The sequence below is a fragment of the Bowmanella pacifica genome (assembly GCF_014645355.1).
In the GTDB taxonomy this organism is placed as follows: Bacteria; Pseudomonadota; Gammaproteobacteria; order Enterobacterales; family Alteromonadaceae; genus Bowmanella; species Bowmanella pacifica.
In genome coordinates this window covers 1-57,671 of record NZ_BMLS01000002.1, presented here as the reverse complement: position 1 = coordinate 57,671, position 57,671 = coordinate 1, and the positions used below count along the sequence as shown (strand labels likewise).

55 protein-coding genes (1 of these 55 running past the window's edge) are annotated in these 57,671 nt (G+C 49.8%); 30 read left to right on the top strand and 25 right to left on the bottom strand.

Annotated elements, in window-relative coordinates; genetic code table 11:
• The 3 genes from IEX02_RS06400 to IEX02_RS06390 all read left to right on the top strand — a co-directional run.
• A protein-coding gene (locus tag IEX02_RS06400) for a TonB-dependent receptor (protein WP_188692014.1) crosses the window boundary here: on the top strand, positions 1-604 show its end. 1,595 nt of this gene lie to the left of the window's left edge; 604 of the gene's 2,199 nt are visible here — the last part of the coding sequence; its start codon lies off the left edge, out of view; it ends in the stop codon at positions 602-604.
• 93 nt (positions 605-697) lie between these two features.
• Positions 698-1,996 carry a LeuA family protein gene (locus tag IEX02_RS06395; protein ID WP_188692012.1) on the top strand — a complete coding sequence of 433 codons (1,299 nt, stop codon included), beginning with the start codon at positions 698-700 and terminating at the stop codon, positions 1,994-1,996.
• Between the two features lie 90 nt (positions 1,997-2,086).
• Positions 2,087-2,740 carry a TetR/AcrR family transcriptional regulator gene (locus IEX02_RS06390; RefSeq protein WP_188692009.1) on the top strand — a complete coding sequence of 218 codons (654 nt, stop codon included), beginning with the start codon at positions 2,087-2,089 and terminating at the stop codon, positions 2,738-2,740.
• A 313-nt stretch (positions 2,741-3,053) separates the two neighbouring features.
• Here the strand turns inward: IEX02_RS06390 and IEX02_RS06385 are convergent, their stop codons facing one another.
• The 10 genes from IEX02_RS06385 to IEX02_RS06340 form a co-directional block, all read right to left on the bottom strand.
• A complete protein-coding gene (locus tag IEX02_RS06385) occupies positions 3,054-3,776 on the bottom strand; it encodes a YebC/PmpR family DNA-binding transcriptional regulator (RefSeq protein ID WP_188692006.1) in 723 nt (240 codons plus the stop codon).
• 174 nt (positions 3,777-3,950) lie between these two features.
• A complete protein-coding gene (locus IEX02_RS06380; protein WP_188692003.1) occupies positions 3,951-4,508 on the bottom strand; it encodes a rhomboid family intramembrane serine protease in 558 nt (185 codons plus the stop codon).
• A gap of 61 nt (positions 4,509-4,569) precedes the next feature.
• Positions 4,570-5,733 carry a glutathionylspermidine synthase family protein gene (locus IEX02_RS06375; protein ID WP_188692000.1) on the bottom strand — a complete coding sequence of 388 codons (1,164 nt, stop codon included), beginning with the start codon at positions 5,731-5,733 and terminating at the stop codon, positions 4,570-4,572.
• A 3-nt stretch (positions 5,734-5,736) separates the two neighbouring features.
• A complete protein-coding gene (locus IEX02_RS06370) occupies positions 5,737-6,135 on the bottom strand; it encodes a hypothetical protein (protein WP_188691997.1) in 399 nt (132 codons plus the stop codon).
• Positions 6,136-6,190: 55 nt separating this feature from the next.
• Positions 6,191-6,805 (bottom strand): DUF1190 family protein, encoded by a 615-nt coding sequence (locus IEX02_RS06365; protein ID WP_188691993.1) that lies wholly within the window; start codon positions 6,803-6,805, stop codon positions 6,191-6,193.
• A gap of 9 nt (positions 6,806-6,814) precedes the next feature.
• Positions 6,815-7,231: a DUF350 domain-containing protein gene (locus IEX02_RS06360; RefSeq protein WP_188691991.1), complete on the bottom strand. Its 417-nt coding sequence runs from the start codon at positions 7,229-7,231 to the stop codon at positions 6,815-6,817.
• Between the two features lie 78 nt (positions 7,232-7,309).
• Complete coding sequence (locus IEX02_RS06355) at positions 7,310-7,957, bottom strand: YjfK family protein (protein WP_188691988.1); 648 nt, start codon at positions 7,955-7,957, stop codon at positions 7,310-7,312.
• The gene (locus IEX02_RS06350; protein ID WP_188694004.1) at positions 7,947-8,945 is read right to left on the bottom strand and encodes a potassium channel family protein; all 999 of its coding nucleotides are present in this window, start codon (positions 8,943-8,945) and stop codon (positions 7,947-7,949) included. The genes IEX02_RS06355 and IEX02_RS06350 overlap by 11 nt, the downstream gene beginning before the upstream one ends.
• Positions 8,946-9,010: 65 nt before the next feature.
• Complete coding sequence (locus tag IEX02_RS06345; RefSeq protein WP_188691987.1) at positions 9,011-9,691, bottom strand: PspA/IM30 family protein; 681 nt, start codon at positions 9,689-9,691, stop codon at positions 9,011-9,013.
• Between the two features lie 13 nt (positions 9,692-9,704).
• Positions 9,705-10,094, bottom strand: a complete 390-nt coding sequence (locus tag IEX02_RS06340; protein WP_188691984.1) for a YjfI family protein — start codon at positions 10,092-10,094, stop codon at positions 9,705-9,707.
• A gap of 172 nt (positions 10,095-10,266) precedes the next feature.
• On the opposite strand from IEX02_RS06340, the gene IEX02_RS06335 reads away from it, so the two are divergent.
• Positions 10,267-10,539 (top strand): DUF6471 domain-containing protein, encoded by a 273-nt coding sequence (locus IEX02_RS06335; protein WP_188691981.1) that lies wholly within the window; start codon positions 10,267-10,269, stop codon positions 10,537-10,539.
• Positions 10,540-10,583: 44 nt separating this feature from the next.
• Here IEX02_RS06335 and IEX02_RS06330 read toward each other — a convergent pair whose 3' ends face one another.
• Entirely contained in the window at positions 10,584-12,158 is a 1,575-nt protein-coding gene (locus tag IEX02_RS06330) for a methyl-accepting chemotaxis protein (protein ID WP_229702114.1), read from the bottom strand.
• Between the two features lie 271 nt (positions 12,159-12,429).
• Here IEX02_RS06330 and queA point away from each other — a divergent pair, with 271 nt between their 5' ends.
• From queA to IEX02_RS20460, 6 genes are all read left to right on the top strand, one after another.
• Complete coding sequence (gene queA, locus IEX02_RS06325) at positions 12,430-13,473, top strand: tRNA preQ1(34) S-adenosylmethionine ribosyltransferase-isomerase QueA (protein ID WP_188691976.1); 1,044 nt, start codon at positions 12,430-12,432, stop codon at positions 13,471-13,473.
• Positions 13,474-13,613: 140 nt separating this feature from the next.
• Complete coding sequence (gene tgt / locus IEX02_RS06320) at positions 13,614-14,729, top strand: tRNA guanosine(34) transglycosylase Tgt (protein ID WP_188691973.1); 1,116 nt, start codon at positions 13,614-13,616, stop codon at positions 14,727-14,729.
• 144 nt (positions 14,730-14,873) lie between these two features.
• A complete protein-coding gene (gene yajC / locus IEX02_RS06315; RefSeq protein ID WP_188691971.1) occupies positions 14,874-15,212 on the top strand; it encodes a preprotein translocase subunit YajC in 339 nt (112 codons plus the stop codon).
• A 62-nt stretch (positions 15,213-15,274) separates the two neighbouring features.
• Positions 15,275-17,119 (top strand): protein translocase subunit SecD, encoded by a 1,845-nt coding sequence (gene secD, locus IEX02_RS06310; protein WP_188691966.1) that lies wholly within the window; start codon positions 15,275-15,277, stop codon positions 17,117-17,119.
• Between the two features lie 11 nt (positions 17,120-17,130).
• Positions 17,131-18,072, top strand: a complete 942-nt coding sequence (gene secF / locus IEX02_RS06305; RefSeq protein ID WP_188691964.1) for a protein translocase subunit SecF — start codon at positions 17,131-17,133, stop codon at positions 18,070-18,072.
• A gap of 111 nt (positions 18,073-18,183) precedes the next feature.
• Entirely contained in the window at positions 18,184-20,142 is a 1,959-nt protein-coding gene (locus IEX02_RS20460) for a TonB-dependent receptor plug domain-containing protein (RefSeq protein WP_188691961.1), read from the top strand.
• Positions 20,143-20,182: 40 nt separating this feature from the next.
• Here IEX02_RS20460 and suhB read toward each other — a convergent pair whose 3' ends face one another.
• Positions 20,183-20,959, bottom strand: a complete 777-nt coding sequence (gene suhB, locus IEX02_RS06295) for an inositol-1-monophosphatase (protein WP_188691958.1) — start codon at positions 20,957-20,959, stop codon at positions 20,183-20,185.
• 171 nt (positions 20,960-21,130) lie between these two features.
• Between suhB and trmJ the strand changes: the two genes are divergently transcribed.
• From trmJ to IEX02_RS06275, 4 genes are all read left to right on the top strand, one after another.
• On the top strand, positions 21,131-21,835 hold the full coding sequence (gene trmJ, locus IEX02_RS06290; RefSeq protein WP_188691955.1) for a tRNA (cytosine(32)/uridine(32)-2'-O)-methyltransferase TrmJ: 705 nt from the start codon (positions 21,131-21,133) through the stop codon (positions 21,833-21,835).
• Positions 21,836-21,860: 25 nt separating this feature from the next.
• Positions 21,861-22,664, top strand: coding sequence for a serine O-acetyltransferase (cysE, locus tag IEX02_RS06285; RefSeq protein WP_188691952.1), 804 nt, complete (start codon positions 21,861-21,863; stop codon positions 22,662-22,664).
• 91 nt (positions 22,665-22,755) lie between these two features.
• Positions 22,756-23,229, top strand: a complete 474-nt coding sequence (gene iscR, locus IEX02_RS06280; protein WP_188691949.1) for a Fe-S cluster assembly transcriptional regulator IscR — start codon at positions 22,756-22,758, stop codon at positions 23,227-23,229.
• Positions 23,230-23,238: 9 nt separating this feature from the next.
• Positions 23,239-24,402 carry an IscS subfamily cysteine desulfurase gene (locus tag IEX02_RS06275; RefSeq protein ID WP_188691946.1) on the top strand — a complete coding sequence of 388 codons (1,164 nt, stop codon included), beginning with the start codon at positions 23,239-23,241 and terminating at the stop codon, positions 24,400-24,402.
• A gap of 16 nt (positions 24,403-24,418) precedes the next feature.
• On the opposite strand, the gene IEX02_RS06270 is transcribed toward IEX02_RS06275, so the two are convergent.
• The 8 genes from IEX02_RS06270 to IEX02_RS06235 all read right to left on the bottom strand — a co-directional run bounded on the left by IEX02_RS06270 (position 24,419) and on the right by IEX02_RS06235 (position 31,635).
• Positions 24,419-24,829 carry a SufE family protein gene (locus IEX02_RS06270; protein WP_188691942.1) on the bottom strand — a complete coding sequence of 137 codons (411 nt, stop codon included), beginning with the start codon at positions 24,827-24,829 and terminating at the stop codon, positions 24,419-24,421.
• A gap of 40 nt (positions 24,830-24,869) precedes the next feature.
• Positions 24,870-25,403 (bottom strand): putative Fe-S cluster assembly protein SufT, encoded by a 534-nt coding sequence (gene sufT / locus IEX02_RS06265; protein WP_188694001.1) that lies wholly within the window; start codon positions 25,401-25,403, stop codon positions 24,870-24,872.
• Between the two features lie 8 nt (positions 25,404-25,411).
• On the bottom strand, positions 25,412-25,768 hold the full coding sequence (locus tag IEX02_RS06260; RefSeq protein WP_188691939.1) for a HesB/IscA family protein: 357 nt from the start codon (positions 25,766-25,768) through the stop codon (positions 25,412-25,414).
• A 9-nt stretch (positions 25,769-25,777) separates the two neighbouring features.
• Positions 25,778-26,995, bottom strand: coding sequence for an aminotransferase class V-fold PLP-dependent enzyme (locus tag IEX02_RS06255; RefSeq protein WP_188691936.1), 1,218 nt, complete (start codon positions 26,993-26,995; stop codon positions 25,778-25,780).
• Positions 26,992-28,239 carry a Fe-S cluster assembly protein SufD gene (sufD, locus tag IEX02_RS06250; protein WP_188691933.1) on the bottom strand — a complete coding sequence of 416 codons (1,248 nt, stop codon included), beginning with the start codon at positions 28,237-28,239 and terminating at the stop codon, positions 26,992-26,994. The genes IEX02_RS06255 and sufD overlap by 4 nt, the downstream gene beginning before the upstream one ends.
• The gene (gene sufC / locus IEX02_RS06245; protein ID WP_444542193.1) at positions 28,236-29,030 is read right to left on the bottom strand and encodes a Fe-S cluster assembly ATPase SufC; all 795 of its coding nucleotides are present in this window, start codon (positions 29,028-29,030) and stop codon (positions 28,236-28,238) included. Before sufC ends, sufD begins: the two co-directional genes overlap by 4 nt.
• 68 nt (positions 29,031-29,098) lie before the next feature.
• Positions 29,099-30,535 (bottom strand): Fe-S cluster assembly protein SufB, encoded by a 1,437-nt coding sequence (gene sufB, locus IEX02_RS06240; protein ID WP_188691927.1) that lies wholly within the window; start codon positions 30,533-30,535, stop codon positions 29,099-29,101.
• Positions 30,536-30,846: 311 nt separating this feature from the next.
• The gene (locus IEX02_RS06235; RefSeq protein WP_188691922.1) at positions 30,847-31,635 is read right to left on the bottom strand and encodes a transporter substrate-binding domain-containing protein; all 789 of its coding nucleotides are present in this window, start codon (positions 31,633-31,635) and stop codon (positions 30,847-30,849) included.
• Between the two features lie 183 nt (positions 31,636-31,818).
• Here IEX02_RS06235 and ndk point away from each other — a divergent pair, with 183 nt between their 5' ends.
• The 10 genes from ndk to IEX02_RS06185 all read left to right on the top strand — a co-directional run bounded on the left by ndk (position 31,819) and on the right by IEX02_RS06185 (position 42,384).
• The gene (gene ndk / locus IEX02_RS06230) at positions 31,819-32,250 is read left to right on the top strand and encodes a nucleoside-diphosphate kinase (protein ID WP_188691921.1); all 432 of its coding nucleotides are present in this window, start codon (positions 31,819-31,821) and stop codon (positions 32,248-32,250) included.
• A 116-nt stretch (positions 32,251-32,366) separates the two neighbouring features.
• The gene (gene rlmN / locus IEX02_RS06225; RefSeq protein WP_188691917.1) at positions 32,367-33,488 is read left to right on the top strand and encodes a dual-specificity RNA methyltransferase RlmN; all 1,122 of its coding nucleotides are present in this window, start codon (positions 32,367-32,369) and stop codon (positions 33,486-33,488) included.
• 23 nt (positions 33,489-33,511) lie between these two features.
• The gene (gene pilW / locus IEX02_RS06220; RefSeq protein WP_188691914.1) at positions 33,512-34,516 is read left to right on the top strand and encodes a type IV pilus biogenesis/stability protein PilW; all 1,005 of its coding nucleotides are present in this window, start codon (positions 33,512-33,514) and stop codon (positions 34,514-34,516) included.
• 42 nt (positions 34,517-34,558) lie between these two features.
• Positions 34,559-35,452, top strand: coding sequence for a RodZ domain-containing protein (locus tag IEX02_RS06215; RefSeq protein WP_188691910.1), 894 nt, complete (start codon positions 34,559-34,561; stop codon positions 35,450-35,452).
• A 36-nt stretch (positions 35,453-35,488) separates the two neighbouring features.
• On the top strand, positions 35,489-36,604 hold the full coding sequence (gene ispG, locus IEX02_RS06210; protein ID WP_188691907.1) for a flavodoxin-dependent (E)-4-hydroxy-3-methylbut-2-enyl-diphosphate synthase: 1,116 nt from the start codon (positions 35,489-35,491) through the stop codon (positions 36,602-36,604).
• A 90-nt stretch (positions 36,605-36,694) separates the two neighbouring features.
• Complete coding sequence (gene hisS, locus IEX02_RS06205) at positions 36,695-37,978, top strand: histidine--tRNA ligase (protein WP_188693999.1); 1,284 nt, start codon at positions 36,695-36,697, stop codon at positions 37,976-37,978.
• 12 nt (positions 37,979-37,990) lie between these two features.
• Complete coding sequence (locus IEX02_RS06200) at positions 37,991-38,614, top strand: YfgM family protein (RefSeq protein WP_188691904.1); 624 nt, start codon at positions 37,991-37,993, stop codon at positions 38,612-38,614.
• 11 nt (positions 38,615-38,625) lie between these two features.
• Positions 38,626-39,873 carry an outer membrane protein assembly factor BamB gene (gene bamB, locus IEX02_RS06195; RefSeq protein ID WP_268237396.1) on the top strand — a complete coding sequence of 416 codons (1,248 nt, stop codon included), beginning with the start codon at positions 38,626-38,628 and terminating at the stop codon, positions 39,871-39,873.
• A gap of 573 nt (positions 39,874-40,446) precedes the next feature.
• Positions 40,447-41,892: a ribosome biogenesis GTPase Der gene (gene der / locus IEX02_RS06190; RefSeq protein WP_188691901.1), complete on the top strand. Its 1,446-nt coding sequence runs from the start codon at positions 40,447-40,449 to the stop codon at positions 41,890-41,892.
• 9 nt (positions 41,893-41,901) lie between these two features.
• A complete protein-coding gene (locus IEX02_RS06185) occupies positions 41,902-42,384 on the top strand; it encodes a SixA phosphatase family protein (RefSeq protein WP_188691897.1) in 483 nt (160 codons plus the stop codon).
• Position 42,385: 1 nt separating this feature from the next.
• On the opposite strand, the gene xseA is transcribed toward IEX02_RS06185, so the two are convergent.
• Positions 42,386-43,729 (bottom strand): exodeoxyribonuclease VII large subunit, encoded by a 1,344-nt coding sequence (gene xseA / locus IEX02_RS06180; protein WP_188691894.1) that lies wholly within the window; start codon positions 43,727-43,729, stop codon positions 42,386-42,388.
• A gap of 99 nt (positions 43,730-43,828) precedes the next feature.
• On the opposite strand from xseA, the gene guaB reads away from it, so the two are divergent.
• Positions 43,829-45,298: an IMP dehydrogenase gene (gene guaB / locus IEX02_RS06175; protein ID WP_188691891.1), complete on the top strand. Its 1,470-nt coding sequence runs from the start codon at positions 43,829-43,831 to the stop codon at positions 45,296-45,298.
• A 145-nt stretch (positions 45,299-45,443) separates the two neighbouring features.
• Positions 45,444-47,021, top strand: a complete 1,578-nt coding sequence (gene guaA, locus IEX02_RS06170) for a glutamine-hydrolyzing GMP synthase (RefSeq protein WP_188691889.1) — start codon at positions 45,444-45,446, stop codon at positions 47,019-47,021.
• 308 nt (positions 47,022-47,329) lie between these two features.
• Here the strand turns inward: guaA and IEX02_RS06165 are convergent, their stop codons facing one another.
• The gene (locus tag IEX02_RS06165) at positions 47,330-48,496 is read right to left on the bottom strand and encodes a multidrug effflux MFS transporter (RefSeq protein WP_188691886.1); all 1,167 of its coding nucleotides are present in this window, start codon (positions 48,494-48,496) and stop codon (positions 47,330-47,332) included.
• 250 nt (positions 48,497-48,746) lie between these two features.
• Between IEX02_RS06165 and IEX02_RS06160 the strand changes: the two genes are divergently transcribed.
• Both IEX02_RS06160 and IEX02_RS06155 read left to right on the top strand, forming a co-directional pair.
• Complete coding sequence (locus IEX02_RS06160) at positions 48,747-49,685, top strand: LysR substrate-binding domain-containing protein (RefSeq protein ID WP_188691882.1); 939 nt, start codon at positions 48,747-48,749, stop codon at positions 49,683-49,685.
• Positions 49,686-49,959: 274 nt separating this feature from the next.
• Positions 49,960-50,739: a hypothetical protein gene (locus tag IEX02_RS06155; protein WP_188691879.1), complete on the top strand. Its 780-nt coding sequence runs from the start codon at positions 49,960-49,962 to the stop codon at positions 50,737-50,739.
• Positions 50,740-50,793: 54 nt separating this feature from the next.
• Here IEX02_RS06155 and IEX02_RS06150 read toward each other — a convergent pair whose 3' ends face one another.
• Positions 50,794-51,003 carry a hypothetical protein gene (locus IEX02_RS06150; RefSeq protein ID WP_373284977.1) on the bottom strand — a complete coding sequence of 70 codons (210 nt, stop codon included), beginning with the start codon at positions 51,001-51,003 and terminating at the stop codon, positions 50,794-50,796.
• A gap of 179 nt (positions 51,004-51,182) precedes the next feature.
• Here IEX02_RS06150 and tadA point away from each other — a divergent pair, with 179 nt between their 5' ends.
• On the top strand, positions 51,183-51,668 hold the full coding sequence (tadA, locus tag IEX02_RS06145; protein ID WP_188691873.1) for a tRNA adenosine(34) deaminase TadA: 486 nt from the start codon (positions 51,183-51,185) through the stop codon (positions 51,666-51,668).
• Here tadA and IEX02_RS06140 read toward each other — a convergent pair.
• Positions 51,665-51,817 carry a hypothetical protein gene (locus IEX02_RS06140; protein ID WP_188691870.1) on the bottom strand — a complete coding sequence of 51 codons (153 nt, stop codon included), beginning with the start codon at positions 51,815-51,817 and terminating at the stop codon, positions 51,665-51,667. The two genes, tadA and IEX02_RS06140, sit on opposite strands and share 4 nt — an antisense overlap.
• A gap of 114 nt (positions 51,818-51,931) precedes the next feature.
• Complete coding sequence (mltF, locus tag IEX02_RS06135; protein ID WP_188691868.1) at positions 51,932-53,371, bottom strand: membrane-bound lytic murein transglycosylase MltF; 1,440 nt, start codon at positions 53,369-53,371, stop codon at positions 51,932-51,934.
• A 323-nt stretch (positions 53,372-53,694) separates the two neighbouring features.
• On the opposite strand from mltF, the gene purL reads away from it, so the two are divergent.
• The gene (purL, locus tag IEX02_RS06130) at positions 53,695-57,576 is read left to right on the top strand and encodes a phosphoribosylformylglycinamidine synthase (RefSeq protein WP_188691864.1); all 3,882 of its coding nucleotides are present in this window, start codon (positions 53,695-53,697) and stop codon (positions 57,574-57,576) included.
• Positions 57,577-57,671 lie beyond the last annotated feature (95 nt).

The window sequence follows — 57,671 nt, the reverse complement described above, 5'->3', positions numbered from 1 at the left end:
AATGACAATTGCTACCGCACTTTTTTACATCGATTATTCAGGCCGACAATTTGAATTAACAAGAACTGATCCTTCGGGGAATCCTATTGAAGGGATCCTGAATGCGGGCAAGTCGACTCAATATGGCTGGGAAGCCGAGCTGAGTTACTCTATCAGTGACCATTTAATTGTCGGTCTGTCTGCTGGGTTAGTCGAAGCAGAATGGGACGAGGGGACTTTGCTTGATGATGGAACCGATTTGAGTGGGTTGACGCCCCCATATATCAACAAGTCAACAGCAGCATTAACACTAGATTACAATAAACCCATTTCCGAAGAATGGGAGTTTTTTAGCAGACTACAGGCCAGCTATAAAGGGGAGTTTGAAGCTGACTTATTTGGTCGATATCAAAACCCCTCTTACTCTCTATTCAACCTTGGTTTTGGCGTTGCTAAGGAGAATGTGGAACTCGCCATTGAGGTAGAGAACCTGTTCGACAAACAGTATTACAGCGACGTGTCCGTATTTCCAAACTTTAATTTCTTCATTCCACTTGATTCCGTGGTAATTGGGACACTTGCCCAACCTAGACTGATAACAGCTAGAGCAACAATTCGTTTCTAGGACAAAGGTTGCTGTGCAGACAGAACTTGGTGTGATTATTAAATATTTAAGCGCCCCAATCTTGGTATAAAAATGCACAGCGAATGAAAGGCAATGCGCAGTACGAACGGTTATGATGTGTATAAAAGGTTAAAAATGACTAAGAATTTTGAGGCTTTTGGTGTAGGCCTAAACGCACCCGCTTATTCAGATAACAAATGGGTTTCGCCTTTCAATTGGTGGCCAGAAGTTAGGCGGCAAATGCATACCGCAGACAAAATCAGACTTCATGATGTAACGCTTCGGGATGGGGAACAGACTGCCCGAATTGCTTTCACCCCCGAGGAAAAATTATATATCGCGCAAGAGCTCGATAAATTGGGTGTTGCTTCTATTGAATCTGGGTTGCCAGCGACTCCCGAAGACATCGAAGTCATAAAGACGCTTTCGAGTATGTCATTAAAAGCCAAAATTGTTCCGCTGGTGCGGATCATGGAAAGTGATGTCAAGGCAGCCATTGATGCAAAAGCTGATGGTATGTTACTTGAGTTTGGGATAAACCCACACATCATGAAATACGTTTATAAAAAAGACCCAAAGTCGCTAGTTCAGGAAATCAAGGAGTACGCGAAAGAAGCAAAACGCAATGGTATGTATGTAGAGTTTATGGGATGGGATGCATTTCGGTGTGATGATGTTGGCTTTTTACAGGATTTCTTTACTGATCTTGCCGATAGTGAAGACATTGACAGAATCACTGTCGCCGATACTTTTGGCATGGGTCACCCCCTCGCCACGTACGAATTTATGCGACGCCTCATTCAATGGACTAAAAAGCCCACTGGGTTTCATATCCACAATGACTACGGTATGGCGGCAGCCAACTCCCTAATGGCAGTCTCCGCTGGAGCTGATACTGTGCATACCTCCGTAAATGGTTTAGGGGAAAGAGCCGGAAATGTTGCCACTGAAGAAATGGCATTGATCTTTCAGCATCTACTCGAATTGGATGCAGGGATCCAGCTGGATAAGTTAAAAATGGTTTCGGACTTAGTCGCTGAGGTTTCAAAAGCAAAACTAGCAAAGAATAAACCGGTAGTTGGAGACGGACTATTTGAAGTGGAGTCAGGTATTGTAGTACACGCGCTGGAGTCTCTAAAAGGCACCCCGCTTGAAGATGCAATATTACCATTCCAGCCCTCAACAGTTGGACATGAACCTTTTCAGGTGGTCTTTGGACGAGGCACGGGAATGCATTCGGTCCGTAAGTTACTCAAATCCAGAAACATATCAGCCAGTGATGAGCAAGTCGCAGAATTGCAGCATAGAATAAAAGCTGCAGGTCTGATATTCAAAAATGGCCTCCCAAGAGCAATGATTGACAACCTAATCCTTGAAATTACAAAAAATTAAGAGAAAAGGTTGTAAAAGCGAACTCGTTCGTTGAGGGGCAACATGCTATATTGAGCCTCAACGAACGATCAAAAAAGAACACTTTTGTGCATGTCAAAATCTAAAGCGCAACAAACGCAAGAAAAGATACTCAAAGTAGCAACGCACATATTTTCAGTGAAGGGATATGACGGTTTATCAACGAGAGAATTAGCCATTGCGGCCGGCGTAAATTTATCCGTTCCTTATTATCACTTTGGTTCAAAAGAAAAACTTTATGAAGCGTGTATTCAACGATTTATAAAAAAAATTGACAAAGTTCGTCGTGAAAATTTAGCCACCATCGATACCGATGGTGAGCACGATAAATATGATCGACTGGAAAAAATACTCATCGCATTCACCGAACCCCACTATCAGTTACTGACGGATGAAGAAGGTTACGACTATGCCAAATTAATCGCTCGGTGTGCTTTAGAACCGTTGGAAATATCAGTTGGTATACTTAACAAGTACTACCTTGATACACGGATCCTATACAGTAACGCGATTGCGAGAGTTTTAGAACACCCTGAAAGTGTTGATACAATCATCAGAGTATTTTCCTTTTTCGTTGAATATATGCTTGGCGCACCTATAGAAAAAGGCGTCATTAATAACTCAAACCGATTACTTACCGCCGATGAGGTAAGTGATATACAACGTCTTGTCGTAACGTTCGGCATTGGCGGCTTCAATACGGTAATTACAAAAGGAAGGCTTTAACCCGTTTTTGCTAACCATATATAATTAAAATTTAATATGCCTGTCTTGAGCCTACATTAAATGGCGAGCCATACTATTTTTAATAGACTGCACCATTATTTGAAAAGATGGCGTTGCCAAGATTAAAGACACTGCCTTGTTTGACTTAATTTCTGAGGGGCGGCGAGTCGTATAAGCGACGGCTTTCTACCTCAAGTCTTAGGTTGTATTGTGCTCAGAATTAATACCCTGAGAGCTTTTCTTAAGTGTAACGGAAGTAAAACCAAGAGCCCACTCGGAAGTGGGCTCTTGTATCAGCATTTTAAGAGAATATTTACTCGTCGACCTCAGCGTTGTGGTAGATGTCTTGCACATCATCACAGTCGTTCAGCATGTTCATAAATTTTTCAAACATAGCCACATCATCGCCACTTACCTTAGTGGTGGTTTGTGGTACGAAGGTGATTTCTTCGGTTTCAAATTCGATACCGTCAAAGGCTTCGCTTAGGGCCGTCTTCACTTTGTAGAACTCGGTATGCGGGGCAAACACCGTTACCATGCCGTCTTCCACTTCTATGTCGGTGACATCGGCATCAGCCATCATTAAAGCTTCCAATACCGGCTCATCGTCGTCCCCTTTAAAGGAGAAGATCGCCTGGTGATCAAACATATGCATCACCGCGCCGGGCGCACCGATTTTGGAGTTGGTTTTGGTAAAGCAGTTACGTACATCGGTAATAGTACGATTGTTGTTGTCGGTCAGACAGTCAACAATCACCATACAGTTACCAGGGCCGTAACCTTCGTAGCGTGCCGGGGTATAGTCTTCGCCGCCGGCACCCTTGGCTTTTTCGATCGCCTTGTCTACAACGTGAGCGGGTACCTGATCTTTCTTGGCTTTTTCCATCAGTCGCTTAAGAGCAACGTTGGTATCGGGGTCCGGGCCACCGTTTTTAGCAGCGACGTAAATTTCTTTACCGTATTTTGAATATACTTTGCTTTTGGCGGCCTGGGTTTTGGCCATGGCTACCTTGCGGACTTCAAACGCTCTACCCATGGGAATGCTCTCTCAATTGTTTAGTTCGTGGGATAACCCCATTCCATTAGCTACCTGGAATCTGGATAACCAATCGAATGGGCATCGAAGGGCTGGGATTTTAACGCTATACGGGGCGTTTTGACCAGTTTTTGCTGGGTATTGCCGCACTGTCAGGGTAGGCCGGCCCTATTACTACCCTTTGTTCGGTATTTTCGGGCGGCCATGCCACAGGCGGGCAGCCAGCAGGCCGCTGGCAAAGCCAAACAGATGGGCTTCCCATGAAATAAAGGGTTGGCTTGGCAATACCCCGAATACCATACCGCCGTATAGAAAGCCCACCGCCAGGGAAATGATCAGCTTGATGACCTGACGGCTATAAAAACCGGCCAGTACCAGAAAGCCAAACTGGCCGTAAACTAAGCCACTGGCCCCAATATGGTAGGCAAAGCGGCCAAATAGCCAGACCAGCATGCCGGTACTGAGGATGATAAACAGGCTGACCCATAAGGTACGTTTAAGCCCGTATTCCAGCATAAGCAGCCAGAAAATGGCCAAGGGCACAATATTGGACATAAAGTGCGCCAGGCTGCCATGCAGCCAAGGCATAAACAGAATGCCGGGCAGTGAGGTGACTTCTCGTGGCAGGATGCCAAGTTGATTTAATGCGCGGCCACTGAAGAAGTTGATAACCTCAACGATGGCAAAAGATGCCAATAACCATAATAAGACTTTCAACTGATTTTTAAGCATATATTCTTTTCCTCACGCCTCACGCCTCACGCCTCACGCCTCACGCCTCACACCTCACGCCTCACAATATAATATGCGGCAGATAACGCGACATATCCTGGGTAATGGCCTGGGTATCTTCGCGCACCGAGATTCCGGCGGCCTGGTCGTTAACCAGCCAGGATCCTACCAGCGTATGGTTGCCGGCAAAACGGGGCAGGGCATGCCAGGCTTGGTAGATAAAGCCTTCCTCACCATAGGGGCCTTGGCTTTCTAGAATAGGCTGTTGGTTTTCCAGCACACTGATATTGGCCCCTTCCCTTGAATACAGGGGCTTTTTCACCAGTTTGCCGCGGTAGTTAGTGGGCAGGCTATCCTCAAACCAGGCTGGCAACAGGTTGGGATGATCAGGGAATAACTGCCACAGCATGGGCAACAGCGCTTTATTGGATAAGATGGTTTTCCACATGGGTTCTATCCAATTTACCTCAGCCCCTGGAATATGCTCGGCAAAGTCTTCGCGCTGCATAAATTCCCAAGGATAAAGTTTAAACAGCGTGCTGATAGCATTGTCCTGCATATCGGTAAACAAGCCCGTGTCACTCAGACCTATTTGTTCGATAAACACAAAGTCATCTTTAAGACCGGCCTCGCGGGCGCAGTCCTGCAAATACTGCACTGTGCCTCTGTCTTCCACGGTATCTTCACAACAGGAAAAATGCATTTGATTGATTTGATAGTGTTGAGCTATTTCGGCAAAGCGTCTGACCAGCTTTTCTTGTAGTGAATTGAACTGATCGGCCCCCTTGCTGATATGGCCCTGATTAACCCTGTCTTCCAGCCACAGCCATTGCCAGAAGCCAGATTCATATAAGGAGGTTGGGGTATCGGCATTGTTTTCATACAGCTTGGCCGGGCCGTTGCCCTGATAAGCCAGATCCAATCGTGAATAGAGGCTAGGGTCACGGCGTTGCCAGGAGTCAGCTATTTGCTGCCAGAACGGCTCGGGGATGGCAAATTTTTTCAACCAACGCGCATCACGCACCACCACATCCACTACTTCCAGACACATCTGGTGCAGCGTTTCGGTGGGGCCTTCCAGCTCTTCTTCTATCTGGCGCAGGGTAAACTGGTAGTAAGCACTCTCATCCCAATAAGGCTCGCCGTACATAGTATGAAAGTAAAAACCAAACTCGGCCGCGGTTTTCTGCCAATGGGGGCGGGGAGTAATCGGCATTCTCAGCATTGACTAGTGCCTTTCTTTGCCGGGCTTATCTTTGCCAAGTTCAATAACGGTTTTTTCCTGGCCGATAAACTCAACCAGCACTTGTGTGACAAATACATCCTGCACCTTATTGGTCTTACCCCGACCACTTAGTTGCTGTAACAGCTTTACCTTTAACAGATCAACGCTGTTGTCACGAGCCAACTCGTTGGTTTTCATGGTCTTGAGAGTGGCAACCACGATTTCCTCGGCTTCCAGGCTGTCCAGCGTGTCCACATAGGTCTGCTCCCATACCAGATGAATCTTGGCTGTAAGCTGATAGTCAGTGTTGTTGGCCGGATTAACCCGGATGGTCGGCAGAGATTGGATCTGGCCAGCCAAAACGGGAAAGGTCAGCAGGCAGAGCAGAAAAAATTTTTTCATGTGACGTCCTGTATATGGCAAAAAACAAAACCGACCAACGAGCTAAAGGGGGAGCTTAGCCTCCCCAGCTTCTGCTACTGGATTTACCCCAATTGGATTTGGCCCTGACAGTACTACCAAAGCCACCCCGCTGTATGGTGCGATTCACCGCAGGCTTGGGTTTAAAGGCATCCTTATCGACTTTTAAGCGTCTGTCTTTGTAGTACCCGTAATCGTACCCGTCAGAGGTTGTCCAGCGATAACGATAAGGGGAATACGGCGAATAGGAGGTAAACAAGGGCTGTGAATGGTAACCGCGCGGTGACATCAGATTACCCAGCATAAAGCCAGCCATCATCGGCACAAAAAAAGACCCGCCTGAGCTTTGTATCTGCTGGCATTGCTGCTGACCAAAATCATATTCACAGTCTTTGGCATTGTTGTATTTGGGGGCGGTCCGGCTGGCTTCTGCCAGTGCATCCTGATAGGCGGTGGTACATTGCTCGGCAAACTCGGGGTTTTTATCAATACAATCGTTGGCCGAGGTGTAAACATCCGCATCCTGTCGATTACCGCCGCAAGCACTTAATAATACCGTCGCGATACCCACAGCCAGGGGCTTAGGGGCAAAGCCCTTGCGCATACTGGCCAGGTTTATGGTTGAGGAACGTTTTCTGTTCACTTGTGTCATCGCTGCCTCCTAGTAGGACATGCAAGCGGCGTTCAGTAAGCCGATGGCTACAGACATGGCGGCCAACATGACACCGGCCGAGATTTCGTTGTTGTTGATACGTTCAACAATCGAGGGCATAAAGGTAAAGCGCAGCAGGGCAAAGGCCAAAAGCTGAGCAATCAGGGCCACGGCGCCCCAAATAGCAAAGTCAATCAGTGACACCGCATTGGTTGCGGCGCCAGCCAGAGCCAAACTAAAACCCACCACAGCGCCGCCAAAGCCTACTGCGGCAGCGATGCTTTTTTCTTCCTTCACCAGCTTCCACTCGTCGTGGGGGGTAACAAAGGCGTAGAGGATCTTAAATACAAACAACAATAAAATTGATACAGCGAAATACAGGGCAAAGTTGCCCAGTCCGGCCAATGACTGGCTAATCATGTCCATTAGTTATTCCTTCTTTATGATGTTTGTTGCCATGCTAAAGCATGGGCTGTTCGATTGATACCCAAGAGGTTGTAGCCACTAGCCATTGATGCGAATATCTGCCGGCTGCAGGTTAAACCCTGTGCTGATCACCAGGCAGCGATCGGTACGATTATCAATGATCTTCTCTTCGCCGCAAACCAACAGGGCCTCTACATCATCCTGACCTACCGGGCGCTCGTACAGCATCACAAACTGGTCGGTCTCGCTGACATCGCCGTCTTCTTCATAGGTTTTCTCTGTCATGGCCACAGGTGGCGACTGGTCGCCTACCGCATCCCAGACCCGATGAAAATCCTGCCCTTCCAGTGCATAGCTGGGCTGGGATATTTCGCTGTTGATAAGCTGTTGCCACTGGTTCTCTGAACCCACGGTTTTGGTCTCGTAGAAATACCAGAGTTTCACATCAGTGATATGTTGCTCGGTATCGCCGCCGTCCAGCACTACTTGCAAAAAGGCGTCGTCGTCGGTGTAAAAGCGCAGGATCTTACCGCCGGTATCCAACACCACTTCGCCAACGGCTTGAATCAGGTGAGTACGTGCCGCGCCTTCAATCGTTAGCTCGGGTTCCAGCAAGCGCAGGCGAAGATCATCTAACTGAAATGAGCCGCCCAGATACAGCCCCATGATTTCTGGTGCTTTGGGCCCCTTGATTGGCTCTTTTTTGGCGAACCACTTACTGAACATGCAATGTCTCCCAGTCAATCTGACGAATACGGTTAACGGCGATGTAATAGAGTTTATCACCGGCACTTAATTGCTTCTGTAACGGAGGATTAAGTTCTATGCGCTTATCTTTGTCGGCCAGCCCAATCAGGGTGGCGTCGTGTTTTTCTTTCAGGGCACGAAAGACTTCACCAACGGACAGGGGCTTAGCAAGCACAGGCAGAGTGACCGAATACTGCGCCTGGCCTTCCTGCACACTGAGTAAATCATGGTGTAACGCGCTGGAGCCGGGATCAAAGGCTGATTTGGCCAGCATTTCCACCGCCACGCTGGGGGTGCATTCCACATTCGGACAATGGGTTTGCAGCAAACGAGCCAGGCTTTCGTCATGAAAGTAGGCCAGAATATGGCTGTCAGGATTGCGCTGATTGGCGTATAGCGCGGTGGTCATGGTGATATCGTCATGTTCGTTATCAATAATAATCACCGCAGCCTGGCTGATGCAGGCCTTGTTCATATCCGCGTCCTGATTGAATGATTCCACGCGCACGAACTCAATGTGGTCTGGCATGGGATTGTCTATTTCTGCCTTTACGCACAGCACAATACTTTGCTGCTCTGCGGTGTGCTGGCGTTCACGCAGCAATAAATTCAGCAGATGCAGAGTACGCTGGCCGTTCCAGCCCATGACCAAGATATGATTGTCTACATGCAGTTGTTTCAAACCTTTGACTCCTTTGAACCATTGGCTGGATACCCAAGCGGCGGCGCGGCCGAGAATAAGGGCAAATAAGCTCAGCCCGACGGGAATGACAAACAGAGAGACTACATAGCGGCCGGCCTCACTGGCCGGTGACATATCGCCGTAGCCCACGGTAGAACTGGTGACCACCAGGAAGTACAAAAAGTCAGGCCATCGGGTGAGGGCCTGCTCGTCGGCCCAGGTCAGTAATAACCAACTGCTCAGGCCATACAAAAAAAACGCCAGTACAATACTGTACCAGCGCATATCCTGGAAATAGCGGGCGACCAGCTTGCGCAGTTTATAAAACGTCAAGCTTGTATCTCCCTAATTTACTTGCCGAGAATACGGCTCAGTTCGTCATCGGCGCTGCTCTTTCCACCTTTGATACCGGCAGCAGCCAACCGTGCTTCCAGATCGTCGGTAGACTCATTGCTGGCCAGTTCTTCGGCTGCTTCCAACTCGGCGCTACGCATGGTCTGGCGCTTTTGAATACGATCCAGGGATTCGGTGGCCGTTTTCATTTTGCTATTGGCACCCAGATGACGGGAGGATACCGCAACCTGCGCTTTTTGTACCGACTCAGTGGCCTTTACCATGTCCACCTGTTGTTCCAGACGGCGCAGATTGGCCTTGGCCTGGTTAATGTTGGCAGCCAGTTTCTGCTCAGAGGCTTTGAACTGATCCAAATAGCTTTGCTCTGTGTCCATATCACCACGCAGTTCAACCACTTTTTGGGCACAGTCCAGCGCCAGCTGGCGATCAGAGTCTGCGGCCTGACGGGCATGCTGCTCGTAGGTGTCAATGGATTGTTGCAGGCTGTCTACTTTCTGTTGTGACAGTTTGCACTTGGCCAGAATCTGCGTGCGGGCATGATCAGACTTGCGCAGTTCTTCTTTGGCTTCACGGATCTCTTGCTCAAGAATACGGATAGCCTGGCTGTCGGCAACCGACTCGGCGGCTTCGGTGACACCGCCTTTTACTGCAGTAATTAATTTTTTCCAAACAGACATAATCGGCTCCTGGTTACTTCAAATGATCCTGGTAGGCGTCAAGGAACGACGCCACGTTTTGGAACAGGGTTTCTACTTCAATCACAATACTTTCGGCTTTGGATTGCGAACTCAGCGCACCAAAAGCGGTGTAATACTCTTCACCCGCTACCTGTGAAATCCCCACTGTGGTGAGCGGGAACAGCATATGGGTCTTGAGAATCTCGTCGTTCAAGGCGGCTCGATCGCGGACTTCGGAAGAGCAGAACAATAAGGTCTCAACAATGATTTGCTCACCGCTGATGGCAAGCCAGGCATCGATGCCGTCGGAATTGGCGATCAACAGGCAATCCTCCTGTCTGGTCACCACCAGGTCATTATGCTGTGTCAGCAGCTTGTTAAGCTGATCAAGATCCCAGCTCATGGTTCACTCCTTCAGATTAAGGTAGTTGGGAAAGCAGTGACGGCCATTATGGCTGTCGTTTGTTGCCGCTAATCTTAAGCAAGCAGTTTCTTATTCGTCAAATTATTTTTTTCTCTTTTTGTATAAAATGATTTCTTGTTGTAAATTATACGTCACGTTTGATGGGGGTGATATGCAAAATCAAAGTGCCGACTGGCGACAACTGGTGCAAAGACTTATTAAGGCCGAAATGTCCAAGCGTGGCGTTAAATATCAAGACTTGAGTGACAGGCTGGCGCGCATTGGGGTTAATCAAAGCGCAGATAACCTGCGAAATAAAGTCAACAAAGGGATTCTGGGCGCCGACTTGTTGTTACAAATTATTACCGTGCTGAATGTGCGCCGTATTGAGCGGGACGATCTGTTGGATATTTTTGCGGATATGGGGATTCAACTACCTGAATAATTGGCAAGCGGAAGGGCCGTCTGGCGACCCTTCTTGACGATTTTTCAGGCTCTCGGGTTAGTTAACTTAGCGATCACCTTGGCCATACGGTTTTTCACTTCCAACAGCGTCTGATTATCCTCGGCGCAAGAGTCGGCGTGTACGCCATTGAGCTTGGCAATATCCAACAGTTCAGACAGATTGGACAGGGCGCGTTCGCTGATGGCGGCTTGTTGTTCCACTGAGCTGGTAATTTGATCGTTGAGCTGGGCAATCATGCCGACCGCGGTGGTTACTCCCTTCAGTTGCTCATTGGCGGCGTGTACCTTGTCGACGCTTTGACTGGTTTGCTCCTGACCTTGTTGAATTGCACTTACCGCACTGTTGGCACCTCGTTGCACATTGGCAATCATTTGCTGAATTTCTTCTGTGGATTGTTGGGTTCGGGCCGCCAGCGTGCGCACTTCATCGGCCACCACGGCAAAACCGCGCCCCTGTTCACCGGCGCGGGCCGCTTCGATGGCGGCATTCAGGGCTAGTAGATTAGTCTGCTCGGCGATGCCTTTTATGACGTCCAGTACTGAGCCTATTTTACGGGCGTCTTCATCCAGTTTGGTAATGACTGCAGCGGTATCCTGAATTTGGCTGGATGACGAGGTGATAGCCTCAATAGTTTGCTGCATGGCCTGAATACTGTCATCGGCTGATTGGTTGGCTTGTCTGGCAGCGTCCGCCGCTTTATGAGCATCTGCGGCAATGGTCTGGCCGGTATCCACCATACCCTGAACGGACTTTTGCACGCTGTTGGTGCCATGATTCTGTTCGGTGACACCCTGGCTGATTGCGCTGGCACTGTCCACCAGGCTGTGGCACACCTTATCCAAATCTTGCTGGGTGCTGTCCAGACCCTGGCAGATGTTCAGGGTGTTAGTACGTAATATTTCAATGGCTTTGGACATGCGGCCAATTTCATCTTCACTGTAGATATCTACCTGTTTGTCCAGCCGTCCATAACTGACATCACGTAAGTGGTTAATTAACGTGGTTAAGGGGCGTACGACCTTGGCATTCATAAACCAGGCGGTGAGCAGTCCAATCACCACAATAGCGATGAGAATACCCAGCGCGCTCATTTTGGCTGCCTGGGCTGCCGCTTTGCTAGTCTCGTTGCTGCGCTGAATAATATACTGATGTAGTTGTGCGCTAAGCTGCTCCAACTGTTCGGTGGGTTTTCGATCAATGCCGGCAACCGCCTGATCGCCCACTTTGTGATCTTGTCCCGCCTGCAAGTAAGCTTGTAATCCTTGCTGATAACGGCTTAATAGCTGCTGGTGGGTTTGCGTAAAGTCGCGCATGGTCTGTTTCAGGCTGTCATCAATGGGCAGCGCCAGATAGGTATCGCTGTCTTGCTTAATCTGCTTATGCAGCGCCATAAAATTGGCCCAGTACTTGTCACGTTTAGCCTGATCGTGACCCCGTAGTAAGACGTTTTTCCATTCCTGCACCTGGCGTTTGAAATTGAGGTTGATGTTGTCAGCTAAGCTGGTGGCGGTGACTTCCTGCTGTATAAGTTGGTCGTAACGCTTTACCTCGGACGCGAGCAAAGAAATACCGTACTCGGCCAGTAGTCCTATTAACAAGATACCCAGGCCCAAGAGTCCAAGGATTCTCGGACGTAATTTTTTAAATTGTGCAGGAAGCATTGTGACCTCTGACCGCCATTGCGTGATGGGAAGCTAAATTCAGTCTGCTAAGAGCATAAAAGGTTATCGTTATGATCTTCAATGTAAATATGCTGTTTTTCGGTTTTTACATCGGGTCAATCTGAATCCTTGCCTTGAACGCGTTAAAGGGTGGGATTTTGTGCCACTTACCCCTAAAATATGCGCCCCCGACCTAAAGGCCGATAGTATGAAAGTATCAGATTTCCATTTTGACCTGCCCGATGAACTTATTGCCCGTTATCCAAAGACGGAGCGCACTGCCAGTCGCTTATTGCATTTAAATGGTCAGGATGGAGAGATTCAGCATCTGCAGTTTCCTGATCTGTTGTCTCTGCTCGAAGCCGGCGATTTGTTAGTCTTCAATAACACTCGGGTGATACCTGCTCGTTTGCTGGGACAAAAAGAGAGTGGCGGCAAGGTGGAAGTACTGGTGGAGCGTATTTTAGACGAACACCGTGTGTTGGCCCATGTGCGTGCCAATAAAGCCCCCAAGCCGGGTAACGTGTTGGTACTGGAAGAGAAAGTACGCGCCGAGATGACAGCGCGCCATGACAGCCTGTTTGAGCTGACGTTCCTGCATGATGAATCTGTACTGAGTCTATTGGAGCAACATGGTCATATGCCGTTGCCTCCTTATATCGACAGGCCCGATGAAGCCTCAGATAAAGAGCGCTATCAAACCGTATATAACCAAAAGCCGGGGGCGGTGGCGGCACCTACCGCGGGACTGCACTTTGATGACAAGCTCCTGCAGGCGCTGGCGGATAAGGGCGTCAATACAGCCTTTGTTACCTTGCATGTGGGGGCAGGGACCTTTCAGCCGGTGCGGGTGGATAATATCCTCGACCATCAAATGCATTCCGAGTATGCGGAAGTACCGCAGGACGTGGTGGACGCCGTACTGGCCACCAAAGCGGCCGGCAAACGCGTCGTGGCGGTGGGCACTACTTCGGTGCGTTCTCTTGAGTCTGCGGCAAAAGCGGCATTGAAAGCCGGTACGCCCTTACAGCCATTTTTCAGTGATACCGATATCTTTATTTATCCGGGGTATCAGTTTGAGCTAGTGGATGCCATGGTGACTAACTTCCATCTACCCGAGTCGACACTGATTATGTTGGTCAGTGCCTTTGCCGGTAAGGCCCATGTGATGAACGCCTATCAGCAGGCCATTGCGCAGGGCTATCGCTTTTTTAGCTATGGTGATGCGATGTTTATCAATAAGGCCGTTTAATGCCGCCAGTTAGAGAGACATGGCAGAAAAGGGTTACGCGCTTAGTCAGATCCCTTATAATCGCCGGTTAAGTTTGCCCGCGTTTGAGGGCGCAATAGATCGGCTTCGGACTGTTTTCCGATTCGCCGTAGAGGATAACGATGAAATTTGAACTGTTGACGACCGACGGCAAGGCCCGTCGTGGCCGCCTGGTGTTTGACCGCGGCGTGGTAGAAACCCCGGCTTTTATGCCAGTGGGCACTTATGGCACCGTGAAGGGCATGACCCCAGAAGAGTTGGAAGCCACTGGGGCGCAAATCTGTTTGGGTAACACCTTTCACCTGATGCTGCGTCCCGGTACGGAAATCATGAAGTTGCACGGCGATTTGCATGATTTTATGCATTGGCAAAAGCCTATCTTGACCGACTCGGGTGGCTTCCAGGTATTCAGCCTGGGCGATCTACGTAAGATCAGTGAAGAAGGCGTGACCTTCCGTTCACCCATCAATGGTGAAAAGATTTTGCTGACCCCGGAAAAGTCTATGCAGGTACAGCGTGATTTAGGCTCAGACATTGTCATGATCTTTGATGAATGTACGCCTTACCCTGCTACTTATGAGCAGGCGCGCACCTCGATGGAGCTGTCGCTTCGCTGGGCTGAGCGCAGCAAGCAAGAGCATGGTGACAATCCGTCGGCGCTGTTTGGTATTGTGCAAGGCGGGATGTACGAAGACCTGCGCGAAGTGTCCTTAAAAGGTCTAGAACGCATTGGTTTTGACGGCTATGCCATTGGTGGTTTGTCTGTGGGTGAACCCAAAGAAGACATGATCCGTATTCTGGACTCCACTGCGCATAAGATCCCGGCCGACAAGCCCCGTTATCTGATGGGCGTAGGTAAGCCTGAAGATATCGTTGAGGCGGTACGCCGCGGCATCGATATGTTTGACTGCGTTATGCCAACCCGAAATGCCAGAAACGGTCATCTGTTTGTCACCGAAGGTGTGATTAAGATCCGCAATTCCAGGCACAAGACCGACACCGGTCCGCTGGACGAAAAATGTGATTGTTACACTTGTAAAAATTATTCACGGTCATATCTACACCATCTCGATAAGTGCAACGAGATCCTCGGTGCACAGCTGAATACCATTCACAATTTGCGCTATTATCAGCGCGTGATGGAAGGGCTACGAGCTGCCATTGAGACTGGCACGCTGGATGAATTTGTTGCCGAGTTTTATGCCCAAAAAGGCATGCCGGTACCTGAGTTAAGTTAGTTGGCTGGTGGGGTAGGATGCTCCACCATCTTTAATCTGCGGATTAAAGATGCAAGCAAAGAAAACCGCGCTTTTTTATAAAGCAATGTTGCCTTGGGGCAGGACGCTTACAGGCAAATATAAAAACAAAATTAGGGGAAGTTTATGAGCTTATTTATTTCTAACGCATACGCGCAGGAAGCAGCCGTTGGCCAGCAAGGCGGTGGTTTCGAGATGATCATCATGCTGGGCGTATTCGGTTTGATCTTCTATTTCATGCTGTACCGCCCACAGGCTAAGCGTGTTAAAGAGCACAAAAACCTGATTTCCTCTCTGGGTAAAGGTGACGAGGTGCTGACACAAGGTGGTTTGGTTGGTCGTATCACTAAAGTGGGCGACGACAAGGACTTTATCGAAATTGCCCTGAATGACACCACTAATATCGTGGTACAGAAGGCGTCGGTATCGGCGGTACTTCCCAAAGGTACGATGAAAAACATCTGACAATAATGAAGAGGCGACCAGTTCGCCTCTTTAATTTTTGCTGAGTATTGAAGGATAAGTTCGTGTTAAACAAATACCCGATGTGGAAGTACCTGATGGTGATCTTAGTGGTCGCTGTCTGTGCACTTTACGCCTCGCCCAATTTATACGGCGAAGATTATGCGGTGCAGGTTTCCGCTAGCCGTAATGCCGAGGTGGATACCCGCCTGTTTGAACAGGTAAAAAGTGATTTACAGCAAGCTGGCGTCGACATTAAGAGTATCGCGCTGGAAGAAGGGCATCTGTTGATCCGTTTAAAAAGCGGTGATGACCAACTGCTGGTGAAAGAGCAATTGGAAGCCAGTTTGGGTAACAATTATGTGGTGGCGTTAAACCTGGCCCCCGCCACACCCGATTGGTTAGATGGCATAGGCGCCAGCCCCATGAAGCTGGGTCTGGATTTGCGTGGTGGTGTGCACTTCCTGATGGAAGTGGATATGAAAGCCGCAATCACGCGCTCCATCGAACAGATGGAAGATGATTTCCGCAACAGCCTGCGCGAAGAAAAGCTGCGTTATCGTCGTGTTGAGCAAAAGTCTGACCGCGTTGATGTACAGTTCCGCGATCAGGAAACCCTGGACCAAGCGATTAATTTCCTGGAGAAAAATAACCCAGGCATTCTGTTTAAAGACGAAGGCGAGCTGTTGATGACCGCCACGTTATCTGAGCTGCGTCTGAAGGAAATTCGCGAGTACGCGCTGAAACAGAACATCACCATCATGCGTAATCGTGTTAACCAGTTGGGTGTGGCTGAGCCAGTTATCCAGCGTCAGGGTTCTGATCGTATTGTGGTGCAGTTGCCTGGTATCCAGGATACCGCTCGCGCCAAAGAAATTCTGAATGCCACCGCTACCTTGCAGTTCCGTATGGTGGATATCGAGCACGATGTGCGAGATGCGGTAGAAGGTCGTGTGCCGCCAGGCGCGCAGTTGCTGATGGACCGTAAAGGCCAGCCGCAGTTGCTGGACAAGCGTATTATGCTGACCGGCGATCATATTGTTGATGCTAGCAGCAGCTTCGATGAGTACGGGCGTCCTCAGGTTAATATCAAGCTCGACTCCGAAGGCGGCAATAAGATGTCCCGTGGTACCAAGGATAATATCGGTAAGCCGATGGCTACGGTATTTATTGAGTACAAGCCTACCAGCGAGAAAGACAAAGACGGCAAGATCGTATTTGAGAAACACGAAGAAGTGATTAACGTTGCCACTATTCAGGCGCGCTTGGGTAATAGCTTCCGTATTACCGGTATTGACTCGCCTGCTGAAGCGCAAAATCTGTCTTTATTGTTGCGTGCCGGTGCGTTGGTTGCTCCCATCTCTATCGTTGAAGAACGTACAGTGGGGCCAAGCCTGGGACAGGAAAATATTGAACTGGGCATGCAGGCCATTTTCTGGGGCCTGGTACTGATTCTGGCCTTTATGCCTATTTACTATCGTAAGTTTGGTTTAGTGGCCAATACCGCCTTGTTGGTTAACCTGGTGATGATTATTGGCGTGATGTCCATGATCCCCGGCGCGACCTTAACCTTGCCCGGTATGGCAGGTATCGTACTGACAGTGGGTATGGCGGTGGATGCTAACGTACTGATCTTTGAGCGTATTCGTGAAGAGCTTCGTGATGGTCGCAGCCCGCAGCAAGCCATTCATCATGGTTACGATAGTGCCTTGTCTACCATTGCGGATGCCAATATCACCACTTTGATTGCCGCGGTCATTCTGTTCGCCGTAGGTACCGGCCCGGTGAAAGGTTTCTCCATCACCCTGGCTATCGGTATTCTGACGTCTATGTTCACTGCGATTGTGGGCACGCGCGCCATTGTTAATGCGGTTTGGGGCGGTAAGCGTCTCAACAACCTGTCCATTTAAGGGAGATAAAGATGAGAATTTTTGATTTCGATAAAGAAGTCCGCTTTATGTCCCTGCGCTGGCCGGCGATGATTTTTTCTACCTTGTTGATTCTTGGCTCTATCGTGTCACTGGTGGTGAATCAGTTGAACTGGGGGTTGGACTTTACTGGTGGTACGGTCATTGAAGTAGGCTATCAGCAGCCAGCCAAGTTGGAGCAGGTACGAAAGCAGTTGAACGAAGTGGGCTTTGGCGATGCCGTGGTACAGCACTTTGGCAGCTCTGAAGACGTGCTAATCCGTTTGGCACCCCGTGAAGGCGTGAAATCAGATACCCTGGGCGATCAGGTGATGACTGCCTTGCGTGCCAGCGGTGAGCAAGTGGATATGCGTCGTATCGAATTTGTGGGGCCGCAGGTGGGTGAAGAGTTAACAGAGCAGGGTGGTTTGGCCATGCTGGTTGCCTTAATCTGTATCCTGTTGTACGTGGCCATGCGTTTTGAATGGCGCTTTGGTCTTGGCTCTGTTGCCGCGCTCGCCCACGATGTGATCATTACCTTAGGTCTGTTCTCGGTTTTACAGCTCGAGTTTGATTTGACGGTACTGGCGGCTGTGCTGGCGGTGATTGGTTACTCGCTGAACGATACTATCGTGGTGATGGACCGAATCCGCGAAAACTTCCGTAAGCTGCGTAAGGGTGAGCCGGAGGAAATTATTAATGTTTCCCTGACCCAAACCATGAGTCGTACCATCATTACTTCAGGTACCACCTTGCTGGTGTTGCTGGCGCTGTTCTTCAAAGGCGGTGCGCTGATCCATGGTTTTGCCACAGCGTTACTATTTGGTATTTTTATCGGTACTTATTCATCAATCTACATCGCCAGTTCGGTGGCCTTGATGTTAGGTATCAGTAAGGAAGACCTGATGCCCACAGAAGTTGAGAAAGAAGGCGCGGATCTCGATCCGCTGCCCTAATTAATGTAACCCGGCCCACCCAGGGCCGGGCTATTTCACTGTTGTGAAATAGCCCTCCTTGCGTTAGCTTCTTATTACAAGTAGCTATTTTTTGCCAAGTATGGCGAATTCATGAAAATACCTTATTTGCTGATTGGATTAGGCTTTTCTGCAAATCTTGCTGCCCAGCAAGGTAATCAGGATGGGCTCTTTGCTTTGTCTTTTGAGCAGCTTCTCAACGTTGAGGTTCAAGCACCCGGTAAATTCAGTCAGCCGTTAGACAGTGCCCCTGGCGTGACCACAGTGATTAGTCGCAACGAGATCCAGGCCCTTGGCGCAACGTCCTTAATGGACGTGCTGGAGCGAGCGCCAGGTTTGTTGATGATGGGGTCATTCTTTTACCCGAATAACCTGGCGGTTATCCGTGGCTTACAGCTAACCCATTCCAATAACGAAGTGTTGCTGCTGATAAACGGTCGGCCTGTACGTGATAGTTTTACCGGCGGTGAGAACTTCGCTTTCTATACGGCGTTTCCGGTAAACAGTTTGGAGCGCATTGAAATTGTTCGTGGACCAGGCTCTGTGTTGTACGGCAGCAATGCCTTTGCCGGTGTTATTAACCTGGTCACTCAAGCGCCGGAATCGCAAGGCAGAGTAAAAGCGGCAGCGGGTAATCTGGGTAGCCAGGAGCTACAGGTTCAAGATGCGGTATTGGGGGAAGACGGTTTTGTGCAGTGGTCTGCGCGTTTTTATCAGGATGATGGTTGGCGTTTTGACGCGTTGGATAATAACGGCAACCCCGGACACTTTGAGGCTAGCCAGCAGAATCATGCTTTGATGGTGCGAGGCGAGTGGCACGACTGGCGCTTGAACGCGATGAACCTTGTCAGTGAGCAAGGTTTCTGGGGCAGTGTGTCCAATTGGCAGGGGCCAGCGCAGGATTCCCGCCAGGTTCGCTCCAGGCGTTCTCTGCTTGAACTGGGGCGCAGTTGGCACCTAACCACGCAACTGCGTCTGGACACCGACCTTAGTTACAATGCGTCGCGCTTTAGCCATTACAACTACAATGCCAACTCAGACAATCTGTTATTCGAAGCGCTGCTTGATTATGACCTGCTGGAACAGGGGCGATGGCTGCTGGGCGGCACGGCCTGGCGGCAAAGAGTCAGTACCGAGCCTGGCTTGGCTGACGCGCCTATCCCTACTTTTTCACGTACCTGGTACAGCCTGTACAGCCAGTACCAGACCGCCTCGGACGGTGCTCTGAACTGGAGTTTTGGTGCCCAGTACAACAAAGTGCCCGATGTTGATGCCAATTATGAATTACGTGCCGGTTTGGTTTATCGCCTGAATGAACACAGTGGCGTTAAGTTAGATTACGGTGGTGCTTTTCGCGCCGCCTATGGGGTGGAGACCCATTTTAACCTCATTGTTTGTTGCGACCAGCAGGGTAACAACACCGGCGGGTTGCGGGGCAATCCCCAGTTGGAACCCGAGCGAATCTCGACCATTAACCTGCAGTATTATCGCACCACAGAAAACAGCCGCCATGCGCTGACGTTGTTTCACAGTGATTTATCTCATTTGGTTTCGCGTTTACGCGCCAGTGATCGGGTTCTGGATTTTATCAACATGGGCAAGTTGTATAGCAAAGGGCTGGAGCTGGAAGGCAAGTGGCTGTTTGATGCTGGTCAGGTGAATTATTCATACAGTTATCAACATAACGAGTCTGACGGCATAAAGGATTACAGCCTGATGCCCAATCATATGCTTAAATGGGGCCTGATTTACACCTTGGCACAGGATTGGAAACTGGGGCTTCAGCACAGTTGGTTTAGTGCCTTTCATTCCAATCAAATTCGAAATTCCAATACCAAATTCTACAACCCGGAACCTAGCCCCTATCACTTAGTCAGCCTTAAGCTTTCGCATGACCTTCATTGGTGGCACCACCACGCTGAACTGGCATTGACGGTGAGTAATTTACTGGACGAAGAGGTCTACCAGCCCGAAATAGCCGGTCGTACGATAAACAGCCATCCCATGCGTAGTGGCCTAAGAGCGAATCTGGGATTAACCTTGAGTTGGTAAGAAAAAGGGGACCTAGATCCCCTTATGCATATTTGGATGTTTACGCTTTCAAGCTTTTCACTATGGACTGCACCACTTTCGGGCCGCCGCAGACTACGTTGCCGGTGCGCATTGGCTCGTGGCCGCCGTCAAAATCGGTTACCAGACCACCGGCTTCTTGTACCAGCAGCATACCGGCTGCCATATCCCAGGGCTTGAGGCCCTTTTCCCAAAAACCGTCGTAACGACCAGCAGCCACATAGGCCATATCCAGCGCGGCGGAGCCGCTACGACGTACATCGCCACACTGATCAAAAATCTGGTTGAAGCTGTTCAGGTACTGACCGAGGTTTTCTTTACGTTTAAAGGGGAAAGCGGTGGCCAGTACGGTACCGTTAAGGTCACGAGGCTTAGTACAACGCACGCGATAGCCATTTAGCTGGGCGCCTGAACCTTTAGTGGCGGTGAACAGCTCACCACGCAGGGGATCGAAAACCACGGCCTGATCCAGCTTGCCTTTGTGCAACAAGGCAATAGAAACGGCAAAGTGGGGAATACCTTTGATGAAATTGGTGGTGCCGTCTAATGGGTCGATAACCCATTTGAAATTTTCGTCGCCGTCTACAATACCACCTTCTTCCCCAACAAAGCTGTGCTCGGGGTAGGATTGCTTGATCTTGTGGATAATGGTTTGTTCGGCTTCTTTATCTATGCGGGTGACGAAGTCATTCTCACCTTTAGCTTCGGTCATCAGGTCGGCGCGGTTTTCATAACCACGGACAATAACGTTTCCGGCCGCGCGAGCTGCGCGCACGGCAATATTCAGCATTGCATGCATAGAGTCACCACCAATTTTGAAAGAACAGAGTTGTGCTGGTTTCTGTCAGGCCTGAGCGGCTTGATGGAAAATTCACCAGCGTCAAAAGCGGCGCGCAGTCTACCAGACCAACAGAAAATTGCAAAGGCTATGTTATGATGCGCCGCAGTTTTGAATGAAGAGAATCCCTGAATGCAGAATATCCGAATCGTACTGGTTAACACCTCTCACACTGGCAATATCGGCTCTACCGCTCGTGCCATGAAAACTATGGGCCTGAAGGAGCTCTATCTGGTGGATCCGGTTAAAGCGCCTGACGGCCAGGCTAGCGCATTAGCTGCCGGGGCGACGGATATTCTGGCGAACTGTAAAATAGTCCCCACCTTAGAGGATGCGATTGCCGGCTGTGGCTTAGTGGTTGGTACCAGCGCGCGCTCCCGTACCTTACCTTGGCCCATGCTTGATCCCCGCGAATGTGGCGAGAAACTGGTAGTGGAGGCTGACAATTATCCGGTGGCCCTGGTTTTTGGACGGGAAAACAATGGCCTGGCCAATGAAGAGCTGCAGCAATGTCATTTCCATGTCTGCATTCCTGCTAATCCTGAATACAGCTCCCTTAACCTGGCTGCGGCGGTGCAAACCCTTTGCTACGAAATACGTATGGCACATCTGAACCGGGAAGCCCTGCCTGTGGTGGACAATGAATACCCGCTGGTTGAAGATTTGGAACGCTTTTATACTCACTTGGAACAAACCCTGACCGACACCAATTTTATTGTCGCGAATCACCCAGGCCAGGTGATGACTAAGCTACGCCGGCTGTTTAACCGCGCCCGCCCGGAAGCGCAAGAGTTGAATATTCTGCGCGGCATCCTGGCATCGATAGATAAGAAGTAATCATCTTAATTATTGGAAGCCTGCTATGTTCGAACGAATTAAAGAGGATATCCAAAGTGTTTTTCATCGGGACCCTGCGGCCCGTAACACCTTTGAAGTTCTGACCAATTATCCTGGTCTGCATGCCATTTGGTGGCATCGCCTCAGCCATAAACTGTGGCGGGCCGAGTGGAAGTGGCTAGCCCGTACCCTATCGACTATTGCGCGCTGGCTAACTGGCGTGGAAATTCATCCCGGCGCCACGCTGGGGAGACGGTTCTTTATTGATCATGGTATGGGGGTGGTGATTGGTGAAACCGCTGAGATAGGTGACGATGTGACGCTTTACCACGGTGTTACCTTAGGTGGTACCAGTTGGCAGGCAGGTAAGCGTCACCCCACATTGGAAGACGGGGTGGTGGTGGGTGCAGGTGCTAAGGTACTGGGACCCATTCGAATTGGCAAAGGGGCAAAAGTTGGCTCTAATTCTGTGGTGGTAAAAGATGTGCCCTCAGAAGCGACGGTGGTGGGGATCCCGGGGCGGATCGTTGCCGCTAAAGCCAGCGACGCCGAAACCAGCCACAGAGACAAGATAGCCAAAAAGTACGGCTTTGATGCCTATGCGGTTTCACCCGATAACCCTGATCCTGTGGCCAATGCCATTGGTCGTATGTTGGATCATGTGCACTTGCTTGACACGAAAGTGGAAGAGTTGTGTAAAGCGGTCAACGATGTAGGGGGGAATGTGTGCACTGATGCGCTTCCCAGCATTGAGTTAGAGGAATTTGACGAGTTGGCAAAAGGGGGCGCCAACAGCCCGGATTTAGGCGATTTTGACCCTAAGATTTAATTGAATACCTGACTAAAGTGAAGGGACTTATACTTTACTAAATTAGTCAGGTATGGCATGCTCTGAGGCCTGAAAAACTTAGGGTTTTGCTATGAAACTGACATCCAAAGGACGTTATGCGGTCACTGCCATGCTGGACGTAGCATTGCATTCTCAACGAGGTCCGGTGCCCTTGGCAGACATTTCAGAGCGTCAGGAAATTTCGCTTTCCTATCTGGAACAATTGTTTGCCCGCTTACGTCGCCACAAGCTGGTGTCTAGTGTGCGTGGACCTGGAGGCGGCTACAAGTTAGGCCGTGACGCCGACAGTATTTCTGTTGGTGAAGTGATCCATGCGGTGGATGAGTCAGTGGACGCCACTCGCTGCAGCGGTAAATCCGATTGCCAGGGTGGCGAGCGTTGCCTGACTCACAGCTTGTGGAGCGATCTCAGTGAACGTATTGCCTTGTTCCTGGATAGTATTACCCTGGGCGAGCTGATGGCCAAACATGATGTTCTGCAAGTGTCAGAACGCCAAGATAAGCATAAATCTCACCCTGATCTGAAAATAACCCTGCAAGTATAAGACGTTTCCATGAGAAAGCCTGTGTATCTGGATTATGCAGCCACCACGCCGGTTGACCCCCGGGTGGCGGACATAATGATGAAGTATCTGACCATGGACGGCGTATTTGGTAACCCTGCCTCTCGTTCACATAAGTACGGCTGGCAAGCCGAGGAAGCGGTGGATGTGGCGCGTAACCAGATTGCTGAGCTGGTGAATGTTGACGCCCGGGAGATTATTTTTACCTCTGGTGCCACCGAGTCCAATAATCTGGCCATTAAAGGCGTAGCTCGTCAGCATAGTGCTAAGGGTAAACATATTGTGACCCTGACTACTGAGCACAAAGCGGTGCTGGATGTTTGTGCCGACCTGCAGGAGCAGGGATTTGAGGTGACCTACCTGAGCCCTGAGAAGGACGGGTTGGTTGATCCTGATAAGTTTGCGGCGGCACTGCGCGACGATACGATTCTGGCATCTGTGATGCACGTTAATAATGAAATAGGTGTGCGCCAGGATATTCATATTCTGGGGGAAATCTGTCGTCAGAATGAGGTGTTGTTTCACGTTGATGCTGCGCAAAGCGCCGGTAAAGAGCCGATCGATTTACAGGACTTGCCGGTGGATTTGATGTCGTTTTCCGCCCATAAGCTCTATGGACCTAAAGGTATTGGTGCTTTGTATGTAAGGCGCAAACCTAAAGTGCAACTGCATGCTTTGATTCATGGCGGTGGCCATGAACGGGGAATGCGCTCGGGCACTTTGGCCACCCATCAGATTGTTGGTATGGGGGAGGCTTTTGCCCTGGCAAAAGATGAGATGACCGAGGAAGCTGCCCGTTTACTAGCGATGCGTGAAAAGCTCTGGGACGGCATTAACGATATTCCGGGCATAGTGTTAAACGGCCACCCCTGTCAGCGCGTAGCAGGTAATCTGAATATCAGCTTTGCGGACATTGACGGTGAAGCCTTGTTGATGACACTCAAAGACTTGGCCGTGTCTTCTGGCTCAGCCTGTAACTCGGTAAGTGTCGAGCCTTCTTATGTGTTAAAAGCGTTGGGGATATCTGATGCACTGGCACACAGTGCTATTCGTCTGTCTCTAGGGCGCTTTACCCGTGACGATGAGTTGGACTTTGCTATCCAGCATATCCGCGAGAGTATAGATGCCCTGCGTCGTATGAATGTGAGCTGGTAGCCTGCTAAGGGCAGGCTCAGCTTTGCTGCTCGGCGAGGTGGCGTATCTTGGCCACTATGGCGCGCAGACCATTGCCTCGGGTTGGTGAGATGTGGCGCTCAAGATCCAGGGCCTGGAAATAGCCATCAATATCAAATGCCAGAATGTTCTTTGCGGTTTTATCTTGGTAAGCCGCCATCACTAATGCCAGTAAGCCATTAACAATAATGGCGTCGCTTTCAACCTCAAAGTGCAGGTGTTCCCCTTGTATCTGGCTTTTTAACCACACACTGCTTTGACAACCTCGCACCAGGCGATCTTCGGTTTTATCCTCATCCTGCATAGCGGGCAGGGACTTACCAAGATCGATAATATATTGATAGCGCTGCTCCCAATCGTCAAAAAACGCCAGATCGTCAATGATTTCTTCGCTGCTTGGTAAGCTCATACTGATGATGTAATCCTGTCTAGTGTGTTCGCACTGGTGATTAGAAAAATAGCCCTGCCTCAAGCAGTGCTTCTTCGCTCATTCGTTCCCTTGACCAGGGTGGGTCAAATACCAGGTTAACCTTAACCTGTTCGACGTTTGGTACCAGAGCTACCCGGTATTCCACATCGCCCACTAATACCGGCCCCATACCGCAGCCCGGTGCAGTGAGGGTCATTTGGATAGTGACCGTTTTAGTGCTTTGCTCAATGGCAACGTTGTAAATCAGCCCCAGTGATACTAGGTTTATCGGGATTTCCGGGTCGAAGATAGTTTCCAGTGCTTGCCATACCTGGGCTTCTACAATCTGGTCATCCACTGGCGTGTCAAATTCCAGAACTTGTGGTTTGCGCCCCAGCGCATCAGCGTCGGTGCCATCGATGCGCAGCATATTGCCTTGCCAGGTCACCGTATAATTGCCACCCAAATCCTGGGTCAGGTTGACAAATTCCCCTTCAGGGATCATTTGCATCTGCCCTGAGGGTACACGCCTGGCCTTACAGTCACGCTGGGTGACAACCATTCTTTGCATCAGACTGCCTCTCAGCTCACGCTGAAGCTTTCACCGCAGCCACATTCGTTGACTACGTTGGGGTTGTTGTATTTGATCACGCCATTAATACCTTCTTTGACATAGTCGATTTCGGTATTGCGTAACAGCTCTACGGCATTGGCTGCAATAGCGACTGTGAGTTTGTCGCTGGCTTGAATCAATACATCATCAGGCTTGGCGCTTTCCACCAGGTCCAAAACATAAGCATAACCCGTACAGCCACTGACTTTTGTGGACAGGCGCACCAGCTTACCCGGTTGATTAGCCAGGCTGGCTTCAAAATGCTTTACCGCGGCGTCAGTGAGACTGATCACGGTCGTACTGGGAACAAAAGTTTCAACCGTCATAACACACTCCTAGGCTAGCATGGACTGAGCTTTTTTCAGTGCGCTAAACAGCGCATCCACTTCGTCCAGGCTGTTATAAATTGAAAATGAGGCTCTGGCCGTACCAGGCACACCCAAACGACGCATCAAAGGCTGAGCACAATGGTCGCCGGTACGAATGGCAATGCCCTGTCTGTCCAGTATAAAGCCCACATCGGCAGGATGACTGCCATCGAGCACAAAACTCAATACGCCAATCTTATTGCTGGCATTGCCAATAATAGTAAGACCTGCAAAGGCTTCGGCTTGTTCAGTGGCGGAGCGGATCAAAGCTTGCTCGTGAGCTTGTACTGCATTGACGTCCAACTGCATAAACCAGTTGATGGCGGCAGCCATACCAATGGCACCGGCAATATTCGGTGTACCGGCTTCCAAACGGTTAGGTAAGCTACCCCAGGTTGAACACTCATAGGTGACCTTGGCAATCATTTCGCCGCCGGTCTGCCATACCGGCCAGTTTTCCAGCAGTGCCTGTCGGCCCCATAAAACCCCTATCCCGGTGGGACCAAAGAGCTTGTGGCCGGAAAAAGCATAAAAATCACAGCCAATATCTTGTACATCCACCTGACCATGGGCGATCCCCTGGGCGCCGTCGATCAAGACAAGCGCACCCACGGCTTTAGCCATCCTGGTCAATTCCTTGATGGGATTGACAGTGCCAAGGGCATTGGACACATGGGGCAGGGACACAAAACGGGTTTTCTCATTGACCAGTGTGGCAAAGGCGTTCAGATCCAACTCGCCATTGTCATAGATGGGCGCAATATGAAGTTCAGCGCCACTGCGCAAACAGGCTTGTTGCCAGGTCACCAAATTAGCATGGTGTTCCATCTCGGTGACCAGTACTTGATCTCCCGCCTTCAACTGCTGCGCCATACCATTGGCGACAATATTAATGGCCTCGGTGGTACCGCTGGTCCAGATAACTTCCTGGCGGTCGTTGGCATGGATAAAGTTAGCAACAGTGTCCCGCGCATGTTCATAGCGACGGGTGGCTTCATCGGCCAATGCATGGGCACCACGATGCACATTAGCGTTACATTCGGTGTAAAAGCTTACCAGTGCATCAATAACAGCCTGGGGTTTCTGCGTGGTCGCGGCATTATCCAGATAAACCAATGGTTTACCGTCAATCTGACGGGACAATATGGGGAATTGAGCGCGCAGCGCAGCAAGATCCAGACTCACTTGACCTCCATCTGACTAAACTTGTCTTTTAGCTTTTCTTGTAACCAGGTTGCAATGGCCCCATTGGGGATCTGGTTTATCAGTTCCTGAATAAAGCCAAAGTTCAGCATAATCAAAGCTTGAGAACGGGAAATGCCGCGGGATAGAAGGTAATACAAGGCTTTTTCTTCAATTTCGGCAATGGTGGCACCATGGGCACACTTCACGTCATCGGCATAGATTTCCAGCTCGGGCTTGGTATTAATCTGGCCACGACGGGAAAGCAGCAGGTTACGGTTATTCAGCTCTGCCAGGGTTTTTTGGGCATGACGATGAATATGAATACGGCCGTTAAATACTGCTTTGGCACGGTCGCCAACAATACCCCGGGCATTCTCTTCTGTGGTGCCATTAGGTACAGCATGCTCGATGCAGCTGTGCAGATCGAAAGTCTCACCGCTTCCCAGCAGATAAATGGCGTTGAACTTGGCATGGGCATGTTCGCCGGCGTGTTCGATATCTACATCCAGGCGCGACAAATCACTGCCAAAGGCAACCAAGGTACTGTTGAGCTCGGCGTTCTCCAGTAAACGGAAGTGATTGCCACCCACTTGTACCGCTTTGGCGGTATGCAGGGCTAAACGGTAGTGTTCAAGATGGGCGTGCGGACCAATTTGATACTCCGCAAAAGCGGTATGCAGACTGGGATCTTGTCCTTCACCTTGTTCAATCACACAAAGTCGCGATTGCTCACCCAGGCGAACCACCATGCGTACATGAGATTCCTGTCCCTGACTGGATAGGTTGATAATACGGATGGGCTGCGTGATGTCCGCCCCTGGGGCCACATCTATAATCAGACCTTGTTCGGCCAGTACATCGTTAACCAAACCGAAGATGTGATGAGCGGGCTTTATTTGCCCGAATAGCGACGCTGCCGTTTGTTCTTCATCGCTTAGTGCGCTCAGAGGCTGAATCGTTAAGCCTGCGGGTAAGGTGAGCGCCGCTAGACTTTGTTGTAGAACGCCATCAATAAAAACCAGATCCAAGCTGTCCAGCCCATCAATATCAGTGGCATTGGCTCGTATGGTTTGTACACTGGACAGCGATAACTGCTCAATAGGCGTTACGGACGTATAGCGCCAGGCCTCAGTTTTTCGAGTTGGCCAGCGCTGCTGTTTCAATGCGGTCAGTGCCTGTAAACGGGGCCCTGTGAGGTTGGCCTGCTCGGCACGTTCGACTACTTGCTCAAGCCATTGGCTCATGCGTCCGCCTCCTGGGCTTTGCCGCCCAGCCAGGCGTAGCCTTCTTTTTCCACTTCCAGGGCAAGTGAAGCATCACCACTTTTCACAATCTTGCCGTCGGCCAGAATATGCACAAAGTCAGGCTTGATATAGTCAAGCAGGCGCTGGTAGTGCGTCACTACGATAAAGCTGCGCTCAGGGCTACGCTGACTGTTGACGCCGTCAGCCACAACCTGCAAGGCATCAATATCTAAGCCGGAATCGGATTCATCCAGAATACACAGGGAGGGTTCAAGCAGAATCATTTGCATGATTTCATTACGCTTTTTCTCACCGCCGGAAAAACCTTCATTGACGCCGCGCTTCAGAAAATCCAGTGGCAGATGCACCTGCTTGCAGGCTTCTTTGGCTTTCTTTAAAAATTCAGCCGCGCTCAGAGGCTCTTCACCGCGAGCTTCACGCATGGCGTTGACTGACTCTTTCATAAATTCCATATTGCTGACGCCTGGAATTTCTACCGGATACTGGAATGCCAGGAATAAGCCTTCACGAGCACGTTCTTCGGTTTCAAGTTCGAGCAGGTCTTTGCCTTTTAGCTCGACCTGACCATCAATGACTTCATAACCATCGCGACCAGACAAGACATAACCCAGCGTACTTTTACCGGCACCATTGGGGCCCATAATGGCATGAACTTCTCCTGGCTTAATTTCCAGGCTCAGGCCTTTAAGAATGGTTTTGTCTTCCACCTTGGCGTGCAGGTTGTGAATCTTTAGCATGAAATACCCCAATAATACGTGTTTGGTAGCCACCAGTATGGGCGGTGCTACTGGCCGGTTCAGGCCTTGGCGCCAAGCGCCGGATTAAACTCTAATTCGGTTTAGCCTACCGAGCCTTCCAGACTGATTTCCAGCAGCTTGCCGGCTTCTACGGCAAACTCCATCGGCAATTCCTTAAATACCTCTTTACAGAAGCCGTTGACTATCATGGACACGGCCTTCTCGGCATCCAGGCCTCGTTGCTGACATAAGAACAACTGCTCATCACTGACCTTAGATGTCGTGGCCTCGTGTTCCACAATGGCACTTGGATTACGGCTTTCGATGTAAGGGAAGGTGTGGGCACCACATTGATCACCAATCAGTAACGAGTCACATTGGGTGAAATTTCGTGCACCATCTGAATTCGGGCCCATTTGTACCAGACCGCGATAGGCGTTGTTAGCATCACCGGCGCTGATACCTTTGGAAATAATGGTGGATTTGGTGTTTTTACCCAGGTGAATCATCTTGGTGCCGGTATCTGCTTGCTGCTTACCCCTTGCCAACGCGACGGAATAGAATTCGCCAACGCTGTTATCGCCTTTCAAAATACAACTTGGGTATTTCCAGGTGATGGCTGACCCGGTTTCGACCTGAGTCCAACTGATATGAGCATTGGTATGGCAGATACCCCGCTTGGTGACAAAGTTGTAGATGCCACCTTTGCCATTCTCATCACCCGGATACCAGTTCTGTACCGTGGAATACTTGATCTTGGCATTGTCCAGAGCAACCAGTTCAACCACCGCAGCGTGTAGCTGGTTCTCGTCACGTTGTGGCGCGGTACAACCTTCCAGATAACTGACATAACTGCCTTCATCGGCAACAATCAAGGTGCGTTCAAACTGGCCGGTATTTTGTTCGTTAATCCTGAAATAGGTGGACAGCTCCATAGGACTGCGCACCCCTTTGGGAATGTAAACAAATGAGCCATCGGTAAATACGGCGCTGTTCAGCGCGGCAAAATAATTGTCTGAGCGCGGGACTACCGTACCCAGATATTTCTTTACCAACTCTGGGAAGCGATGCACGGCTTCAGAAATAGGGCAGAAGATAACGCCAGCTTCCTCAAGCTTTTCCCGAAAGGTGGTGACAACAGAGACGGAGTCAAATACCGCGTCTACCGCAACACCCGCCAACATTTGTTGCTCATACAGGGGGATACCCAGTTTTTCATAAGTACGCAGCAATTCAGGATCTACCTCGTCCAGAGACTTCGGCTTGTCTTTCATGCTCTTAGGCGCTGAATAATAGGAAATGGCTTGGTAATCGATCTTGGGATAATGCAGGTGGGCCCACTCAGGCTCTTCCATTTTCTGCCAGGACTCGAATGCTTTGAGTCGCCATTCCAGCAACCACTCGGGTTCATTTTTCATGGCGGAAATCTTACGGATTACCTCTTCGTCCAGGCCGGCTGCGAAGGTTTCTGACTCAATATCAGAGACAAAACCCGCCTCATATTTACGCGAAAGCGCCTGTTCGATTTGTTCACTCATAGGATCTGGTCTCTATCAACGGTTCTGGGTCAAAGCTATTAGCTACTGACGCATATGGCCTTTACGGTGGGAACACTACCCACGCATTACTACAGGTTAAGCCTGCCGTACCGGTATTTTATTGATTAGACAGGCTGTTCGCCTGTTATGTTTGTGTCCTGATACGAATAAATTTTGGGCTCACTACAGGGCGGGATTTTATATTACCTGAGCAATTTACTCAAGTATTAACTGGGGCTTTATTACCCTGCTGGACTGGGCGCGCACTATATCATCTTGTATGCCATATTGGTAAGCGGATTAGGCAAAAGCTATTGAGGTGATAGGGGTAGTTCAAGGCAATCATACTGAGCAAGGTGTTCAGCCTGTGTATCGCACGCATCTAATAGATAATCCTCGCCTTTTTCCAGAAACAAGGATTTCAGTCGGCCGCTAACCAGAGTTTCCATGGCCAGATCCCATTGCGCTGCGAGCAATTGACCCCGTTTATCATTATTAAACGCCGGATAGATTTTGATGATAGCAAAAGGTGTCATGTGAATTTTATCGCGCAGTGCATCGTTTTCACTCAGATAGGTATTGAATTCCCAGACATCATCGAGCACATACTGAATCCGCTCTCCCTGAAGCAATGTCATAGCAACGTTCAGGTCAGGCACTTCATAAAACTGCATCTGCGAGGCGGCCAAGTATTTGTCATAATCATAGCCACTGATCCAGGAAACCGGCTGTCTAAACAGACTGTCAGCGCCTTGCCAACTGGTGTCTTTCAAATAGATTGCGGCCAGCAGGTCGGCATCATGAGCAAAACGAGGGTAAAGCGCCCAGTCTTCTTCGTTTAGGTACGAGCCTAGCCACAGGTCAGCGCGCCCGGTCGCCACTAAGTGTTTTGAGCGTACGTAGCTTGTGTAGACATAGTTGATTTGCCGCTTTGGATATACTTCACGCAGCAGTTTTTGATAAATACCGTCTTCAAGCTCATTGACAAAATGCGGTGACCACAACGCGGTAGCGACCACTAAGGGGGGCTGGGGGTTAGCCCAACCTATCTGGCTGAACAGAATAAATAGCAGGAACTTCAAAACCTTGGAGATTCTCATCTGACTACTTTACGCCGAACTTTATCCAATATTAGTCAAACTAGCCGCCCGGTAAAATAATTTTCGTCGAGGAATGTGACAGTCTTTTGATAAGAATTCATCAAGGTGAATAGTCAAGCGTCAGAAATTTGCATATAATCCGCCCTCAAAAATTTAAACCCCTTTTATTTGGAGACTTTTAACATGGCTCTGGAACGTACTTTTTCCATTATTAAGCCTGATGCCGTTGCGAAAAACGTAATTGGCGCTATCTACAACCGTTTCGAGTCTGCTGGCCTGCGCATCGTGGCATCTAAAATGTTGCACATGAGCAAAGAGCAAGCGGAAGGTTTCTACGCTGAACACAAAGAGCGTCCTTTCTTCGGTGCCCTGGTTGCTTTCATGACATCTGGTCCTGTAATGGTTCAGGTACTGGAAGGTGAAGATGCCGTTCGTAAGAACCGTGAAATCATGGGCGCAACTAATCCTGCTGAAGCATTGGCAGGTACCTTGCGCGCTGACTACGCTGTATCTATCGACGAAAATGCTGTGCATGGTTCTGACGCACCAGAATCTGCAGCACGCGAAATCGCGTATTTCTTCGCTGACGAAGAAATTTGCCCTCGTACTCGTTAATCGTTACACGAGTACAAAAAGGGAGCTGCGGCTCCCTTTTTTGCCAGTAGCGATTGGTTTTCAATTGCGCTCGAAAAATGTACAATCCTGCCCCTTGAAGTCAAAGGTGATCATTCATGGCCCAAGCTAAAACCAATTTGTTGGATCTTAACCGTCAGGGACTGCGTGACTTTTTTGCCAGTATCGGTGAAAAACCTTTCCGTGCCGACCAGGTGATGAAATGGATATATCAGGCCGGTATTGATGACTTTGAGCAGATGACTAACCTCAATAAAGCCCTGCGGGCCAAATTGCTCGAGAGCTGCGTGATTGAGGCGCCGACTATTTCCCGCCAGCAAAACGCTTCTGATGGCACCATTAAGTTTGCCTTGATGCTAAACGGCGGTCAGGAAGTTGAGGCGGTGTGGATCCCTGAAACGGATCGGGCGACCTTGTGCGTATCCTCTCAGGTGGGCTGTGCACTGGAATGTACTTTTTGCTCTACCGCGCAACAGGGGTTCAACCGTAACCTATCGGTTGGTGAGATTATCGGGCAGGTATGGCGCGTTGCCACAACTATAGGATTGTCTAAAGACACTGCCAAGCGGCCCATCACCAACGTGGTGATGATGGGCATGGGCGAACCCTTACTGAATTTAAAGAATGTTGTGCCGGCCATGGACATTATGCTGGACGACTTTGGCTTTGGTTTATCCAAGCGGCGCGTGACCCTCAGCACATCGGGTGTAGTGCCTGCTTTGGATTTACTGGGCGACCAAATCGATGTGGCTCTGGCGGTATCACTGCATGCGCCTACTGATGAGCTGCGCGATGAAATTGTGCCCATTAACAAGAAATACCCTATCGATGAGTTGTTGGCCGGTGTGCGTCGCTATATGACAAAGTCCAATGCCAATCAGGGACGTGTGACTATTGAGTATGTCATGCTTAACGGCATTAACGACAGCATGGAGCAAGCTCACCAACTGGCCAAAGTGCTGAAAGATACGCCCAGTAAAATTAATCTGATCCCTTTTAACCCTTATCCGGGGTCGCCTTATACCTGTTCCAGTAACTCACGTATTGACCGCTTCTCTAAAGTACTGATGGAATATGGTTTTACTGTGGTGGTACGTAAGACCCGCGGCGATGATATTGATGCTGCATGTGGGCAGTTAGTCGGTGATGTGGTTGACCGTACTAAAAGAATGTTGAAAAAACAGATGAAGGGTGAGGCGATTTCAGTAAAAATGGCCTGATTCACCTTCAGATTGGGATTCAGATGCGCAAGTTATGCTTTTGTCTATTGTTCCTCCTTTCCGCCTGCGCGAGTCAAACCCAGATAGATGGGCGAGGGCCGGGGGCGGAGTTTAATGCCGAAGATGCGGCCAGAACTCGTATTTCTCTTGGCCTGACTTACCTTAAAAACGGTAACTTTACCCAAGCTAAATTTAATCTGGATAAGGCGCTGGAATATGCGCCGAGTATGGCTGATGCGCATTACAGCCTGGCTTACTATTATCAGCAGGTTGAAGAAAATAAACATGCCGAAGAAGCCTACCGGCAGGCGATGCGTCTGGACAAGAATAATCCGGATATAGTTAACAGCTACGGGGCCTTTCTTTGCCAGCAAGGTCGTTATAACGACGCTAAACAATATTTCCAGCAAGCATTAGATAACCAGGCGTATATCCGTAGCGCCGAGACCTACGAAAATATGGCCTTATGTGCGCAAAATCAGCACCATTTGGATGATGCCCGTCAGTATTTGCAAGCGGCCCTGAATCACCAACCGTCGAGAGGGAAAAGTTTATTGTTGCTGACCGATGTGTTGGTTCAGCAACAAAACTGGCCTGATGCTAAAGCCAACCTGAGTAAACTGGAGCGCTTGGGACGTGTTTCTCCTGACATGCTGCTACTAGGGTATAAAATTGAGAGCGGACAAGGAAATCTGCAAAGCGCCCAAGGATACGGTAATATGCTCAAAGAGCTTTACCCTCAGCATCCGGTAACGGCGCAATACCTACAACTGGCATCGGTATCTAAACAACCCGTTCCGGCCGTGGAACCGCCAGCGGTGACGCCACCGGCGCCGAAACCCCGTGTTGAGGATATTGAAGTTTCAGAGGATACATCGCCGCAATACCATGTTGTGGCTGAAGGTGAAAACCTGTATCGGATATCACTCAAGTACAATATAAAAATGAAAACCCTGATGGAATGGAACCAAATGCAGGATCCATCGTCCATCTATGTTGGGATGAAACTTAGGGTTGCCCAGCCGTAGGGTACGAGACGAACTTTTTTGCAAGCAGGTATCAGCAGTATTATGACAGACGAACAGGTAGCCGAGCAGACACAAGCCATTGGACCGGGACAAATGCTCAGGGATGCGCGCACAGCCAAAGGCCTGACGGTGGATGATGTGGCGAATAGGCTTAACCTCAAGTCCTCAAATGTGCAGGATTTGGAAGCTGAAAAATTTGATGAACGTATCTCTGTCACTTTTATTCGCGGCTATTACAAGAATTACGCAAAACTGCTGGATGTACCTCAAGCCGAAATACTGCAGGCCTTTGATGCCCTGAATGCGGCAAAACAGGAACCCGCCAAGTTGCAAAGCTTTTCCCGCAAAATGGCGAAGCAGGCCAGTGATGACCGGCTGATGATGGTGTCCTATGTGATCCTAGCTATCATTTTGGCTATGGTCGTCGTTTGGTGGTTACAACAAAGCAATACCACCACGGCTGACAGCCTGCCTGGCAATACAACGAATACCTCCGAATCGGTCGTATCTTCTCCTGCTCAGGAAACGGCCCCTGAGACAACTCCTGAAACACTCGAAGCGTCACAGCCACAGGTTATGGATACCGAACCGACTGAACCTGTGGATCTGGAGCGCATAGAGTCAGCGCCAACAGAAACACAAGCAGAAAACACCGCGGCGAGCGAAACCGAACCGCAGGAAACGTTGCCAGAGCAAGTGGAACTGGTCTTTCAGTTTAGCGCGGATTGTTGGGTGAATATTCTGGATGCCACAGGTGAAGCTATTGCCTATGGGGTAAAAAAGGCCGGGCGTACTATGCCTGTAAGTGGCGTGCCACCTTTTGAAGTCACACTGGGTGCGCCTGATGTGGTTCAGATTCGCTACAACGGTGAAGCGGTCGATATGGCTGGATTCCCTAAAGGGCGTACTGCAAAGTTCAATTTGCCGCTTAACTAACCTGTTTTCCGATACTTTAACTGGACTCCCATTACCATGTTTGCTGAATCGCCTATTACTCGCCGCAAATCCACCCGCATTTATGTGGGTAATGTGCCCATCGGAGATGGGGCGCCTATTGCCGTGCAGTCTATGACCAATACACCAACCACGGATGTAGAGGCCACCGTTGCGCAGATTAAGCGTATTCAGGCTGTTGGGGGCGAAATTGTACGCGTATCCGTGCCGACTATGGATGCGGCAGAAGCATTCAAACTTATTCGTGCCCAGGTTGATATTCCCTTAGTAGCAGATATCCATTTTGACTACCGCATTGCTTTGAAGGTTGCTGAATACGGTGTCGACTGTTTACGCATTAACCCTGGCAATATTGGTAACGAAGAACGTATTCGTTCGGTGGTGGATTGTGCCCGTGACAAGAACATCCCTATACGTATCGGTGTTAACGGCGGCTCCTTAGAAAAAGATCTGCAGGAAAAGTATGGTGAACCGACACCTGAAGCCTTGCTTGAGTCTGCCATGCGCCACGTGGATATTCTTGACCGACTGAACTTCGACCAGTTCAAGGTGAGCGTCAAGGCATCCGATGTGTTCCTGGCTGTTGGGGCTTATCGTTTACTGGCCAAGCAGATTGATCAGCCACTGCATTTGGGGATTACCGAGGCCGGTGGTCAACGTGCCGGAGCAGTAAAAAGTGCGGTCGGTCTGGGGATGTTATTGGCCGAAGGAATTGGTGACACTATTCGAATCTCACTGGCGGCCGACCCGGTTGAAGAGATTAAAGTGGGCTTTGATATCCTCAAGTCCCTGCGTATTCGCTCTCGCGGCATTAATTTTATTGCTTGCCCAAGTTGTTCTCGCCAGGAGTTCGACGTTATCGGTACGGTTAATGCGCTGGAACAGCGTTTGGAAGATTTATTAACACCGATGGATGTCTCCATTATCGGTTGTGTGGTCAATGGCCCAGGTGAAGCCGAGGTCTCGGACCTGGGTTTGACCGGTGCGCGAAACATGAGTGGCTATTATCTTGATGGAGTACGTCAAAAAGAGCGATTGGCTAACGACGATTTAGTTGATCAGCTTGAAAAGCGTATTCGTGCCAAGGCCGCCGTGCTGGACGAGAAGAACCGGATTGCAGTGAAAAATGCCTGACCTTTGGTCAACAAGTCCCTATAATCGCGGCTTTTATTTTTAACCTGCGTTCATATGATGAGCGCTGAAACGAATCGAGATATTGCACAGGTGAGTAAGCAAATTCAGGCCATTCGCGGAATGAATGACTGCCTGCCGGAACAGTCCGGCCTTTGGCAGTGGGTAGAACAGACTATTCGAGACGTCGTAAAAAGTTACGGCTATCAGGAAATTCGCACTCCGGTAGTGGAGAGCACCGAACTGTTTAAACGCTCCATCGGTGAAGTAACCGATATCGTTGAAAAAGAGATGTATACCTTCGAGGATCGCAACGGTGACAGCCTAACGTTGCGCCCGGAAGGCACCGCCAGTTGCGTGCGCGCCGGCAATGAGCACGGCTTGCTGTACAACCAGCAACAGCGCTTGTGGTACATGGGGCCGATGTTCCGTCATGAACGTCCGCAAAAAGGCCGCTACCGTCAATTTCATCAGTTCGGCGTGGAAACCTTTGGTTTAGCCGGGCCGGATATTGACGTTGAAGTCATTCTGATGACGGCCAGGCTGTGGCAAAAATTTGGTATGGCCGACAAAGTCAGTCTGGAAATCAACTCATTGGGTTCCAGTGAAGCGCGGGCTAATTATCGCGATGCCTTAGTGGCGTTTTTATCCCAGCATGCCGAGCAACTGGATGAAGACAGCAAGCGTCGTATGACGACCAATCCGCTGCGTGTATTAGACAGCAAAAACCCTGATGTGCAGGCGTTGCTGAAAGATGCACCAGACTTACTGGATTATCTGGATGAGGAATCCAAACAACATTTTGACTTGCTGTGTGAACGTTTGACGCAAGCCGGTATCCAATTCCGGGTTAATTCCCGTCTGGTGCGTGGACTGGATTACTATAATCGCACTGTTTTTGAATGGGTTACCGACGCGTTGGGTGCACAAGGTACAGTGTGTGCCGGTGGTCGTTATGATGGTCTGGTAGAGCAACTAGGCGGTAAAACCACGCCGGCGGTAGGTTTTGCCATGGGCCTGGAACGTCTAGTGCTGTTGCTGGAGTCTCTGCAATTAGTGCAACTGCCACCAGAAGTGGATGTGTATCTGAGTTTGCTGGGGGAGAAAGCCGAAGCATTTGGTTTGACCTTAGCCGAATCATTACGTGATGCGGTGCCTGGCTTGAAACTGCAGACCCACTGTGGCGGCGGCAATTTGAAGAAGCAGATGAAGCGCGCCGATAAAAGCGGGGCCGGTATTGCCCTGATCATCGGTGAGCAGGAAGTGGAAGCGGCGGTAGCAGGGGTGAAATACCTGCGTGAAGATAAACCGCAACTACAAGTCAGTATTGAACAGTTACCATCGTTGTTAAGCGATGTGCTGAAGCAGAATCATTAAAAGGGGAATGGGATGGAAGTCTACACTACCGAAGAACAACAAGTTGAAGCCATCAAAAAATTCTGGAAAGACAATGGTACCGCCATCATTCTTGGTGCGGTAATTGGATTAGGTGGATTGTGGGGCTGGCGTTACTACAACGAGCAGCGGATTGTCGGTATGGATGAAGCTTCAGCTCAGTACCAGCAAGTCATGCAAGCGCTGGAAAACGATGAGCAGGGCTTTAGTCAGGCACTGGAATATGTCAATACCCATTCTGATGACAATTATGCGTTGCTGACCGCCATGCAACTCGCCAGCCAGGCGGTGACCCGTGACGATTTCAGCGAAGCGGCCAAGCAACTTAAGTTTGCTGCCGATAAAGCCAAAGTGCCTGCTATTGCAGCCATTGCCAATCTACGTCTGGCTCGCGTTCATGTGCAGTTAGCAGACTATCCTCAGGCACTGGCGGCCTTGGATGCTATCGGCACTGATAATTTCCAATCCCAGGTTCAGGAACTTAGAGGCGACGTATTCGTTAAGCAAGGAAACCTGGATAAGGCCCGTGCAGCTTACAGTGCGGCACTGGAAAACAGTGCAGGCAACAATCTGATTAAGATGAAGCTGGATAACCTGCCAGCTGTTGCCAGCGTATAAGGAGTGCTGCAGTGATAAAGCCAATCAGGGCACTGTGCCTGTTGTCGGTGCTGGGAATGTCGGGATGCTCGATCCTACCGCAGTGGATGGATCCGACCACATGGTTTGCCGACGAAGAAGAGCTGAAGATCAAAGAACTTAAGCCAATTGATGCCCAATTTGTCCCGGTTACGCTATGGGAAGAAGAAGTGGGTGACGGTGTAGGTAGCCATTTTTCACGCCTTAAGCCGGTTGTGGCTTATGACAAGGTGTTTGCTGCTGACCGCCACGGTCAGGTGGTGGCTTTTGATAAGGAAACCGGTAAGCAGGTTTGGCAACGTAATTTCGCTCAGTTTAATGATGAAGGTTGGTTTTCCGGTATCTCCCGTCTGTGGCGTTCAGGTGAGTCAGCCCGTATTGCAGGCGGCATGGCTGCGTCCTATGAGAAAGTGTTCTTCGGCACTGAAAATGGTGACGTCGTCGCGCTGGATGCCGAGAGCGGCGAAGTTAAATGGCAAGTTAAAGTTAAAGGCGAAGTCCTTGCTAAGCCCGCCGTTGCAGAAGGCCTGGTGGTGGTGAATACTGGCGCCGGGATCATGTTCGCTTTGGATGCCGAAACCGGTGAACAGCAATGGCTGTATGAGTCGGAAGTTCCGCCGTTGTCATTGCGAGGCATTTCAGCCCCTACAACGTCATCCGGTGGCGCTATGGTGGGAACCGCATCTGGTAAGCTGGCCGTGGTGATTATGGAAAATGGTCAGGTTGCCTGGGAACAGGCCGTGACAGCCCCCACCGGTGCGACAGAGCTTGACCGCCTGGTGGATATTGATGTTGAGCCGCTGATATTAGGTGGTGTTATCTATGTAGTGTCATTTGACGGCACCTTGGCCTCGGTTGAGCTTCGTAGCGGTCGCGTGATCTGGAAGCGTGAATATCGCTCTTATCGTCGTGTCACTATGGATGCAAACAATCTATATGTGGTTGATGCCGATAGCGTTGTGTATGGTTTAGATCGTCGCAATGGTGTTGAGCTGTGGAGTCAGACCAGCTTGCGTGGTCGTCAGTTAACCGGTGCCGAACCTGTGAGCGATTACCTAGTGGTAGGTGACAAGTTTGGTTACCTGCACTGGTTGAATCAAAGTGATGGTGAACTGGTTGCGCGTCTGGAAGTGGGCGATAACGACGAAGATGAAGGGATCTTTGCCGCTCCTGTGGTGGAGGGTAATGTTCTGTACACCCTTACCCGTGATGGCCAGTTAAGGGCGGTGCAAACCCCCTGATCCAAGTGGCTTGAAAGCTGATAGAATAGCGGCCCGTTCGGGCCGCTTTTTTATGTCCATGGATGGACGGTATGTCGCGGTCACAGGGAAGTGAAGGAGCGACGATGTCCAGGGACGGACGGTATGTCGCGGTCACAGGGATGTGAAGGAGAGACGATGTCCAGGGATGGACGTTCAGATAACTGCTCCTGCGTAATCTGCACTTTCACCTTCCGTGGTGGGCGGTATGTCGCGGTCACAGGGATGTGAAGGAGCGACGATGTCCAGGGATGGACGTGCAGATAACTGCTCCTGCGTGATCTGCACTTCCACCTTCCATTGATGGACGGTATGTCGCGGTCACAGGGATGTGAAGGAGCGACGATGTCCAGGGATGGACGTGCAGATCTGGGGGATTTGCATTTGCGTCATGCGTAGCCCATTCGATTAAGTTGGTTGCCGCCTTTATGTTGGTGACGGGTTAATCGAATGGGAATTTGAAAACAATCGTTATACCGTACCGCAGGATTGTGTAGATACGGTAAACTTTAAGCCAGATACCACCTTGTTGGTGGTCGGCAAGTAGGAATTAATATGCTACCAGTTGTTGCTCTGGTCGGACGGCCCAATGTGGGCAAGTCTACCCTGTTTAACCGTTTGACCCGCAGTCGGGATGCCCTGGTGGCAGATTTCCCGGGCTTAACCCGTGACCGCAAGTATGGGCAGGCTAAATATGAAGGACTGCAATTTATTGTGGTGGATACCGGCGGCATCAGTGGTGATGAAAACGGTATTGATGCCGAGATGGCACAGCAATCCCTGTTAGCGATCGAGGAAGCGGATGTCGTGTTGTTTCTGCTCGACGCCAGGGCCGGGCTGACCGTAGCCGACGAGGCCATTGCCCGTCATTTGCGTATGCAGAATAAACCCGTGCACCTGGTGGCCAACAAGGTGGATGGCATAGACGGCGACAGCGAAGTGGCTGAGTTTTACCGCCTGGCCCTAGGCGATGTGCATCAGATTGCAGCGGCTCATGGGCGCGGAATTGGCCTGTTGTTGGACACTCTCGTTCAACCGCTGTCTGAGCAGTTTCCCGATATGCTGATACCCGAAGCGGATCCTGAGCAGGAAGAGCAGGACGCTGAAGCGCAACTGGAAAAGCTGCTTAACTTGCCTATCAAATTAGCCATTGTGGGCAAACCTAACGTGGGCAAGTCGACCCTGACCAACCGTATTTTGGGTGAAGAGCGTGTGGTGGTGTTTGACCAGCCAGGCACGACCAGAGACAGTATTTTTATTCCCATGCAGCGCGACGGTCGCGACTATGTGCTTATTGATACGGCTGGTGTACGCCGACGTAAGAAAGTCTCGGATATGGTGGAGAAATTCTCCATTGTAAAAACCTTGCAGGCCATTGAAGAAGCCAACGTGGTGTTGGTGGTAGTGGATGCTCGTGAAGGGATTACCGATCAGGATTTAAGCTTGCTGGGCTTTGTGTTGAATTCCGGTCGCTCCTTGGTGTTGGCGGTAAATAAATGGGATGGCCTGGATACGTCGGTGAAAGATGAGATCAAGCGTGAGCTGGACAGACGCTTAGGCTTTATTGATTTTGCCCGTCTGCATTTTATCTCTGCACGTCACGGTACTGGAGTCGGTAACTTGTTCGAGTCTGTACAGGAAGCCTATGAGTCGGCAACCCGCCGCATTAATACTTCCATGCTGACCCGCATTATGGAAATGGCCCAGGAAGATCATTTACCGCCTTTGGTACGCGGTCGCCGGGTAAAAATGAAATATGCCCATGCCGGTGGCTATAACCCGCCTGTTATTGTTATTCACGGTAACCAGGTGCAGGATTTGCCTGACTCCTATAAACGTTTTTTGATGAACTACTTCAGAAAATCACTGAAGGTGATGGGCACGCCTATCCGGATTGAATTCCGTGAAGGGGCCAACCCCTTTGAAGGCAAGAAAAATCAACTTACCCTGGCGCAGCAGCGCAAGCGTAAGCGTTTGATGTCTTTCCACAAAAAGAAGTAGGAGTTGTTAATGCGCTGGGTGCTGGTGACATTATGCTTGCTGTGCAGCCAGTTTGCAGAGGCTGACGCCTATAGCTTGTACTTACTCAGGCACGCCGAAAAACAATCTTCGCAGAGCAAGGATCCCGGTTTATCTGAACCGGGTCTGCAGCGAGCACAGGCCCTGGCGCAATTGTTGGCTAAGGTGCCGCTTAGCCATATTTACAGCACGGACTACCAGCGCACCAGACAAACCGTGGCCCCATTAGCTCATACTCATCATTTAATGGTGGAGTTGTATGCGCCTGGCGAGCTGATGGCGCTGGCTAATCAACTTAGGCAGCAGAGGGAAAATGCGTTGGTGGTCGGGCACAGTAATACCACGCCACAATTGTTAATGCTGCTTGGCGTGGCAGAGGTGCAGATGGATGAGTCGAGCTACGGTGATTTGTATCAACTCAATATCCGCGACGGTAAGGTGCAAGTCATCCAGCTGCAGATCCCTCTGCCTTAAACTATTTTAACGCGTCAGACTTTTTGACTTCGCTGACAATTTCGCCATCCGCCAGACGGGTGGTCAGCATATCGCCTTCCTTAACATCAGCGACCCTTTTGACCACTTTTCCTTGTTTGAGGCTGATACTGTACCCCCTTGATAAGGTAGCCAGCGGACTGACGGTGTCCAGCAGATGGGCTGTACTGGCCAGCTTTTGTTCGTGGCCATGCAGACATTGCTGAATATTGCGATTCAGGGATTGATGTAAAAAGGCCAACCGCTGCTCTTCGCGATTAACACGTTCTATCGGAGATTGCTTCGCCAGTCGATTCTCCAACCCCTGCTGTTTTTCCTGTAAACGGGTAAATTGCCGTTGAATAGAAAATGTTAGATTCTCTGCCAACCTGTCCAGTTGCTGAGCCTGTTGATTAAGGCGCGCCTGCGGATGATGACGCACCAAGCGGCTCTCAAGGAGCTGCTGACTATAAGACTTGGCTTCCAACAGCGCCTGGAGACGCTGACGCAGGCGTATGGCTAATTGTTGAACACGGTTTTGTAGCTCGTCTTTGTCTTGGCTCACCAATTCAGCTGCAGCCGACGGGGTTGGGGCGCGCAGGTCAGCCACAAAATCTGCAATGCTGACATCCACTTCATGGCCCACAGCACTGATTACTGGCAGGTTGGAGTGAAAAATACAACGGGCCAGGCGTTCATCGTTAAAACACCAAAGATCTTCCAACGATCCGCCGCCCCGCCCAACAATCAGAACGTCTACTTCATTGCGCTGGTTCGCCGTTTCAATGGCATTGATAAGCTGAAAGGGCGCCTGTTCCCCTTGCACCTGGCTGGGGTACAACACCACTTCTATGGCCGGGTTGCGCCGTTTGAGCACCGTCAGAATGTCGTGCATGGCGGCGCCGGTGGGCGAGGTGACGACCCCGACTTTTAAAATAGGCTGAGGAAGCGGGCGCTTGTGACTTTGATCAAATAACCCTTCTGTCAGTAGTTTACGCTTGAGCTGTTCAAATTGTTGCTTAAGCAAGCCTTCGCCCTCAGGCTCCATATGTTCGACGATAAGTTGGTAATCGCCTCGGGGCTCGTACAGGCTAATGGACGCTCTGGCCAAGACCTTGTCACCTTCCTTGGGCAACTGCTGTACACGGCGATTGGCGTTTTTGAACATAGCCGAGCGCACTTGAGCTCGTTGGTCTTTGAGGGTGAAATACCAGTGGCCGGAACTGGCTGCCACAAAGTTGGATATTTCGGCCCTGACCCAGACCTGACCTATCTCAGATTCCAGTACTTGCCGGGCATGGCGGTTCAAATGGCTGATGGTGTATATCTGCTGGTTGGGAGACGACATAAAAAACTTATCTAACGAAGAGAAAACAAGTTTACCCTAAAGGGCAAAACAGCTACAATTGCGCCGCAACTAAATCCTCTTTCTATAGGTGTTGTTGCGATGCTCAGAATCGAAAAAGAAGCCCTGACTTTCGATGATGTTTTGTTAGTTCCAGGTCATTCTACCGTCCTTCCCCATACTGCCAGTCTCAAGACACGTGTAACACGTGGCGTTGAGTTGAATATTCCGATGATTTCTGCCGCAATGGACACTGTCAGTGAAGCCCGTTTGGCTATCGCTTTGGCCCAGGAAGGGGGAATCGGCTTTATTCACAAGAACATGACCGCCGAAGAACAAGCCAGTCATGTTCGTCAGGTCAAAAAATACGAAAGTGGTGTGGTCTCCGACCCAACCACGGTCACATCTGATGCCACCATAGGTGAAATCAATACCCTAAGCAAGTTGCATGGATTCTCTGGTTTCCCGGTGGTGGATAAAGACAACAACCTGATTGGCCTTGTGACCGGTCGTGATTTGCGTTTTGAAAACAACCTGAGTCTGCCCATTGCCAATGTGATGACGCCTAAAGAGCGTTTGGTCACGGTAAAAGAGGGCGCCAGCTCAGAAGAAGTGCTGGGATTAATGCATGAACATCGCATTGAAAAAATCCTGGTAGTCGATAACGAATTCAAACTCAAAGGTTTGATCACCGTTAAGGATTTCCAAAAAGCCGAAAGCAAACCTAATGCCTGTAAGGACGCCTTGGGTCGTCTGCGCGTGGGCGCAGCGGTTAGCGTGGGTGCCGGTACTGATGAGCGCATTAAGCTGCTGGTGGAAGCCGGTGTGGATGTGCTGCTGATTGATACCTCTCACGGCCATTCTCAGGGTGTTATCGACCGCGTGAAGAAAGTGCGTGCCGATTATCCTGAAGTGCAACTGATTGCCGGTAACGTTGCCACTGCCGAGGGAGCGAAAGCCCTGGCCGATGCAGGCGTGGATGCGGTGAAGGTAGGTATTGGTCCTGGCTCTATCTGTACAACCCGTATTGTTACGGGTTGTGGCGTACCGCAGATTACTGCCATTAGCGATGCGGTAGAAGGTTTGAAAGGTACCGATGTACCTGTGATTGCCGACGGTGGTATTCGTTTCTCCGGTGATATCGCTAAAGCTTTGGCGGCCGGTGCCAGCTGTGTCATGGTGGGCAGTATGCTGGCCGGTACCGAAGAAGCGCCAGGTGAAGTGGAACTGTATCAAGGTCGTTACTATAAGTCTTACCGCGGTATGGGTTCATTAGGTGCCATGAATCAAAGCCATGGTTCTTCTGACCGCTACTTCCAGGACAGCAAGAACGCCGAAAAGCTGGTACCTGAAGGGATTGAAGGCCGTGTTGCGTATAAAGGGCCTATCGCCAATATCGTACATCAGCAAATGGGCGGTCTGCGCAGTGCCATGGGGCTGACCGGCTGCGGTACTATCGATGAGCTTCGCACTAAGGCCAAGTTTGTGCGGGTAACCTCAGCAGGTATGGGCGAGTCACACGTGCATGATGTGACTATTACCAAGGAAGCGCCTAACTACCGCTTAGGCTAACCGGGTAGTGTTTGCCAAGGGGGCGGCTTCGCCCCCTTGCTTATTCCGTTAGGCTTTTAGGGCATACCAGGCTTAAAAGTTTAGTGGAATAGGTAGGTTTTATTTCCGGCGGCCAAGCCGCAGATTAACTCAAAATGGGAACTCCATGACTGCAAATATTCATGACCACCGCATACTGATTCTGGACTTCGGCTCCCAGTACACTCAGCTTATCGCTCGTCGTATTCGTGAAATCGGCGTTTATTGCGAACTATGGGCCTGGGATGTGACGGAAGCGCAAATTCGTGAGTTCAATCCGCAGGGTATTATCCTGTCAGGTGGCCCTGAGTCGGTTACCGAAGCGGATTCACCGCGCGCACCTGATTATGTATTTAATGCTGGGGTGCCGGTGTTTGGTATCTGCTACGGCATGCAAACCATGGCTGAGCAGTTGGGTGGTAAGGTGCAAGGCTCTAATATCCGTGAGTTTGGCTATGCCCAGGTCGAAGTGCTGCAAAGCTCACCGCTGCTGGACAAAATTGAAGACCATATCGGCAGCAACGGCAATGCCTTGCTGGACGTATGGATGAGCCACGGTGATAAGGTTAGCGCTATTCCTGAAGGGTTCAGCACCCTGGCCGCTACCGACAGCTGTCCTTTCGCGGCGATGGCCAATGAAGATAAGCGTTTCTACGGCGTGCAGTTTCACCCTGAAGTAACCCACACCCGCCAAGGCCAGCGTTTGCTGGAGCACTTTGTACTGGACATCTGTGGCTGTGAGAAGCTCTGGACTCCGGCCTCTATTATCGAAGATGCGGTAGAACGTATTCGCACTCAGGTGGGCGATGATGAAGTGATCCTGGGCCTTTCCGGTGGGGTAGATTCCTCGGTCACCGCCATGTTGCTGCACCGCGCTATAGGCCAAAAGCTGACCTGCGTATTTGTCGACAATGGTTTGTTGCGTCTGAACGAAGGCCAGCAGGTCATGGACATGTTCGGTGATCATTTCGGCCTGAATATCGTTAAGGTCGATGCTGAGCCGCGCTTTTTAGGTGAGCTGGCTGGTGTCGAAGATCCCGAAGCCAAGCGTAAGGTTATTGGTCGCGTCTTCGTGGAAATCTTTGATGAAGAAGCGGGTAAGTGCGTCAATGCTAAATGGCTGGCACAAGGTACTATCTACCCGGATGTGATTGAATCAGCTGGCTCTGCCACCGGCAAAGCCCATGTGATCAAGTCTCACCACAACGTAGGTGGTTTGCCGGAAGATATGGAACTGGGCCTGGTTGAGCCGCTGCGTGAACTGTTTAAAGACGAAGTGCGTAAAGTCGGTCTGGAACTGGGTCTGCCTTACGATATGCTGTATCGCCACCCCTTCCCTGGACCAGGCTTAGGTGTGCGTGTGCTGGGTGAAGTGAAAAAGGAATACTGTGACCTGCTGCGCCGCGCCGACGCTATCTTTATCGAAGAACTGCATAAGGCCGACTTGTACAATAAAGTCAGCCAGGCCTTTACCGTATTCCTGCCGGTGCGCTCGGTTGGGGTCATGGGCGATGCGCGTAAATACGATTGGGTAGTGTCGCTGCGTGCGGTGGAAACCATCGACTTTATGACCGCCCACTGGGCACACCTGCCCTATGACTTCCTGGGTAAGGTGTCTAACCGCATTATCAATGAAATCGACGGCATTTCCCGTGTGGTTTACGACATTTCTGGTAAGCCACCTGCTACTATTGAGTGGGAATAATCTCCTGCTAGGTACTAGCTAGTACCAACTGGTATGAAAAGATAAAAAGGCCCATATTTGTATGGGCTTTTTTGTACCAGGATATTGGTTAAACTCACGCCTTACAGACTGTCATCGTCTCAGATGAAAAAGCATTAGCGTCATCTCGGTGCGACTCTTTCCCTAACGGAGAGGTTTCAGGCTTGGAAGGTTATTACAAAATAATGGAAGAGGCTTTAGAGGTGCCAAGAGTTTAAGGTGTTTAAAATTCATTAGGTACATCTAAAGCAAGAGGTTGTAATTTCAGGCTTAAGTTGTGATTTGAAATATCAAGATGCATTCATTTTTAATAAAATTTTCTTTGATAATGTTAATACAAGTAGTGCTGGTAAAAGCATAATCATATGTAAAGCTAACTGTGATGGGCTACTTAGCTCAAAGATTTGGATAATTAGTACAAATAACCCAGCCCCTCCTATTTGAATAAATCCCAATAAAGCAGATACCCTGCCAATATTGTTACTGAACGTGCTAATGGCCAGGCTAGAGGATGTGCCCAAGGTTAACGATGTTCCTGCTGAATTAATAAATATAGGTATCATAAAGCTTATCGCTGTATTGTTTTCATTAAGCATTATAAAACCACTAGAGATTGTGAAAATTAGTCCAATTTTTAGTGTTTTCTCAACACCAAATTTACCGATAAGGTAAGGAGCAATGAGCATTCCACCGATAATGCTAATTACGGCATTAATGCCAAACCAAAAACTGAATTCGCGAATGGAAAGTGACAATCTATCTAGTAGCCACACTGGAGAGTTAGAAACAAAGCTAATGATCACAGCCATAGATAGCATTGATATCAAAGAATAAAATAAGAAGTTTCTTTCGAGCAGTACTGCTCCAAATGAGCTATCTCTATGGATAGCGTTATTTTTACTAAATGTCTCAGGTAATTTTAGAAAAATGAATATAAACGCGAATAGTGCATAGCCAGCCATAAAAACAAAAGTGGCTCTATAACCATAACTTTCAGTTAAAAATGCTCCCAGTACCGGAGCTAATGCAGGTACGCAACATAGGACGCCATTCAGGAAGCTTAAGACTTTGGGTAAGGAGTGTTGGTCATAAACATCTTTAGCGATCGCTGTAACAATAGTCGCTGTTGCTGCGGCGGACAATCCTTGAACAACTCTAAAAAATACCAATGCCTCTATAGTGGGGGCATAAATTTGGACTACTGAGCATAATAGATACAGTGAAATGCCGAGCAAAGCAATCTGTCTTCTCCCGAACTGATCGATAAACCTACTTAGCACTAGTTGTCCAATTCCAAAGCCAATGGCAAAAAAGGTAACCGTACTTTTTAGCTCTTTAGCCGATGCAGATAGTGCTATTCCAATATCAGGAAAGGCCGGTAAGTATATATCAATGGCTAATGGCCACAAAGCCACTAGTAATATTAAGTGGTATATGTATTTTTTATTTTTCAGCATGTCCGTCCTATTTGATAAGTTTATTATTTATGTTGGTGTTTTTTGATTTGATATTTTTGTTCTTTGAATTATTTGTCATGAATATCTGTGTGAATAATTTTGGCGGTGGGGAAGCCCGTTAAATTCTTAGTGCTCTTAGTCTGGAATCAAGTAAAAGCTAACCAGTCGAATTGGTAAATGAACTTTAGTGATAAAGTGATATAATCTGAAGTGATTTTATTTCATAAGTGATGTGATTTTCAGGAATATCATGATTGATTTATCTAGATTGGTGAAAACTGATATTAACTTATTTATTTGCTTATACGTTCTGATTAAGGAGCGAAGTGTTAGCCGAACGGCGCACAGATTGTGTTTGTCGCAATCAGCGGTCAGTAAACAGTTAACAAAGTTGAGGCAAGTGTTTGATGACCCTTTATTTGAAAGACAGTCAAAAGGTCTGCTGCCAACCCCGAAAGCTATACATTTGGAGCACAAACTGGAGCAAGTTTTGCTTCAGATTGACAATCTGAGTGTTCCTGAGCAATTTGAACCTAAACATAGTCGTCGTATATTCAGCTTTGACTTGGTTGAAACTGCATACTCCATTGTTTTCCCTAAATTTATTCCTAAGATGTTGCAATGTGCACCGAATGTCACGATAAAAAGTGTTGAATGGAGTGAGACGAGTGTTTCTCGACTTCAGAATAGAGAGGTGGACTTTGGCATCGGCATTTTTGAATGGGATGAGCGAGCAAAAAATCATGTTCAGAATATTCCTTCCTCACTGAATTTTGCTGAGCTACTGCAAGACGTTGCTGCTTGTGCAATCAGAAAGGGTCATCCAGCTTTGCAAGAAGCATGGAGCTTAGACACTTTTTTAAAATACCGTCATATTCAAGTTATTACTGGAGGTGTGTCTCAGTGGTTGTTACATGAAGTGTTAGAGATGAAGAGATTGAAATTGAATAATGCAGTGAATGTCTCCGACGTTGCCGGTGCAGTGACGCTGTGTGAAAGTAGTGATTTGATTTTGAACTATCCACTTAGATACCTTCGTGAGTTTGAAAATAAAGCAGATATTGTGCTGATGCCATTCCCTCTGACGTTGATTCCTGGCGGTATTTTTTTATTGTGGGATAAACAGTTAGACAATGATGCTAGCCATAGGTGGCTTAGGGAGCTTATTGTTAGCCAGGCATACGAGTAGTTCCGTGTCACTGTGCCATGCTGAGTGTTTCAGTACTTGTTTAAGTGTTCTTAGGGAAGGGAGTCATGCTTTGGGATGAACTTTTGTAAACTCGGATGAAAGTTCTTGGCTGTGCTGCCGATGATCTGAAGCCGAGTAATAGGTTTCAAGGTTACCTGCTGCACCTATTTTGCTGAATTCAACATATAACAGATGTCTTTCAGCAGGCAGCAACAGTGGCGTTAATGCATTGATAGCCCTGTCGGGGTGAGATTGACTGAGCCTAGGGAAAAGTATGAATGAGATAATAGAAATTGGTGATGTACCTTGGACATTGAGTGACATTGCCAACAGTTACACTGAGTTTAAGCATGTCTACAGCCAAAGACCCATTGTCGACAATGCCGGGGGAATGAAGGCACCTCACGCATTTGCCTGCTGGTTTATGCTTAAACAACTGCAGCCCGGCTTAATTATCGAAAGTGGCGTTTGGAAAGGCCAGGGGACTTGGCTTATTGAGCAAGCATGCCCGGATGCGGAGTTGGTTTGTCTGGACATTAATCTGCGCCGGTTGCAGTACAGGTCCTCCAACGCGCGCTACATTGAAAAAGATTTTTCACTAGTTAATTTCTCAGAGTATGACAAAGCCAATTCCTTGTGCTTTTTTGACGATCATCAAAACGCACTGACCCGCTTACAGCAGATGAAGTGGAAAGGGTTTAATGCAGCCATGTTTGAAGACAACTACCCTAAGCGGCGGGGAGATTGTTATTCGTTGAAGAAGATGTTTGGCGGTGATGGGTTTGCGCTGGAAACGGCTGAACAAGATAGCGCTCAAACGGCTGGATATATTGAGCCCAATACCACGCACAGAGAGGAGCTTTATCAGGCATTGGCTCTGTATTATGAGTTTCCACCGCTTTTCAAAGAGCCTATGACTCGATGGGGAGACAGTTGGGATAATACGCATTACCCGACAAAGCCGCCGGTTTTTGCCGCTAATGTAGAGGATGAACTAAGAGACGAGGCGTTACATTACACCTGGATGTGTTATCTGAAGCTCAAGGCGGCTTAAGCACGGGGCCTAATGTGCCAGGGTATAAAAAGGTGCCGCGGCACCTTTTAGCCACTATTTAAGATTATCGAACTGACGTTTTAGATCGTAGTTTTCATCGGTAACGATTTTTTCCAGGGTTTGTACCCTTTCCTTTAATGTACTGAGTTCCTGCTTGAGGTTATTCAGCTCTGTTTCGTTAAGCTTGGGGGCTTTTTTATGTCTGGAGTTGACCAGCTCAACGAGAGCCCAGCAAACGATGGCTACAATAGCAACGGCAGTCAAATTCATGGTTTATCCTTAAGCTTGTTTGATAAATATCCTAACTCTTTTTGCAAATAGTTAGCCAATCAAAAATGCTATATAATTCATGCAATTAAAATAAACCTTATAAGAGGCAATGGCACAAAGTTAGTGAATCAAGCTAACTGGTAGCCAATTTCGCCAAGTGTGCCGGGTAACTGATGGTAAATGATGAGATGTGGATGGCCCAAGCCATCGAACTGGCCAAACAAGCCTGGCAGGAAGGTGAAATCCCGGTCGGGGCAATATTGGTTAAAGATGAGCAGATTATAGGCCAGGGCTGGAACCGACCCATAAGCAGTCACGATCCGTCTGCTCATGCTGAAATGCTGGCTATCCGGGATGCTGGCCAGAAAATCGGTAATTACCGTCTGCTGGGGGCTACCTTGTATGTCACCCTCGAACCTTGTTCCATGTGCGCGGGTCTGTTGGTGCACAGTCGTATTCAACGACTAGTTTATGGGGCATCCGATCTGAAAACCGGGGCCTGTGGCTCGGTGATGGACTTAGTGCGTCATCCGCAACTCAATCATCAGTTAGAGGTGACTGGCGGTGTTCTGGCCGAGCCTTGTGGTGAATTGTTATCTGAATTTTTTCGCTGGCGTAGGGCGCAGAAAAAAGCCTTTAAGCAGCAACAGCAGGACTAGCAGGCTTGCGCCATATCTTCAGGCAGGTCGGCGGCTTGAAAGGTCTGACGACGCAGTTGTACTTTCTTCAGAACTTTTTTCAGCACCTGGCGACGGCGCTGACCCGATGCAACAGGTTTACGGGCTTTAAATAAACTTCTTTTTCGCATAATTATCTCCATCTCTTATTTGCAGCCTAACTGTTACACAGCTGTGTGACAGTTTTTTGAAGTTTCCTTCATCGGCTGTTTGTTAGACAGGATATGATGGCAATTAATTCCCTTTCAATCGGTAGATTGTAACTTTTCATCGTCGGGGGCCGACTCCGGCACGGTTTGTGGCTGCTGTTTTTCACGTTGCTCTTCCAGCCACACCAGGGTGTCATAGTAGCGACGAATATTGGATACATAAGTCACCGCTTCGTCTCCGCGCGCATAGCCGTACTTGGTGGTTTTGTAGTGTTTTTTCTGACGTAACATGGGCAATCGCAGTTTAACGTCCACCCATAGATCCGGGTTGGCACCTTGTCGCTCGGTCAGCACCCGCGCATCCTCCAGATGGCCCATGCCCACATTGTAGGCGGCCAGGGCAAACCAGATTCGGTCTGGATCGCGAATGCGGTCGGGTACACGCCTAATCAGCTCCTGCAGATATTTAGAGCCACCGCGAATGCTTTGTTCAGCATCAAGCCGGGAGGTCACCCCGAGATCTTTGGCCGTCGGCAACGTCAGCATCATTAGACCGCGCACCCCGGTAGGGGACTTGGCTTTGGGATCCCAGTGGCTTTCCTGATAACTCATCGCCGCGAGCAGGCGCCAGTCTAGACTACCTGCATGGCCTTCGAATAATTTTCTGAACCTGGGCAATACATTATCCACCGCTTGAATAAACAGACGGGTATCTACGTAATTAAATTGCCTGACATGGCCAAAATATTTGTCTTCCAGTGCGGCGAGACGACCGGATTGGTGCAAGGTACTAAAATAATCCAGCAAGGCCGAAAACAGCGAGTCATCGAGTTGCTTGTTCATGGCCCACGCCACTCGCTGAGGCTCTTGCAGGGTAAAGCCTATGGCAAGTTCAGGATGACGGCGGCGCATCAGGGCCAGAATATTGGAGTCTGTGATGGTGTAGTCATATTGCTCGGCAATCACGGCTTCCATTAGTTCTTCGGAGTCCATGTCACTGCTTTCTTGCCAGTTTAGTTCTGGATACTGTTGCTGCAACTGGCTCAGGGTATCGGTGTGACTGGAGTCGGCAACAACCACAAGTTGACCGGTTAAATCACTCACTTCTCTGGGCCAAATCTTTCCTTGCTTGTATACCAACTTCTGGCTGACTTGCTGATAAGGGGGGCCGAACCTGAACCTTTCTGCCCGCTGGGCGGTGACCGTAAGTTCGGCCGCTAACAAATCCAGGTTCTGTTGCTCAAGGTGATAAAAAGACTGGCTAAGACTGTAGTAAGGAAAAATTTCCAGCTTAACACCCAAATAGTCGGCAAAGCCTTTCGCCAACTCATACTCAAAGCCTTCAGGACCACTCGCTCCGGTATAATAAGTGGTTAAACCATATAAGGTGCCAACCTTTAGAACGCCGCGCTCCAAAACCAGGCCCAGGCTGCTTTGGGTTGGCGCGCGCTGGCAAGACGCCAACAACACCGCTGCTGCAACGACGAATAAAACCTTGAGTTTTCGGATTATTTGGGGTGTCAGCAATACGGCCATCGGTTGCCAGTTGGAAGTCCTCGGATTGCCATTGTGACGAAAAACAACAGCCGGTGCCAGCCCCTTGAATTAAACAACAGTCTAATAATGTAAGGTTTTTTTGCAGAGAATAGGGGCTGTTAGCGCGCCTTGGGAGCACTTTGGAGAGGTTCGATTACGCCGTTGGGCTGGTGCAAATTAGCAATTCAAGGTCGGAGCAGCGCAAAGCTTATCAGACGAGGCATTTTCGACTATAATCCGCCGCGCAAAATCCTGACGAGCGAATCATCCGCCAAAGCAGCTGCGCGGGTGAATCTTAAACTACCAACTTGGATGACTAAAACATGCTAATCCTCCGCGGTGCGCCAGCCCTTTCCGATTTTCGAATTCAAAAACTGCTGACGCAGTTGGCCGAACAGCAACTGGAGGTGAACGGCCTGTACGCCGAGTACGTCCACTTCGCCCAGGTGAGTGGCGAGTTGACCGACCGTGAAGCCGAGTTGTTAAACAGCCTGCTGGTGTACGGTCCCAAAGCTGGGGCGCACAGCACCGACGGAGAACTGATTTTGGTGGTGCCTCGTCCAGGCACTATTTCGCCTTGGTCATCCAAAGCTACCGATATTGCTCATAATTGCGGTCTAAACAAGGTTAAACGTTTAGAGCGCGGTATTGCGTTTTATCTGCAGGGGGTACCGGCAGGCAAAATAGCTGAGGTGACGGCACTGTTGCATGACCGCATGACAGAAGCGACCTTTACCAGCCTGGAACAGGCGCAGGCACTGTTTGTTGAACAGCAGCCGGCTCCAATGAGCAGCGTGGATGTGCTGGGACAGGGCCGCTCCGCCCTGGAAAAAGCCAATCTGGAATTAGGTTTGGCCCTTGCCGAAGATGAAATTGACTACTTGGTTAGCAGTTTCCAGCGTCTGGGACGTAACCCCAATGACGTCGAGCTTTACATGTTCGCGCAGGCCAACTCTGAGCATTGTCGCCATAAGATTTTTAACGCCGATTGGACCATAGACGGTGTGCAGCAGCCCAAGTCGCTGTTCAAAATGATCAAAAACACCTTTGAGCATTGCCCAGACTATGTGCATTCCGCATACAAAGACAACGCGGCGGTAATGGAAGGTTCCTATGCCGGACGTTTCTTCCCGTCAGTGGAGTCTGGTAGCTATCAGTATCATCATGAAAATATCGATATTCTCATGAAGGTGGAAACCCATAACCACCCAACGGCTATCTCGCCTTTCCCGGGTGCGGCAACAGGTTCCGGTGGTGAAATCCGTGATGAAGGTGCGACAGGTCGCGGCGCAAAACCTAAAGCCGGTTTGGTGGGTTTCTCCGTATCTAACCTGCGTTTGCCAGGTAATCAGCAACCTTGGGAGCAAGACTTCGGTAAACCCGGACATATCGCCAGCGCCCTGGATATTATGATTGAGGGCCCGCTTGGCGGCGCCGCCTTTAACAACGAATTCGGTCGTCCAAACATCCTGGGTTACTTCCGTACTTACGAGCAGCAAGTTACTAGCTTTAACGGCGAAGAAGTGCGTGGTTATCACAAGCCGATTATGCTGGCCGGTGGTATGGGCAACATTCGTGCTCAACATACGCAAAAGGCCGATATCCCTGTGGGGGCCAAGTTGATTGTACTGGGTGGCCCGGCGATGAATATCGGTCTGGGCGGTGGTGCCGCCTCATCCATGGCGGCCGGTCAGTCCAATGAAGATCTGGATTTCGCCTCAGTACAGCGTGACAACCCTGAAATTGAACGTCGTTGTCAGGAAGTGATTGACCGCTGCTGGCAGTTTGGTGAAGACAACCCTATCCAGTTTATCCACGATGTGGGCGCGGGGGGGTTGTCTAATGCCTTCCCTGAGCTGGTTAACGACGGTGGTCGTGGTGGCCAGTTCCAACTGCGTAACGTGCCTAACGATGAACCTGGAATGTCGCCGTTGCAGGTATGGTGTAACGAGTCTCAGGAACGTTATGTACTGGCGGTAGCGCCGCACAACCTTGAGCGTTTTGCGGCAATTTGTGAGCGTGAGCGCGCCCCTTTTGCAGTAGTTGGTGAAGCCACCGCAGAGCCTCATTTGACGCTGGCCGACAGCCATTTTGACAATAAGCCAGTGGATTTACCGCTGGATGTATTGCTCGGCAAGCCACCGAAAATGCACCGCGATGTACAGTCGCTGCAAGTGACAGGTTCAGCACTGGTAACTGAGAAAATCAGCCTGGCCGAGGCGGCAGAGCGTTTGCTGCAATTGCCGACTATTGCTGAGAAAACCTTCCTGATCACCATAGGCGATCGCTCGGTTACCGGCCTGGTTAATCGTGACCAGATGGTGGGTCCATGGCAGATCCCGGTGGCCGATGTAGCGGTTACCGCGGCCGGTTATGACACTTACCACGGTGAAGCCATGGCCATGGGCGAGCGCACGCCGGTGGCACTGCTTAGCCACGGTGCTTCTGCCCGTATGGCGGTGGCCGAAGCCATTACCAATATTGCTGCTGCCGATATTGGCGACCTGAAACGCATAAAACTTTCCGCTAACTGGATGGCCGCTGCCGGTCACCCTGGTGAAGATGCCGGTTTATATGAGGCGGTGAAGGCTGTAGGCGAAGAGCTTTGCCCGGCCCTGGATTTAACCATTCCAGTGGGTAAAGACAGCATGTCGATGAAGATGCGCTGGCAGGATCAGGGTGCCGAAAAGGCCGTTACTTCGCCGCTATCATTGGTCATTACGGCTTTTGCCCGGGTTGAGGATGTACGCCGTACCCTGACCCCACAGCTGCGACTGGATAAAGGTGACTCTAAGCTGGTACTGATTGACCTGGGTGCCGGTCAGAACCGTCTGGGGGCCTCTTGTCTGGCGCAGGTTTATGACCAGTTGGGCAACCAAGCGCCAGATCTGGATAACCCAGAATTGCTGCGCGGTATGTTCAACGCCGTACAGACGCTAAACCGTCAGGGACTGGTATGGGCTTATCACGATAGATCGGACGGCGGTTTGTTTACCACTATCGCAGAGATGGCCTTTGCCGGTAACTGCGGTGCCAATGTTCAACTGGATGGCTTGGGTGAGGCTTTGGCCGCGCTGTACAACGAAGAGCTGGGCGCGGTATTGCAAGTACCCGCGACCAAGCTGGATGAAGTTAAACAAGTTTTTGCCGACAACGGTCTGGCAGCACTAGTGCATGTAATTGGTGAGCCTATTAGCGATGATCGCTTGGAGTTCACCTTAGCAGGTCAGACTCTGCTGTCTGAAACCCGCAGTCATTACCGTGCATTGTGGGCGCAAACTACCCATCAAATCCAATCCATGCGTGATAACCCGGATTGCGTTGCCGAAGAGCTGGTAACTAAAACTGATACAGCAAACCCAGGCTTGCACGCCAGTTTAAGCTTTGATTTAAACCAGGATGTGGCGGCGCCTTATATTGCTAAAGGGATTCAGCCTAAGGTGGCTATCTTGCGTGAGCAGGGTGTTAACTCCCACGTAGAAATGGCCGCTGCATTTAGCCGCGCCGGTTTTAATGCCATCGACGTACATATGAGCGACATTCTCTCTGGCCGTATTACCCTTGAGCAGTTCCAGGGCCTGGTGGCTTGTGGCGGCTTCTCTTACGGTGACGTACTGGGTGCCGGCGAAGGTTGGGCCAAATCTATCCTGTTTAATGACATGGCCCGCGAACAGTTCAGCCGTTTCTTCCACCGCAATGAGACCTTCTCCTTGGGGGTATGTAACGGGTGTCAGATGATGTCTAATCTGAAGAGCCTGATCCCAGGTGCAGATTTCTGGCCTCACTTTGTTACCAACCGCAGTGAGCGTTTTGAAGCACGTTTTGCCATGGTGGAAGTGATGGAGTCTAATTCAGTGCTGCTGCAAGGTATGGCTGGGTCAAGAATGCCGGTAGCGGTTTCTCATGGTGAAGGACGTGCCGAGTTTGCCCTGCAATCCGGCCCTCAGTCTGTGATGGACAATCAGTCGGTGGCTCTGCGTTATGTGGATAACTATGGCAAGGTTACCGAGCAGTATCCGGCTAACCCTAATGGTTCGCCTTTGGGTATCACGGGTCTGACAAGTACCGACGGGCGCGCCACTATTATGATGCCGCACCCTGAGCGGGTGTTCCGCACAGTAGCTAACTCCTGGCACCCGGATGAGTGGCAGGAAGACAGTCCGTGGATGCGTATTTTCCGCAACGCCAGGGTGTTCGCGGGATAATCCTTGAACGAGTATTAGCGGACCTTCTGGTCTAATGCCGATCAGTTAAGAAATATTCGAGCGATCGGTTGACCGATCCTTCGAGGCGTTCAGAA

Excerpts from the sequence above, each read along its gene's own strand:
- IEX02_RS06395 (WP_188692012.1), top strand. The coding sequence starts at position 698 with ATGCGCAGTACGAACGGTTATGATGTGTATAAAAGGTTAAAAATGACT.
- IEX02_RS06390 (WP_188692009.1), top strand. The coding sequence starts at position 2,087 with ATGTCAAAATCTAAAGCGCAACAAACGCAAGAAAAGATACTCAAAGTA.
- IEX02_RS06385 (WP_188692006.1), bottom strand. The coding sequence starts at position 3,776 with ATGGGTAGAGCGTTTGAAGTCCGCAAGGTAGCCATGGCCAAAACCCAG.
- IEX02_RS06380 (WP_188692003.1), bottom strand. The coding sequence starts at position 4,508 with ATGCTTAAAAATCAGTTGAAAGTCTTATTATGGTTATTGGCATCTTTT.
- IEX02_RS06375 (WP_188692000.1), bottom strand. The coding sequence starts at position 5,733 with ATGCTGAGAATGCCGATTACTCCCCGCCCCCATTGGCAGAAAACCGCG.
- IEX02_RS06370 (WP_188691997.1), bottom strand. The coding sequence starts at position 6,135 with ATGAAAAAATTTTTTCTGCTCTGCCTGCTGACCTTTCCCGTTTTGGCT.
- IEX02_RS06365 (WP_188691993.1), bottom strand. The coding sequence starts at position 6,805 with ATGACACAAGTGAACAGAAAACGTTCCTCAACCATAAACCTGGCCAGT.
- IEX02_RS06360 (WP_188691991.1), bottom strand. The coding sequence starts at position 7,231 with ATGGACATGATTAGCCAGTCATTGGCCGGACTGGGCAACTTTGCCCTG.
- IEX02_RS06355 (WP_188691988.1), bottom strand. The coding sequence starts at position 7,957 with ATGTTCAGTAAGTGGTTCGCCAAAAAAGAGCCAATCAAGGGGCCCAAA.
- IEX02_RS06350 (WP_188694004.1), bottom strand. The coding sequence starts at position 8,945 with ATGCGCTGGTACAGTATTGTACTGGCGTTTTTTTTGTATGGCCTGAGC.
- IEX02_RS06345 (WP_188691987.1), bottom strand. The coding sequence starts at position 9,691 with ATGTCTGTTTGGAAAAAATTAATTACTGCAGTAAAAGGCGGTGTCACC.
- IEX02_RS06340 (WP_188691984.1), bottom strand. The coding sequence starts at position 10,094 with ATGAGCTGGGATCTTGATCAGCTTAACAAGCTGCTGACACAGCATAAT.
- IEX02_RS06335 (WP_188691981.1), top strand. The coding sequence starts at position 10,267 with ATGCAAAATCAAAGTGCCGACTGGCGACAACTGGTGCAAAGACTTATT.
- queA (WP_188691976.1), top strand. The coding sequence starts at position 12,430 with ATGAAAGTATCAGATTTCCATTTTGACCTGCCCGATGAACTTATTGCC.
- tgt (WP_188691973.1), top strand. The coding sequence starts at position 13,614 with ATGAAATTTGAACTGTTGACGACCGACGGCAAGGCCCGTCGTGGCCGC.
- yajC (WP_188691971.1), top strand. The coding sequence starts at position 14,874 with ATGAGCTTATTTATTTCTAACGCATACGCGCAGGAAGCAGCCGTTGGC.
- secF (WP_188691964.1), top strand. The coding sequence starts at position 17,131 with ATGAGAATTTTTGATTTCGATAAAGAAGTCCGCTTTATGTCCCTGCGC.
- IEX02_RS20460 (WP_188691961.1), top strand. The coding sequence starts at position 18,184 with ATGAAAATACCTTATTTGCTGATTGGATTAGGCTTTTCTGCAAATCTT.
- suhB (WP_188691958.1), bottom strand. The coding sequence starts at position 20,959 with ATGCATGCAATGCTGAATATTGCCGTGCGCGCAGCTCGCGCGGCCGGA.
- trmJ (WP_188691955.1), top strand. The coding sequence starts at position 21,131 with ATGCAGAATATCCGAATCGTACTGGTTAACACCTCTCACACTGGCAAT.
- cysE (WP_188691952.1), top strand. The coding sequence starts at position 21,861 with ATGTTCGAACGAATTAAAGAGGATATCCAAAGTGTTTTTCATCGGGAC.
- iscR (WP_188691949.1), top strand. The coding sequence starts at position 22,756 with ATGAAACTGACATCCAAAGGACGTTATGCGGTCACTGCCATGCTGGAC.
- IEX02_RS06275 (WP_188691946.1), top strand. The coding sequence starts at position 23,239 with ATGAGAAAGCCTGTGTATCTGGATTATGCAGCCACCACGCCGGTTGAC.
- IEX02_RS06270 (WP_188691942.1), bottom strand. The coding sequence starts at position 24,829 with ATGAGCTTACCAAGCAGCGAAGAAATCATTGACGATCTGGCGTTTTTT.
- IEX02_RS06260 (WP_188691939.1), bottom strand. The coding sequence starts at position 25,768 with ATGACGGTTGAAACTTTTGTTCCCAGTACGACCGTGATCAGTCTCACT.
- sufD (WP_188691933.1), bottom strand. The coding sequence starts at position 28,239 with ATGAGCCAATGGCTTGAGCAAGTAGTCGAACGTGCCGAGCAGGCCAAC.
- sufB (WP_188691927.1), bottom strand. The coding sequence starts at position 30,535 with ATGAGTGAACAAATCGAACAGGCGCTTTCGCGTAAATATGAGGCGGGT.
- IEX02_RS06235 (WP_188691922.1), bottom strand. The coding sequence starts at position 31,635 with ATGAGAATCTCCAAGGTTTTGAAGTTCCTGCTATTTATTCTGTTCAGC.
- ndk (WP_188691921.1), top strand. The coding sequence starts at position 31,819 with ATGGCTCTGGAACGTACTTTTTCCATTATTAAGCCTGATGCCGTTGCG.
- rlmN (WP_188691917.1), top strand. The coding sequence starts at position 32,367 with ATGGCCCAAGCTAAAACCAATTTGTTGGATCTTAACCGTCAGGGACTG.
- pilW (WP_188691914.1), top strand. The coding sequence starts at position 33,512 with ATGCGCAAGTTATGCTTTTGTCTATTGTTCCTCCTTTCCGCCTGCGCG.
- IEX02_RS06215 (WP_188691910.1), top strand. The coding sequence starts at position 34,559 with ATGACAGACGAACAGGTAGCCGAGCAGACACAAGCCATTGGACCGGGA.
- ispG (WP_188691907.1), top strand. The coding sequence starts at position 35,489 with ATGTTTGCTGAATCGCCTATTACTCGCCGCAAATCCACCCGCATTTAT.
- IEX02_RS06200 (WP_188691904.1), top strand. The coding sequence starts at position 37,991 with ATGGAAGTCTACACTACCGAAGAACAACAAGTTGAAGCCATCAAAAAA.
- der (WP_188691901.1), top strand. The coding sequence starts at position 40,447 with ATGCTACCAGTTGTTGCTCTGGTCGGACGGCCCAATGTGGGCAAGTCT.
- IEX02_RS06185 (WP_188691897.1), top strand. The coding sequence starts at position 41,902 with ATGCGCTGGGTGCTGGTGACATTATGCTTGCTGTGCAGCCAGTTTGCA.
- xseA (WP_188691894.1), bottom strand. The coding sequence starts at position 43,729 with ATGTCGTCTCCCAACCAGCAGATATACACCATCAGCCATTTGAACCGC.
- guaB (WP_188691891.1), top strand. The coding sequence starts at position 43,829 with ATGCTCAGAATCGAAAAAGAAGCCCTGACTTTCGATGATGTTTTGTTA.
- guaA (WP_188691889.1), top strand. The coding sequence starts at position 45,444 with ATGACTGCAAATATTCATGACCACCGCATACTGATTCTGGACTTCGGC.
- IEX02_RS06165 (WP_188691886.1), bottom strand. The coding sequence starts at position 48,496 with ATGCTGAAAAATAAAAAATACATATACCACTTAATATTACTAGTGGCT.
- IEX02_RS06160 (WP_188691882.1), top strand. The coding sequence starts at position 48,747 with ATGATTGATTTATCTAGATTGGTGAAAACTGATATTAACTTATTTATT.
- IEX02_RS06155 (WP_188691879.1), top strand. The coding sequence starts at position 49,960 with ATGAATGAGATAATAGAAATTGGTGATGTACCTTGGACATTGAGTGAC.
- tadA (WP_188691873.1), top strand. The coding sequence starts at position 51,183 with ATGGTAAATGATGAGATGTGGATGGCCCAAGCCATCGAACTGGCCAAA.
- IEX02_RS06140 (WP_188691870.1), bottom strand. The coding sequence starts at position 51,817 with ATGCGAAAAAGAAGTTTATTTAAAGCCCGTAAACCTGTTGCATCGGGT.
- mltF (WP_188691868.1), bottom strand. The coding sequence starts at position 53,371 with ATGGCCGTATTGCTGACACCCCAAATAATCCGAAAACTCAAGGTTTTA.
- purL (WP_188691864.1), top strand. The coding sequence starts at position 53,695 with ATGCTAATCCTCCGCGGTGCGCCAGCCCTTTCCGATTTTCGAATTCAA.